Genomic DNA, 57,671 nt, shown 5'->3' with positions numbered 1-57,671 from the left:
CCGACGATCACGACATCGCGCACCAGCACGACCGCGAAGCCGAGCAGGACGACCCCGATGATCAGGGCGACGGGGTGGAAGTTCATCAACACGAGGATGGCGATCGCGCCGATCACGACGACCACCAGCAGCAGCCGGGTCATCGTCGAGATCACGCCCCGCATGGTCGTGCGGTTGGCGATGTTCTCGATGTAGCTGCGCGCCTCCATGGCGTGGGAGCCTACCGCCGTCCAGCCGCTGACAGGGGCTGCTGGCAGAGGGTTGCCGCGCGTCGTTGCACCACTCGCTCCACGACCCAGTTCACCGACTTCGTGCACCAGCTCAGCGCAGGGACGTGCGGAGCCGCAGGGAGCGGAGGGTCCAGAGCGCGAACACCACACCGCTGGCGAAGCGCACCGGCCGGCCGGCGGTCCGTTCGGCGACGGCGAGGTGGGCGCGTTCGAGTTCGGCCAGCTCGGCACCCGGGAGCCCGCGGACCACACCGGAAGGGAGGTGGATTTCAGAGGAGCTCGATCGCTCCCGACGTCCCGTCGATCCGGACGCGCTGGCCGTCGGCCAGGCGCGTGGTCGCGTCGTGGACGCCCACCACCGCCGGGAGTCCGTACTCGCGGGCGACGACGGACCCATGGGTCATCAGCCCGCCGACCTCGGTGATGAGCCCACCCGCGGTCAGGAACAGGGGGGTCCACGCGGGGTCCGTGCCCGGGCACACCATGATCTCGCCGGTCCTCAGTTGCGTGCCGCGGGGGTCGAGGACGATCCGGACCGGTCCCTCCGCCACACCGGGAGACACGCCCATGCCGCCGAACTCCCCGTTCGCGGACGACAGGCCCTCGTGGAACGCACGGCCGTCCTCCACCAGCACCCGAGGCACGCGCGTCCGGCGCGCCTCGGCGGCGTGGACCGCCTTCCGTTGCGCGACGACTTCGTGCCAGTCGGCGGCGAAGGCGCGGGTCAGCTCGTCCACCCGGAGGAACGCGAGGTCGGCGACCGACCCGAGGCGTCCCTCCTCGACGAGCTCGGCGGCCGAGGCGTCCAGACCCGTGCGGATCACCCCGAAGCACCGGATCATCGTGAACTTCGGCGTCTCCCTCGCGCCCGCCAGGCCGCGGATCGCCTGCGCGGAGCGCTTGATGCGCAGGGCCCGGGACGGGGAGGAGGCGTCCATGAGCCGTCGGATCGAGCGGCCGGCCTCGTGCTGTCCCTGCTTGTGGATCGCCCGTGCCGACGCGCCGGCGGGCAGGGACAGGTAGGCCTTGATCGTGTGCATCAGTGGCGTGGGGTCGTCCCGCCAGCGGCGGGCACCCAGGTCGATCTCAGCGACACCGCGCATGCCGTAGGTGTCGAGGAACCGGGCGATCGACGCCTGGGCCACCCGGGGCAGCCGTCCCGCCCGGAACTGTCGCGCCAGGTCGGACGCCGGCGTCTCCGCCACCCAGCCCCACGACGTGGCGTCGCGCCGGATCTCCATCGCCACATCGGCCAACGTCAGGTCCATCTCGGTCGTGACGTTGCCGGGGAGCGCTCGCATCGCGGCAAGGGCCAGGGCCTCGGCGTCCGGGAGCTTGGTTCGGGCCGCGAGTTCGCGCAGCGAGCGCAACTCGAGCATGGTCGGCAGCATGATCGGCGCGAAGGCGGGCACCAGGGTGGGGAAGGCACGGTTCGCGTAGTCCTGCAGTGCCTCGACGCGGGCGGTGAGGCGGGTCTGGGGGGTCCAGCGCCTCGCCGCGGCAGCCATGGTGCGTTCGACGTGATTGACGAGGTGCTCCGCGGCTCGGTCGAGCGCGCGCCGGGTGGCCTCGGGATTCGCCGTCGCCGCCCGGATGCGTGGGCCGACCCGGGGCAGCAGCGTGGCCAGGCCGGCCGCGATGCGCGGCGAAGGCAACAACCGGGTGGGGCGCAGCCCGGGCTCCTCGCTCAACTGGCCCAGGATCTCGGCCGAGCCGGGTTCGGCCATCGGCAGGAACTCCTGCACGGGCTTGCGGAGCGCCCTCGTGCGCAGCAGGCCGTCGAACCTCACCCACAGGCGCTCGCCCGCCGGTTGGACGAACCGGTTGGTGCGCCAGTCGATCCGGCGGCCGACCAACCGGGCGCCACCCGCCATCAGCATGCGGAGGGCGTCCTGGCCCAGCGGGGTGAGAGGCTCGAGCATGCCCTGGAACGCCCCGACGCTGAACCACACCTCGGGCTCGTCGTGGCGGCGGGGGTTCGGGGCCGGCAGGGGGTACAGCGACGTGATCGGCCGGGCCTGGAGGACGTGGATGCAGTCCCCGACGCGGGACCACTCGATGTCCATCGGTTCGCCGTACAACTCGACGATGCGGCGGCCGAGCGCCACGATCGCCTGCAGGTGCGCCGGCGTGACGGACGCCGCCTGGCCGGCCACCTTCTGGGTGCGGAGCTGACCGGTGGCGGTCTCCAGGGTGAACTGGTCGGGGGTGACGCGCCCGGACACCAGGGCGTCCCCCAACCCGGCGACGGCGTCCACCACGGACTCGTCGCGGCGTCCGGTGGCGGGGTTGGCGGTGAAGAGGACGCCCGACGCGTCGGCGTCCACCATCTGCTGGACGACCACGGCGAGCGAGACGTCCTCGTGGCCGATGTCGTTGCGGCGGCGATACGTGATGGCGCGCTCGGTCCACAGGGAGGACCAGCACTCCACGATGCACCGCAGCGCCTCGTCCAGCGAGCCCACGTCCAGGAACGTGTCCTGCTGACCGGCGAACGAGAAGCCCGGGAGGTCTTCGGCCGTGGCGGAGGAGCGGACGGCCACGGCGGTCGTGAGGTCGCCGTCCGTGAGCAGGGGGGCCAGGGTCGACACGAGGCGTGCCCGCTGCTCGGGGTTCGGGTGGGCTGCCGCGAACGCCGACCGGATCGTGTCGGACGCCGTGGCCGCCGGCGTGCGCAACGCGGCACTGATGGTGGCGGCGAGCCCGTGCTCGAAGACGAAGGAGTCGTACTCGGCCGTCTCGATGATGACGAAGGGGGGGACGGGCAGGCCGGCCTCGCGCAACCTGACGAGGTTGGCGCCCTTGCCACCCTGTCGCGAGAAGTCGGCTCCGAGGGTCACCCCCTCAGTATTCCACCGCCGCCGTAGGCTGGGAGCGTGGACATCAGCGGCCTCCGAAAGAGCTACCAGCAGGGCACCTTGGACGAGGGCGACACCACGGACGCCCCCCTCCAACTCTTCGACCGGTGGTTCTCCGACGCTCGCCGGGTCAAGGGGCTCGAACCCAACGCGATGACGCTGGCCACCGCGGACGCCGAGGGCCGCCCGTCCGCCCGCGTCGTGCTGCTGAAGGAGTACGCCGAGGACGGGCTCGTCTGGTACACGAACTACACCTCGCGCAAGGGCCGCGAGCTGGACGCCAACCCCCACGCCGCGCTGCTGTTCTTCTGGCCGGCCCTGGAGCGCCAGGTCCGGGTTGAGGGGCCGGTGGAGCGCGTGTCGGCCGCGGAGTCGGACGCGTACTACGCGATCCGCCCCCTCGACTCGCGGTTGGGTGCGTGGGCGTCCCCACAGTCGGAGGTCATCGCCAATCGGGGCGTCCTGGTGGCCAACGCCGCCAGGGCCGCGGCCGAGCACGGGCTGCACCCACCGCGTCCGGAGCACTGGGGCGGCTACCGCCTGCTCCCGGAGGTGTGGGAGTTCTGGCAGGGCCGGACGTCCCGCCTGCACGACCGCGTCCGCTACCGACGTGACGGCGGGGCGTGGATCCGGGAGCGCCTCGCGCCCTGACCGCTGCGCGGCACGGTGTGCCGTGGGGTTGCCACCCGGTTTTGGAACCTGAGAAATCCTCAGTAAGCTATGGGTATTCACCCAGTTTTCTCAGGTTCGGAGTTCTTGCATGTACCAGCCCCGCCGTGTGTCGAGTGCTGACGTTCTGGTGCGCCCCGCGGTGGAGGCTTTCGTCGATGCTCCGCGTCGCGCCGCCCGCCGTCCCGGGAGCGTGCTGCTGTCCCGCGCGGTCCCGACGGTCGTCTCGCTGGGCGTCCTCGTCGGTGCCGGAGGGGTCGCCCACGCGGGTGCGCGGGCCGAGCAGTCGGTGACCACGCCATCGGTCGCGGTGCCCGCGCCGGTCCGGGCCACCGATTCGGCGAGCCGGGGTCAGGATCGGACCTCGGTCACCGGCACCGACGCCCCCGCGCCGACGGTTGAGAACCCGGCCCCCACGACGGAGGCCACCCCGGCCCCCACGGCGGAGCCCGTGGCAGCCGACGCGTTCGTCGCGGCGGCCTGGTCCGACTCGTTCGGGACCGTCACCGGCGAGAAGTACGCCCAGCGGTCCGTTCAGGTGCGCGCCCAGGCGGGCGAGGGCGCCGAGGTGCTGGCCACCCTGGCCGAGGGGGACAAGGTCAAGGCCACCGACAAGGTTCAGGACGGGTGGACGCAGGTCGCCTCCGACACGCAGGTCGGCTGGGTGCCGACCGCGGACCTCGGCGACAAGGCCCCCGCGAAGCCGGCACCCAAGGCGCGGACCGCCGACGGGAACTCCACCGGCACCGCCCTGGCCGCGACCTCGGGGGGCAAGCTCGCGTTCCCGACCAAGGGCACGATCGGCTCGGCCTGGGGGATGCGGCTGCACCCCATCCTGAAGTACAAGCGCCTGCACGGCGGCGTCGACATCGGCGGCAGCACCGGTCAGCCGATCTACGCGGCCGAGGACGGCGTGGTCACCAAGGCCGCCACCGGCTACAACAGCGGCTCGGGGAACAACGTCCGCATCGACCACGGTCAGCTGTCCGGCAAGGCGGTCGAGACCGCCTACCTGCACATGCACTCGCTCAGCGTGAAGGTCGGGCAGAAGGTCAAGCGCGGCCAGGTCATCGGCACCATGGGAAGCACCGGCCTCTCGACCGGCCCGCACCTGCACTTCTCCCTCTACCTCAACGGCACCAACTCCGACCCGGCGCCCTGGCTGCGCTGACTCCCCGACTGCATTTCCGGGTGGAGGAACCCCAAGGATCCTTGGGGTTCCTCCACCCGGAAATGCATCACGGCCGGCGTCAGATCCCCGGTTCGTAGGGGAGTCGTCCGGCCTTGACGGCCTGGACCAGCAGCGCGTGGTCCGCCTCGGTCTGGTCGGCGTACGCGCGGGCCCAGCGCGCGAAGGCGTCGACCGCGGCGTCCTTCTTGCCGAGGTAGCCCGAGATGACGGACGCCCCGGACGTCCGCGCGTGGCCCTTGGCCAACAGGTGGCCGGTGATGCCGGAGTAGTCGACCAGTGCGCCCGGCGTCATCGCGTCGAGCGGGACGCCGCCCTTCATGTTGCGGTACTGCCGCACGTAGTACTGGTGCTCGCCCACGGTGGTCCAGCCGAGCAGGGGATCGGACACCGTCTGCAGTTGCTGCTGGTACTCCACGACCCGCTGGCCCTGGTGCGCGTGCCACACCCGCTCGCCGTGGACGTAGGGGGCCAGCACCGACCGCTGGGCCTGCTTGAGCTGCAGGAACAGCACGTCGTCGGGCCGGGACCCCACCAGCAGGGCCACCCAGGCGCGCAGCCCCACGGATCCGACGCCGACGACCTTGTGTGCGATGTCGACCAGCGAGTACCCACCCACGATCCGGCGCCACTGGGGCGTCAGGGTCGTCAGGTACTCGTCGAGCGCCACGGCGATCGCCTCCTGCTTCTCGGCGCTGGGGTGCTTCACCAGCGGCGGGTCGTCGACGATGCGGGCCGCGTTGGTCGAGCCGCCGGCCAGCTTGGGCAGCTTGCGGTCGGACGTCCGCTTGCGCGCCGCCTTCGCCGCACGGTGGATCTCGTCGCGCAGCGATGCCTCGTTGGCCGTCTCGTGGAGCGAGTTCACGTCGAGGTGGTTGAACGCGCGCCACAGCAGGGGCTGCTTCGACAGGAACGAGACCTCGTCCCGGTACTCCGCCACGCACGCGCGGACGGCGTTCTCACACTGTTCCTCCGACGAGCCGTTCACCCGCCCCAGCACCCAGATGGACGCCGTGAGCCGGCGCAGGTCCCACTCCCAGGCGCCGGTGTGCGCCTCGTCGAAGTCGTTGAGGTCGATGACCTGGTTGCCCTCGGGGGAGCGGTAGAAGCCGATGTTGCCGATGTGGGCGTCACCGCACGCGGTCGTGTGGATGCCGGTCGACGGCAGGTGGGCGACGTCGTGTGCCATCAGATTCGCCGTGCCGCGCAGGAAGCCGAACGGGGAGGCCGCCATCCGCGCCGTCCGGACGCCGAAGAGCCACTCCAGCCGGTCGGCGTGGGACTGCTCGATGATGGCGACCGGGTCGGGCCGGTCGTCGGTCGGGGTCCACGTGCCCAAAGAGGCGTGCGGGGTCGTGGCGCGGAACGACTTGCCGTGCTCGACCCGCTCCTCGCGGTTGGTGGCCGGGACGCGGAAGGACGTGAACGCGTCCGCGAAGTGGGCGTCCCTTTCGGCCGGTGTCATGGGGTCATTGTCGCGCCTGCGTCGGCGGGCGGGGCACATTCCCACCCCGACCCGACGACGGCGCGGAAATCGGCACCACGGCCGTCGCTTATGCTCGGACCCGTGACGACCACTGAAACGACCTCAACCGGCAAGCTCACCTTCCTCCGCGTCGCCGCGCTCCTGGCCGCCGTCGGATCGATCATCTCCCCCCTGCTGGCGCTGGGGCCGCTGTCGGCCTCCGGACCGCTCCACCCCCTGCACGGCATGGTGGGCAACACCAACTTCCTCCTCGCGCTCCTCGCCGGCGTCGCCGGTGTGCTCTGGGGTCGCGCCAGCGGCAACAAGGGCCTGATGATGCACGCCCTGTCCCTTCCGGTGCTCGCGGTCATCCAGATCGCCCTCGGGCAGATGAACCTCGCGATGGTCCACATCGTGCTCGGCTTCGCTTACCTCCTGGCCGCCGTTGCGCTCTTCACCCTCGCGCTCCGCAAGCCAGGGGCCTCCGCCTGACATACTGGTTGACGCCCGTCCACCGCTCAACGCCGAGGAGATCTCCCGATGCCCCGTTCCGGTCTCGCCCTGACCATCGGTTTCGCCGCGGAGGCGGTTCGGGAGTCTGCCCCCTTGGTCCACTGCGTCGCCCCTCGCGCCGCCACCTCCTTCGTGGCCGAGGTGCTGCACGGGGCGGGTGCGCGGTCGGTCGTGACCGGAACGTCGCCGGACGCGCTGGCCGCCAGCCTCTCGGCCGACGCCGTGATGCTGGACCTCGGCACGTTGGTCTCCGAGTGGTCGGACGCCGTCAACCCCGCGGTCGCCCAACTCCGGGCCGCCGGCACGCCCTGGGTGCTGGACGCCACCCCGCTCGGCCGGGAGTCGCTCCGGCTCGACCGGGTCCGCGGACTCCTCGGCCACCGTCCCACCGTCGTCCGTGCCTCGGCCACGGAGATCGACGGCGTGCGGCTCGAGGCCGCGGACGCCGCACTCGCCGTGGGGGAGAGCGCGATCCGCGTCCTCCACGAGGGTCGCGAGGTCGCCGTCCTGGCCGGACCCGAGATGCTGAGCCAGGTCCCCGGCGTCCGTGCCGCAGTTTCCGCCCTGATCGCGGCCTGCGCCACGGTGACCGGGCCGATGGAGGCCGCACTCGCCGGTGCGGCGTGGTTGGCCCTCGCCGCGGAGCGCGCCGAGGCCAACAGCCAGGGCCCGGCGTCCTTCCGCATCGCGCTCGTCGACTCCCTGTGGACCGTGCGCGGTGACGAAGTGGCCGAGTACCTGAACGTCTGAGCCCCGCCGATCTGGCACCCTTGAGGCGTGTCTGGATTCAACGTCTTCCGCGACCACTCCGGCGATGCCTGGTTCCGCATGGGCCGGCTCGAGCTGACCTCCACGGTCCTGCTCGTGGCGCTCGGCGCCATCGGAGTGGTCCTGTCGGCCGTCATGCCGTTCCTGTCCGCCGGGGGCGCCTTCATCCCGCAGAGGATCCTCGCCGGCGAGGTCTGGCGGGTGGTGACCTGGCCGTTCGTGGGCGGGGGCGTCGGCGGCCTCCTCTGGAGCGCGATCACGCTCGTCCTGTTGTGGTACTTCGGTCGCGACCTCGAGCGTCAGATCGGGCGCACCGCGATGGCGTCGCTGTACGTCGGCCTCTGGGCGTCCCTGACGATCGTCGACTTCGTCATCGGCGTCACCCTGGGCGGCGGCGGCATGGCGGGGCTCGGCGGGATCCAGTTCATCATCCTGCTGCTGTGGATCGCCGAGTACCCACGGCGTCCGTTCTTCTTCGGCATCCCCGCCTGGGTGGTGGGCGCGATCCTGGTCGGCATCCAGGTGTTGGGCTACATCATGGTCGGCGACTTCGCCGGCCTGGTCGGCCTGCTCATCACCGCGGCGGTGGCCGCCTTCGTGGCCCGGAGTTTCGGCCTGCTCAGCGACCTCACCTGGCTCCCCGGACGCCGGCGCCGCCGGTCCGCCCCCGCCCGGCAGGGCCGGGCGGCGACGCCGCCGCCACGCGCCCAGCGGCGCGCGGCGTCCGACACCGAACGCATGGACGCGCTGCTGGAGAAGATCTCCGCGGAGGGCATCGGCAGCCTGACCAAGGCCGAGCGCAAGGAGCTCGACGCCCTGCGCGAGCGCAGGCGCAAGGGCCGCTGACCCGCCCGGGCGCGGTGACCCGCAAGGGCCCGGTCACCTGTCAGTCGAGTTGGCGGCGCGCCGCGCCCTTGTCGGCCGAGAGGGCCAGCGAGGCGTAGATCTTCAGGGCGTTGGAGACGGTCCGCTCGCGGTTGACGGGCTGCCACCCCACCGCGTCCTGCTCGGCGCGGCGCTGGGCCAGCTCCTCGTCGGACAGCTCCACGTCGATGGACCGCTCGGGGATGTTGATCGAGATGATGTCGCCGTCGCGGATCAGGCCGATCGGACCGCCCGCCGCCGCCTCAGGGGAGATGTGGCCGAGGCTCAGGCCGGACGAGCCGCCCGAGAAGCGCCCGTCGGTGATGAGCGCGCACTTCGGGCCGAGCCCGACGCCCTTGAGGTACGAGGTCGGGTACAGCATCTCCTGCATGCCGGGGCCGCCCTTGGGGCCCTCGTAGCGGACGACGACGCAGTCACCCTCGACGATCTTCCCGCCGAGGATCATCTCGACGGCCTCCTCCTGGCTCTCCGCGACCTTCGCCGGCCCGCGGAACACCCACTGGTGCTCGGGCACGCCGGCCGTCTTCACGATCGCGCCGTCCGGGGCGATGTTGCCCTTGAGGACGCCGAGGCCGCCGTCGGCGGTGTACGCGTGCTCGACGCTGCGGATGCAGCCGTGCTCGGCGTCCGTGTCGAGGTCGGCCCAGCGGTTGGTCGAGCTGAACGCCTCGGTCGTCCGGACGCCGCCGGGGGCTGCGTACCAGAGGTCGATCGACTCGGGCTTCGCCTTGCCGCTGCGGATGTCCCAGTCGTCCAGCCACTGGGCGAGGCTCGGGGAGTGGACGGCGTGGACCGACTCGTCCAGCAATCCGCCGCGGCGCAGCTCGCCGAGGATCGCGGGCATGCCGCCCGCGCGGTGGACGTCCTCCATCCAGAACTCGGTGGAGTTCGGGGCCACCTTGGACAGGCAGGGCGTCACGCGCGACAGCGCGTCGATGTCGTCCTGGGTGAAGTCGACGCCGGCCTCGCGCGCCGCCGCGAGGATGTGCAGCACCGTGTTGGTGGAGCCGCCCATCGCGATGTCGAGGCGCATGGCGTTGGAGAACGCGGCCTTCGTGGCGATGCTCTTCGGCAGGACCGACTCGTCGTCCTGCTCGTAGTAGCGCTTGGCCAGGTCGACCGCGAGGCGTCCGGCGCGCAGGAACAGGTCGCGGCGGGCGGACGCCGTCGCCAGCGTCGAGCCGTTGCCCGGCAGGGAGAGGCCGAGCGCCTCGGTGAGGCAGTTCATCGAGTTGGCGGTGAACATGCCCGAGCAGGAACCGCAGGTGGGGCAGGCGTTGGCCTCGATCTGGTCGATCTGCTCGTCGGAGACGGACGAGTCGACCGCCTTGATCATGGCGTCGATGAGGTCGAGGCGCTGGTCGGTGGTGCCCTCGTCCGGCGCGCCGGAGATGACGCGGTCGCCGAGCACGCGGCCGGCCTCCATGGGGCCGCCGCTGACGAACACGGTGGGGATGTTGAGGCGCAGCGCCGCGAGCAGGTGACCGGGCGTGATCTTGTCGCAGTTGGAGATGCAGACGAGCGCGTCGGCCTGGTGGGCGTTCACCATGTACTCGATCGAGTCGGCGATGACCTCGCGGCTCGGCAGGCTGTACAGCATGCCCGAGTGGCCCATGGCGATGCCGTCGTCGACGGCGATGGTGTTGAACTCGCGCCCGACACCGCCCGCCTCCTTGACGGCGCCCGCGACGAGTTGGCCCATGTCCTTGAGGTGGACGTGGCCGGGCACGAACTGCGTGAAGCTGTTCGCGATCGCGACGATCGGCTTGCCGAAGTCGGAATCCGTCATGCCGGTCGCGCGCCAGAGCGCACGGGCGCCCGCCATGTTGCGGCCGTGGGTGGTCGTGCGGGAGCGAAGGTGACCCATCGTTCGTCCTTCCTGCGTGGTCCTTTCAGGGTAGTCCGTGCCCTGTGGGCGGTTGCCGCGGTTCCGGAGCGTGGCCCGCCCCTCCCGCCGAGGGCTCGGGTTCCCTGCGCCGAGGGCTCGTATGTGCGGTGGGGACGGTGGAACTCGGCAGGCGCCTCCACATAGAGCGAGCGCTCGGCACCCATAGGGCGAGCCCTCGGCGCAGTAGAACCGAGCCCTCGGCGCTGTGAGGGCCGCACAGGGCCATCGGGTTGGGCGCATCCGTAATCTGGACCCATGATCTGGCCCGCCCTGCTCGCCGTCCTCACCGTGGTCGCCCTCGTGGCGCGCATCGTCCTGGTCAGGCGAGAAGGGGACGCGCCGGGCAACGAGACGGTCGCGGTGGCGTTCGCTCCCCCGCGCGCGGTCACCCCCGGTCTGGCCGGGGCCCTCCGCCGCGAGGTGAAGGACTCCTCGATCGTCCCGTCCGAGATCCTCGACCTGGCCGTCCGGGGTGTCTGGCAGGTCGGCGTGGTCGGTGAGGGCGAGGAGAAGACCTGGTTCGTCCAGCGCCACCGGCTCGACGAGCCGGACCTGCCCGAGGTGCCGTTGGCCGTCTACCGCGCCGTCTTCCCCCCGGGATCGGCGCTCACCCGGGTCGAGCTCAGCCCCGACCGCCAGCGCACCATCGCCTTCCAAGCTGCCACGGCCGAGGCGTACGCCGCGGTGGAGCGTCGCGGCTGGGTGCGGCACGGGGCGTCCACCCGGCTGCTCGCGACCGGCTGGGCCGGCCTCGGCCTGGCGGCCGTCGGGTTCATGACGCTGATCAACGGCGCTGACGCGGCGGCCCTGCCGCTGCTGGCGCTCACCATCATCGGCGGCGTGGCGACGCAGTTCATCAAGCCCAAGCCGTGGCGCCTCACCGGCGAGGGACGCCGCATCAACGATGAACTGGACGGGCTCAAGCTCTACATGACCATGGCCGAGACGGACCGGCTCAAGGTGCTCCAGGCCCCCGACACCGCGGAGCGCATCCCGGCGCTGGCCGGCGCCGACGGCGAGCACAAGGGCGAGATCGCCAAGCTCCACGAGCGCCTGCTCCCCTACGCGGTGATCTTCGGCATCCTGCCACAGTGGTCCGAGGTCGTGAAGCACGCCTACGAGGACGCCGAGTACGCCCCCGACTGGTTCCTGTGGGCGGGCTACGACATGGTCTCGATGATGCTGTGGACCGACTTCCTCATGGGTGGTGGCCTGGACGCGCTGGGCGGGCTCGGCGACTTCGGCACGGACGTGGGGGAGGCATCCGGTCTGGACGCGCTCGACGGCGGCGACCTGGGCGGCGACCTCGGCGGTGACGGCGGCGACCTCGGCGGCGGTGACATGGGCGGCGACGGAGGCGGCTTCTTCGATGGCGGCGGCGACGGGGGCGGCTTCTTCGACGGGTTCGACTTCTGAGGTGGCAACAACGGTCGGTTTCACGGTTTCGCCCGCGCGTCCGGCGGGCTCTGGTTAGCGTGAGGTGACGTGACGTTGCCCGGGGGGACGCCCCGGCGAGCGAAGGAGCAGACCCGTGGGTGAGTTCGTGGACCTCAAGGCCAAGCCCTACAACCTGTCGGATGCCGACATCCAGTGGGTTGAGGACACCATCGCCGGCATGACGGTCGAGGAGAGGATCGGTCAGCTGTTCATCAGCCACAACCGAAACCTCGACGTCGATGAGGCGTAGGAGAAGATCAACAAGTACCACTACGGCGGCCAGCGCTACAAGGACTCCGGCTCAGCGGCCAAGGGCGTCTTCACCTTCACGCAGGGCCTGCGCGAGGTCGCCAAGATCCCGATGCTCGTTGCGGCGAACTGCGACAACGGCGGCGACGGCGCGTGCGAGGAGGGCACCTACATCGCATCCGGCGCGGCGTGCGAGGCGTCCGGCGACGAGCAGGTCGCCTACCACGCGGGCCTGGTCGCCGGTCAGACCTGCCGCGCGATCGGCGTCAACTGGAACTTCGACCCCTGCGTCGACATCCTCTACAACTGGCGCAACACCATCGTGAACACCCGTGGGTACGGCACCGACGCGGACACCGTCCTGAAGTACACGCGGGCCTACCTCAAGGGCATCACCGAGAATGGCCTCGCCACCTGCGTGAAGCACTTCCCCGGTGACGGCACGGAGGAGCGCGACCAGCACCTGCTCCTCGGCGTCAACGAGCTCTCACCCGAGGAGTGGGACGCGTCGTTCCGCAAGGTCTACCAGACCCTCATCGACGACGGCCTGCACTCGATCATGGTCGGCCACATCGCCCTGCCGCACTACTCGAAGAAGCTGCGCCCGGAGTTCACCGACGACGACATCATGCCGGCGACGCTGGCCCCCGAGCTCCTGACCGACCTCCTCAAGAAGGACATGGGCTGGAACGGCCTCACCATCACCGACGCCTCGCACATGATCGGCTTCGCCGCCGCCATGAAGCGCAAGGACGCCGTCCCCCGCTGCATCGCGGCCGGCTGCGACATGCTGCTCTTCTTCCGCGACGAGGACGAGGACTACGAGTCGATGATGCAGGGTTACCGGGATGGCGTCATCACCGAGGAGCGCCTCATGGACGCGCTGCGCCGCATCCTCGGCGTCAAGGCGGCCATCGGACTCCACCGTGGGGAGCACCAGCCGACCGAGGACGGTCTGGCGATCATCAACGGCGAGGAGCACCAGCGCATGGCCGCGGACGCCGCGGACAAGGCGATCACCCTGGTGAAGAACACGAAGGACGAGCTCCCGATCCGTCCGGAGACCCACCCGCGCATCGAGTTGCGCGTCCTCTCGTCCAACGAGCCGGGCGCCATCTACGCCAGCGGCGGCACCGCGGACCTCATCAAGGAGGAGCTCGAGGCCGTCGGGTTCCAGGTCACCCTGGCCCGGGGCGACGAGCGCATCGGCGGCAAGGTGTCCGACTACGTCCGTGACTTCGACGCGACCCTCACGTGGTGCGACCAGCGCGGCTACGCCTCGGAGAACGCGTACCGCATCCGCTGGGCCAACCCGATGTCGGCCGACATCCCGTGGCAGGTCTACGAGAAGCCGGTCGTGTTCATCGGCCTCAACTGGACGACGCACCTCTACGACGTGCCGATGGTGAAGACCTTCATCAACGCGTACAAGCCGACGCGTGAGGTCATCCGCCAGACGATCCAGAAGATCATGGGCGAGTCCGAGTTCAAGGGCACGCCCAACGAGCTCGTCTGGTGCGGCGGCCTGTGGGAGGCCAAGCGCTGACCCGCTGATCCGCCGAGGGCTCCGGTTCAGACCGCCGAGGGCTCGGGTTCCCCGCTGCACAGGGCCTGTGCAGCACCCAACCCGAGCCCTCGGCGCTCCCAACCCGAGCCCTCGGCGCTCCCAACCCGAGCCCTCGGCGCTCCCAACCCGAGCCCTCGGCGGATGGAACCCGAGCCCTCGGCGGGGAGGTGGAAGGATGGCCGCATGGCCGAGATGCAGACGATGCAGACACTCGCAGCGACGCTGGCGGGCCCGGACCGGCCCGGCATCACCCAGGCGCTGATGAGCTCCGTCGCCGGGCTCGGCACTGAGGTGCTCGACCTGGAGCAGGTGGTCGTCCGCGGCCAGGCGACGATCGCGCTGCTGCTGGGCTCCCTGCCGGACGACCTCGCCCGCCTCGAGGACCGCCTCGCCGGCACCGCCGCCCGCCTCGGGTACCGGCTCACCATCGAGGAGGGCCTGGGTGACAACCCACCGCGTCCGAAGCGGGTGGTCGTGACGATCCTCGGACGCCCCCTGCGCGCCACCCACCTCGCGGCCGTCGGACAGGTGATCAGCGAGCACGGCGGCAACATCGACCGGGTGCGCCGCCTGTCGCGCACCCCGATGACCACGCTCGAGTTCATGGTGTCGAACGCCGAGGTCGCGGCCCTGCGTCCGGCGCTGGCCGCCACGGCCGCCGAGACCGGGTTCGACGTGTCGGTGTCGCCCGCCGGACTGTCACGGCAGGGTCGGCGCCTGGTCGTCATGGACGTCGATTCCACCCTCATCCAAGACGAGGTCATCGAACTGCTGGCGAGCCACGCCGGTCGCGAGGCCGAGGTGGCGGCGGTCACCGAGCGCGCGATGCGCGGCGAGCTGGACTTCGCGGAGTCCCTCCACGAGCGCGTCGCCGCCCTCGCCGGCCTGCCGGTCCGCGTCTTCGACGAGGTGTTGGACGCGGTGCGCCTCACCCCCGGCGCCCGCACGCTGGTGGCGACCCTCCAGGACCTGGGCTTCGCCGTCGGGCTGGTCTCGGGCGGGTTCCTCGAGGTCGTCGGCCCGCTCGCCGAGTCGCTCGGCATCACGCGCGTGCACGCCAACCGGCTCGAGGTGGCCGACGGCGTCCTGACCGGACGGGTGCACGGCCCCGTCGTCGACCGTGCCGCCAAGGCAGAGACCCTCAGGCGCTTCGCGGACGAGGAGGGCCTGCCGCTGTCGCGGACCGTCGCCATCGGCGACGGGGCCAACGACCTCGACATGCTCGCCGCCGCGGGGTTGGGGGTGGCTTTCAACGCCAAGCCCGCGGTCCGGGCGTCCGCCGACACGGCCCTCAACCTGCCCTACCTGGACGCGGTCCTCTACCTGCTCGGCTTCAGCCGCGAGGAGGTCGAGGACGCGGCGTCCATGCGGGCGCCACGGGCCGACCAGGACTGACAGCCCGGGTGGTCAGACGGGCAGGCGCCGGAAGATGAGCCACCCGCCGACCAGGGAGCCGACCACCACGGCCGAGAACAGCCCGACGGCCACGGCCTCGAGTCCGACCACGTACAGCAGGGCCCCCGCAACGACGACGACCACGGGAATCGCCACGAGGCCCAGCAGTCCAAGGGCTCCCCAGCGAGCCATCGCGGCCGACGCGCACACCAGGAGCGCCAGCAGGGGGAGCACGTAGAACAGCCCCAGGAGCCAGGTGCCGTTCCAGACGCTGTTCCAGGTGCCGAACACGTTGCTGGTCTCCAGCGCGAACACGTGGACGCCCTGCGCCCCGACGACCCGGTGCTCGGTCCACGCGGCGGTGAGCGAGACCAGGTGGAGGACCGGCTGCAGCAGCAGGCTGGTTGCGGCCGTCACCCCGTACACGACGCGGCGGTCGTGGCCGAGGCCCAGCGCGTACCGGGCTCCCCACAGGAACAACACGGGGATCGCGGCGACTCCGCTGAGGAACAGGACGCCCGCGGCGGTGGTGCTCCACTGGCTCGGCTCGCCGGGTGCGTACAGGGGGAAGGCCCGGGTGGCTCCTGCGAGCGCCGCCGCCAGCAGCCAGGCCGCCAGCGGCCACCACAGCCGCCAGCCGAACCGGCCGGCGACGGCGGCGAGGACGCAGGGAACCTGGACGAGCGGTGAGGGCTCGGTGCGGGATTCGGTGGGGAACGCGGGGGCGGACATGGTCACTCCTTCGAGGCCAGCGGCAGGACGCCGGCGAGCGCCTGCAGCGTGAGCGGGTGGGTGCGGCCGACGAGCCCGGTGGGCACGGCGTCCACGGGAACGATCGCGCTGGTGCGACCGCCGAGGCGCTCGAGTTCCCCCAGCCGGGGGAGGGATTCGAGAGCGGCGGCGTCCGCCTCGACGCGGACCCAGCGGGCCAGCAACGCGTCGATGTCGGAGTCGGCGGTGAGCCGGCCGGCGTCGAGCACGAGCACGCGTTCGAACAGGGGCGCGGTCTCGTCGATGAGGTGGGTGGAGATGACCCAGGTGCGGGGGTGGAGGTCCTGCTCCTCGATGATGAGCCGGGTGAGCAGGTCGCGACTGGGGGCGTCCAACCCGGCCTGGGGCTCGTCGAGCAGGGTCAGCGGGGCCGGCTCGCGAGCGCGAGGGCCACCTGGGCGGCGGTCGCCTTCCCGGCGCTGAGGCGTCGGGGGTTCGCGTCGGGGCGGACGCCGAAACGTTCCAGCAGGTCGAGGGCCCGGTCCCGGTCGAAGTGCGGACGGACCCGCGCGACCCCGCGTGCCAGCGACGCCAGGTTCTGGTCCCCGGCGGCCGGCCAGCGGTGGGTGGCCAGGTGGACCAGCCCCGGCGTCCGGCCCAGGCGCGAGACCGGGACGCCGAACACGGACGCCGTGCCGGAGTATCGCGGCTCGCGCCCGGCCAGCACGCGCAACAGGGTCGTCTTGCCGGCGCTGTTGCGGCCGATGAGCCCCACGATCGACTCGGCGGGGATCGAGGTGGTGACGCCGGCGAGGGCATGCACCGCGCGTGACCCGGACCGGAAGGTGACCGCCACGTCGGCGAGGGTGGCGGAGGGGGAGTCAGCCATGGCGGGCCTCCTTGATCAGGGCGATGACGTCGTCGGTGCCGAGCCCGAGGCGGTCGGCCTCGGCGAGGGCCGGAGCGAGGTACTGGGCGGCGAAGTCGGCGCGGCGACGGGCCAGCAGGGTTGCGCGGGCGCCGGTGGCCACGAACATGCCGATGCCCCGCTTCTTGTACAGGACGCCCCGGGCGACGAGGTCGCTGACGCCCTTCAGCGCGGTGGCGGGGTTGATGCGGTGGAACGCCGCGATCTCGTTGGTCGAGGGAGCCTGCGCCCCCTCGGTGAGGAGACCATCGACGATGTCGTTCTCGATCGCCCGGGCGACCTGGAGGAACAGGGGCGACTCCACCCCACCGGGCGACCCGATGGGTTCATTAGTGGAGTAACTAACCATGGAATCATCATGCACCTGCCAGCGCACGCCCACAAGGGGGTGGGTCACTGGGGTCGTCCCATGGGAGGGGGGCGGGGTCAGTCGGCCACCGTACGGACGCGCCACCACGGCCCAATCGCCAGCAGCAGCATGCAGCCGGTGAGGAAGAACGCCCAGCCGAACCCGAAGACGTCCGCGATGAGGCCGGCGAGCAGGGTGCCGGCGATCGAGCCCAGGTCGGTCGACATCGAGAACGTCGAGAGCGCTTGGCCGCCGTTGCGGTCGGAGCCGATGATGTCGGCGAGCATGGCTTGGGAGGCCGGCTGGATCATCGAGGCGCCCACGCCCGTCAGCAGGGACAGGCCCAGGAACACCGGGAGGGACACCGACCAGCCGAACACGAGCGTCGTCAGCCCGGTGACGAGCAGGCCGACCATCAGCACGGGCCGTCGGCCCAGCGCGTCCACCATGCGGCCGGTGAACTGTTGCGCGATCACGTTGCCGACCGCCATGAGCGTCAGCGCGATGCCCGCCATCGGCGCGCCGATCGTCGGCACGTGGGCCGCCATGAGCGGCACCAGCGCGATCCGGACGCCGAAGGTCGCCCAGCCGTTCGCGAAGCCCGAGACGAGCAGCGCCCGGTACTCGGGGAGTGCCATGGCCTCGTTGAGCAGCATCCGCGGGCGGGCGTCCTGGACGGCCGGGTCCTTCGGCGGCTCCCGCAGGAAGAGCAGCACCACGAGCAGCGCCACCACGACCGTGCCGCCGTAGATGGCGAACGCCACGCGGTAGCCCAGCACCGCGAGGAAGGTGCCCAGGATCGGGCCGATGATGTTGCCCAGCAGGAACGCAGACCCGTAGAGCGCGGACGTCCGCCCGCGCGCGGTCGGGGGGGCCAACCGGACGATCAGGCCCATCGACGAGACGGTGAACGTCACCGAGCCGAGGCCGCCGAGGCCGCGCCACAGCAGCAGGTCCCAGTAGCCCACGGCCACCGCGCACAGGAACGAGCTGGCGGCGACGACGGCCAGGCCGGCGATGTACATCCACCGTTCGCCGAACCGCCCGATGAGCGAGCCGGCCGCGGGGGCGAACACCATGCGGGCCAGCGCGAACACGGTCACGATGGCGGACGCCGCGGCCACGCCCACGTCGAAGCTGGCGGCGTACTGGGGGAGGATCGGCGCGATGATGCCGAAGCCCAGCGCGATGACGAACGCGGCGACGACCAGCACCCAGATCTCGCGGGGCACCGGCACGCGGGTCGCGGGCCCGGCGGTTGCCGTCACGCGGCCTCCACCACCGGCGCGGCCCGGCGGACGCGGGGGCGCAGGCGCCCGGAGTGGCGCAGCAGCCACAGCGCGCCGTTGAGCAGGCAGATCACGCCGATCGCGGAGGCACAGATGAAGATGGAGAGGTCGCCGGCCATCTGGGCCCACGTCCACCACATCACCTGGACGACCAGCGCGCCGAAGACGAAGACCGGCGAGACGCCGCTGATGTCGGGGGAGGTGAGCAGGTCGCGGGTCTGGTCCCCGAAGCCGATGGCCAGGGGGAACACGGCGAAGACGCCGAAGCCGCCCACGGGCGCCAGCAGCACGACCAGGACCCCGACGAGCCCCACGGCCAGGGGGAGTGCCCACGTCCGGAGCAGGGGGAGTCGCCGGTCACGCTGGACCAGCAGCAGCACCAACGCCGCGAGCAGGCCGCTCAGGGCGTTCGGGACCGTCACGTTGAGGTGCCCCGTGACCAGGCCGTGGGCGGTCCACCCGATGCCGTTCGCGACGTTGAGCTGCCACAGCAGGGGGCTCACCCCCGCGCTCGTCCGCGTGGCCAGCAGGCGCGCCACCTGGGGCACGGACAGGGCTGTCCCCGCCACGGCGCAGGCCCACCCCCACAGCACGACGAAATCCACCCCTGCAGGCTACGCGCCCGGTCCGTCCATCACCGCATCGGTGCCCCTGTTGCCGCATGGGTGGGCCCGGTAGCGTGACGGCCATGACCACTCTCGTGCTCACCCTGATCGGTGACGACCGGACCGGCATCGTCAAGTCACTCGCCGAGGTCGTGGCCGCCCACGACGGAAACTGGGAGCGCAGCCAGCTGGCCGAGCTCGCCGGGGCCTTCGCCGGCATCGTCGTGGTCACGCTGCCCGACGACCGGGCGGAGTCGTTCCGTGCCGCGGTGACCGCGCTCGAGGGCCTCACCGTCGTCGTGCACGACGTGGACGCCGCGGCCGCCGACGAGCCGGTCGGCCGGATCACCGTCGAGCTGCTGGGCAACGACCGGCCCGGCCTGGTCAAGGAGCTGTCCGGCGTCTTCACCGAGCACGGCCTCTCCATCGAGGAGGTCGAGACCGGCACCTACGACGCCCCCATGGCCGGCGGTCGCCTCTTCGAGGCGCTGCTGGTCGTCCCCGTGACCGACAGCACCGACACGGACGCGCTGCGCGCCGACCTCGAACGCCTGGCCATGGAGCTGATGGTCGACATCACCGTGGAGGACGTCTCGGAATGACCGACGTCCGCATCCTGGAGCCGGCCGGCACGACCGTTGGGGGCGAACCCGTCCTGCGGCTCCTGCCCACGGACGGCGTCAGCGCCGTCGGCCCGTGGACCCACGTCGATTGGTTCGGCCCCGGTGTCCTGAGCCACCCGCCTCGGCGGCAGGCCGACACCCAGTCGCTCACCTGGCTGTTCGCAGGACGCCTGCGCCACATCGATTCCACCGGGCTGGACGTGGAGTACGGGCCCGGGCAGGCCGTCGTCGTGACCGCGGGCACCGGCATCGAGGTGGCCCAGGCCGCGGTGGCCGACGAGCCCGTCACCGGCATCGCGCTGCGCCTGGCCGCGCCCGCGGCGTCCGAGGTGGAGGCGTCGGTGGAGGAGTTCTGGCCCGAGCCCGTCCGCGTGGGCGACCACGAGGTCGCGATCATCGTCGGCGAGTTCGGCTTCGAGGACTCCCCGGTCGTCACCCACGCCCCCGCGCTGGCCTGCGAGGTGAGGTTCGCCTCCGACGAGCCGCTCCAGGTCCCGGCCGAGGACGGCTGGGAGTACGTCGTCATCGCGGAGGGCGCCGCCCTGCGGGTCGGTGACGTCGAGGTTCCGTCCGGGCACGCCGCACTCGTGAGTGGCGGCGACTTCGGCGTCGCGACCACGGCGTCCGCCGGGCACGTCGTGCGCGCGGTGATCCTGGGCGGGGCCCCGCTGGCGTAGTTGCCACCGGCGACACCGTTGTCGACGGCTGTGGCGATTAGGCTGGGGCCATGGCCAAGCCGGAACGCCCGCTCGAGGGCAGCACCATGACGGAAGTGTCCCGTCGGGGAGACCAGGTGCTGCGCGAGGCGGGCCCCTGGACGCCGGCGATCCAGCGCCTCCTGGCGCACCTCCGCGACCAAGGGTTGGACTGGGTGCCCGAGCCGCATGGGTGGACGAAGGACGGCCGTGAGGCCCTCAGCTACCTCAAGGGGAAGGTCCCGACCTACCCGCTGCCAGAGTGGGTGTACTCCGACGCCACGCTCAAACGCGCCGCGAAGTGGCTGCGCAAGCTGCACGACGCGACCGAGGGCTACGACGACCCCGACGCCCACTGGCGGACGGCCCCGCACAAGCCGGCAGAAGTCATCTGTCACAACGACTTCGCCCCGTACAACATGGTGTTCCGCGACCAGGAACTGGTCGGGGTCATCGACTGGGACTTCGCGGCCCCCGGCCCCCGCCTGTGGGACCTGGCCTACCTGTGCTACCGGACCGTCCCGCTCATGCGCCCCTCCAACCCGGACGCCCCGGACCTGCCGATCGACCTCGCCGCCCGACTGCAGCTGGCCATGACGGCGTACGGGACGGACGCCACCATGCCCGACCTGTTGGCCGCCATCGTCGAACGCCTGGAAGCCCTGTCCGCCTTCACCCACTCCCATGGGGTGGCGCGGAAGAACGACAAGTTGCTCCTGGACGCCGAGAACTACTCCAAGGACGCCGCCTACCTGCGCAGCCTGCTGCCCTGACGTCCGGGTGCGCGGGATCCCTCGGCCCACCCGGGTCGATCCCCCGTCACCCGGTCAACCTACGATGGGCTCCATGCATCAGGGTCAACTGGTCGGCGGGCGCTACCGGCTCACCTCCCCCTTGGGGCGCGGGGGGATGGCGCAGGTGTTGCGCGCGCAGGACGAGCGGCTGCGGCGCGAGGTCGCGGTCAAGGTCGTCGACCTGACCCAGAGCCCGGACCGGTCCGTCGCCGACCGCTTCCGCCGCGAGGCGATCGCCACCGCGCAGTTGAACCACCCCAACATCGTCACCATCTTCGACGCCGGCGCCGACGACCACATCGCCTGGCTCGTCATGGAGTACCTCGGCGGACAGGACCTGGCCTCGGTCATCCGTGAGACCGGCGGCGTCCCCGAGGAGCGCGCCATCGCGGTCGGGGCGAAGGTGGCGGACGCCCTCGTCGCCACCCACGCCATCGGGGTCGTCCACCGGGACATCAAGCCCGCCAACATCATGGTCGACCGCGACTCCGTCAAGTTGCTCGACTTCGGCATCGCGCTGGTCCAACTGGACGCCGAGGCCCACCTCACCGCTCCGGCGACCACCCTCGGCACGGCCGCCTACATGTCGCCCGAGCAGGCCCGGGGGATGCGGGCGACGGCCGCGTCCGACGTGTACGCGCTGGGCGGTGTCCTGGTGGCGTTGCTCACCGGGCAGCCCCCGTACCCGGGGGACAACGCCATTCAGGTGGCCCAGCGGCAGGTCACCGACCCGCCGGTGTCGGTGCGGTCGCGGCGTCCGGAGCTGTCCCCGGCGCTGGACGACCTCGTCCGCCGCATGCTGGCCAAGGATCCGCTGGCCCGACCCACGGCGTCCGCTGTCGCGCGGGCGCTGGCCGAACTGGCCCAGAACCCGGACGCCGCCCCCACGGCGGTCCTCCCCGCCGCGGCGGTCGCGGCGCCCATGGCGACCTCGGTGCTGCCCGCGGCCACGGCCGTGCTGCCCTCGGCCGCGGTCCGGCCCACGGCGTCCGCTGCCGTCGGGGCGCCGGACGACCGGTCCCACCAGGGATTCCGGAAGGCGGCGCTGGGGCTGGGGGTGGTGATCGCGGCGATCCTCGTGTTCATGGTGGCGTGGGCCCTCGGGGGGGAGCTCCTGCGGGGCTTCCAGGGCACCGCCACCCCGTCCGCCACGCCCGCCGCGAGCAAGCCCGCGACCTCGCCGACCCCCAAGCCGGCCCCGCGGACCACCGCCCCTCGCACCACCGCCCCTCGCGCCACCACCCCGCCGGCCACCGCCCCGGCGAACCGCCCCTCCCTGCCGTCGGGGGAGGAGGTCGCCCTCCAGGCGGCCATCAGGGGAATGGACGCCGCGATCGCGGCCCTGCCCAACGACTCCAAGGCGACGAAGGCCCTCACCAAGGCCTGGAACGAGGCGAAGAAGGACATCCAGAAGGGCGACGACCCGACCGGGGCCGTGGACGACATGCGCGAGTCCATCGAGGACCAGCGCGACCAGGGCGAGCTCAACCGGTTCGAGGCCGCCGCGCTGGAGTTTGCGCTCTCCGCGGTGCGCCGGGCCCTCTGACCCGGCGCTCCCGGCCCGGGTGCGCACACGAGGTGGGCCAACTACGTTGGAACCCATGACTTCCACCAACCCGCTGCTCGAACGCTCGCACCTTCCGTACCTGCTGCCCGACTTCGCGGCGCTGACGCCCCAGCACTACCGCGAGGCGTTCGAGATCGGCACCGCCCAGCAGCTCGAGGCCCTCGACTCGCTGGCCACCGACACCGAGCCCGCGACGGTGGAGAACGTCCTCCACGCCTGGGACACCTCCGGCGACCTGCTCGCCCGCCTGCAGATGGCGTTCTACGCGGTCCGGGCGGCCAACACCACCCCCGAGCTGGACGCCCTGCAGACCGAGTTCGCGCCGCGGCTCGCCCAGCACGGCGACTCCATCTGGCTGGACCGGCGCCTGTTCGACCGGTTCACCGAACTCGCGACCCGCGCCCAGACCGGCGAGGTGATCCTCGACCCCGAGGACGCCTGGCTGCTCGAGGACACCATCCGCCGCTTCACCCGCGCCGGCGTCGCGCTGGCCGAGGCCGACCAGGCCCGGCTGCGTGAGCTCAACACGCGCCTCGCCGAGCTGGGCGCGGCCTTCCAGAAGGCCAACCGTGAGGCCCGCGTCGCCGGCAAGGTGGTCGTCACCGACCGCGCCGAGCTGGCCGGCCTCATCGACGCCGAGGTGGACGCGCTGGCGACCGGCGACGGCGAGTGGACCATCGAGCTGGTCAACACCACCCAGCAGCCGATCATGGCGAAGCTCCACGACCGGGGGCTGCGCCGGCGCGTGTACGAGGCGTCCACCTCCCGCGGTCTCAGGGGCGAGCACGACACCCGCCAGCTCATCGTCGACATCGCCCGGACCCGCGCCGAGCGAGCCGCCCTGCTCGGCTACGAGCACCACGCGGCGCTGTCGGCCGAGTCGGGCTGCGCCAGGACGACCGACGCCGTGAACGCCCTGATGGGCCCACTCGGACGCGCTGCGCTCAAGCAGGCCGAGGCGGACGCCGTGGCCTTCGCCGAGCGGTTCTCCGAGCTCGGGCAGGGCGACGACTTCGCCGCCTGGGACTGGCAGTACGTCGCCGAGATCGTCCGGTCCGAGACGTACGCGTTCTCGGACGCCGACGTGGAACCCCACCTCGACGTCGCCAGGGTGCTGGACGCCACCTACGCCGCCGCGCACGACCTCTACGGCATCACGTTCACCCTGCGGGAGGACCTCGTCGGCCACACGCCCGAGACCGAGGTCTACGAGGTGCACAACGAGGACGGGTCGCCGCTGGGCCTGTTCCTCATGGACTTCTGGGCCCGCCCCACCAAGGAGGGCGGCGCGTGGATGACGTCGATCGTCCGCCAGAACCACCTCACCAAGCAGCTCCCCGTCGTGACGAACAACTGCAACTACACCCAGGGCTCCTCGGCGATCTCCTGGGACGGCGTGATCACGATGTTCCACGAGTTCGGGCACGCCCTGCACGGCCTGTTCGCCGACTCGAAGTACCCGTCGAAGTCGGGCACGGCGACGCCGCGCGACTTCGTGGAGTTCCCCTCCCAGGTCAACGAGCACTGGGCGTGGCAGCCCGGCCGCGTCCTGCCGGCGGACCTGCTGGACAAGCTCAAGGCGTCCCAGTCGTTCAACCAGGGGTTCGGGACACTCGAGCTCATGGCCGCCACCCTGCTCGACCAGGCCTGGCACCAGACCCCGCTGGACGCCCTGCCGGTCTCGGGCGAGGAGGTCGAGGGGTTCGAGCGCCGCGCCCTGGAGAAGTGGGGGGTGGCGTCCGACCTGGTGCCGCCGCGCTACCGCTCGACGTACTTCAGCCACATCTTCGGGGGCGGTTACGCGGCCGGCTACTACGGCTACAAGTGGGCCGAGGTGATGGACGCCGACGCCGTGGCCTGGTTCGACGAGAACGGCGGCGGGACCCGCGAGAACGGCGACCACTTCCGCCGGACGCTCCTCGCGCCGGGCGGCTCGGTGGACGCGATGGACACCTACCGCGCGTTCCGGGGGCGGGATCCGCGGGTGGAGCCGCTGCTGGAACGGCTCGGCCTGGAGCTCTGAGGGGAGCCGGCGATGTAAACGCCTGTAAACCGTGGCTCGCCTCTGGCGGCTCTCCCTACGGTCAGCTCGGATGCCCGTTCCCGGGCACCCCGAGTTGGTCGAAGGAGACCCATGAGAACCCTCACGAGAAGGACGCGGCTCAAGGCGTTGGCCCTGGTCGCGGCCGTCCCCCTGGTGGTGGGCACCGCGAGTGTGGCCGCAGCCCAGCAGCCGTCGTCGCCGACGTTGCCGTGGATGAACACCACCCTCACCCCCGAGGTACGCGCCGAGTTGCTGGTCGATGCCCTGACCCTGCCCCAGAAGGCCCAGCAGCTGACCGGCTCCGGCGTCCCGTCGCCGGAGTTGCTGCCGGAGTGCAACGGGCAGACGAGCACCGGCTACGGCACGTTCCGCAACGTCACGGGGATCCCCGAGTTGGGCATCCCCTCGTTCCGCGTGACCAACGGCCCCGTCGGTGTCGGCTACGGCGACTGCACGCCGCAGGAGCCCGCCACCGCGCTGCCCGTCGCGCTGGCGCTGGCGGCCGGCTTCGATGCCGACCTCGCCTACCAGTTCGGTGACCTGGCCGGTCGGGAGAGCCGGACGCTGGGCATCCACGAGTTCGAGGCACCCGGCATCAACATGGCCCGCATCGCCAACGGCGGCCGCAACTTCGAGTACTTCGGCGAGGATCCCTACCTCGCCGGCGTCATGGCGGCCGCCGAGGTGCGCGGCGTCCAGGACAACGACGTGCTCGCGATGGCCAAGCACTACGTCCTGAACGACCAGGAGAAGGACCGCGGCAACGTCAACGTGAACGTGGACGAGTCGGTCCTGCACGAGCTGTACCTGCTGCCGTTCGAGATGGCGGTCAAGGACGGCGACCTCGCCTCGATCATGTGCTCCTACAACAAGATCGGCGGCACCTACTCCTGCGAGAACCCCTACACGCTGACCGAGGTCCTGCGTGACCAGTGGGGCTTCAAGGGGTACGTCCAGTCGGACTTCGGTGCGACGCACTCCACCGCCGCCGCACTGAACGCCGGCATGGACTTCGAGATGCCGCGTCCGAACTGGTTCAAGCTCGAGAACCTGCAGGCCGCCCTCGAGAGCGGCGACCTGTCGATCGACACGATCGACCAGGCCCTGACCCGCCGCTATGTCCAGATGTTCAAGTACGGCGTGTTCGACCGTCCCATCACCCGGGACGCCGTCCCGGCCGCCAACGGTGAGGTCTCCCGTTCGATCGCCGAGCAGTCGGCCGTCCTGCTGAAGAACGACGCGGACTTCCTGCCGTTGTCCCAGGACTCCACGACGATCGCCCTCATCGGCCAGTCCACCTACGTGGACGAGGCCGTCTCCGGTGGTGGCGGCAGCTCGCGTGTGGTCCCGACCTACACGGTCACACCGCTCGAGGGCCTGCAGAACGTGCTCGACGAGATCGGCTCCGACGCCCAGGTGAACAAGGTCACCGTCGCCAAGGACCTGTCCAACCTCGACGAGGCCGTCACGGCGGCTCAGGACGCAGACGTCGTCATCGTCATGGCCGGACTCGTGACGGCCGAGGGCCGCGACCAACTGTTGCTCGACAACAAGACCCCGAACCTCAACCTGCCCGACGGCCAGGACGCGCTGATCTCGGCGATCGCCGCCGCGAACGACAGCACCGCCGTCGTGCTCAAGGACGGCGACCCCGTCCTGATGCCGTGGCTGGACGAGGTCCCGGCGGTCCTCGAGGCGTGGAACCCGGGCCAGGAGGACGGCAACGTCGTCGCGCGCCTGCTGTTCGGCCTCGCGAACCCGTCCGGCAAGCTGCCGGTCACCTACCCCGCCTCGGTGGACCAGACCCCGACCGCGGGCAGCGAACGCGCCTACCCGGGTCTCGACACCGACGGGGTGGTCAACTCCCGCGGCAACCTGACGGTGGACCAGGTGTACTACGACGAGGGCCTCGAGATGGGCTACCGCTGGTACGACGCCAACGACGTCACGCCGCTGTTCTCCTTCGGGTACGGCCTGTCGTACACCGACTTCGAGATCTCGAAGCTGGTCGTGACCCCCAAGGTCAACGACGGCACCAAGGAGATCAAGGTCCAGTTCTTCGTCACCAACACCGGAGACGTGGCCGGCGCCGAGGTTCCGCAGGTCTACCTCGGTCTCCCGGAGGCCGCCAACCAGCCGCCGAAGCGCCTGGTCGGCTTCGACAAGGTGTGGCTGGAGCCCGGTGAGAAGACGCGTGTCGAGATCACGATCGACCCGGCCGCGACCAACCACCCGCTGTCGGTGTGGGACGCCGAGGCTGACGCCTGGACGACCCCGACCGGTGAGTACACCGTGTACGTCGGCAACTCCTCCGACAACGTCTCGTTGAGTGACACCGTCACCGTGCGGACGCCCGGCAAGCGCTGATCGTCCCCCACCGCAGGACGGGATCCCCGCTCAGGGGGTCCCGTCCTTCGCCTTTCCACACAGGGACGACTCGCGGACGACCAGGTGCGCGGGCAGGCGCGTGACGCGGGTGGGGCGCCGCCGCTCGATGAGGGTCACCAGGGCCCGGGCGGCGCCGATGCCCAGTTGCTTGATCGGCGCTCCGACCGAACTGAGGCTCGGGTGGAAGTCCGACGAGTCGGGCAGGTCGTCGAAACTGGCGACGCAGGCGTCGCCCGGCACGGACCTGCCTGCCCGCGCCAAGTTCTTGATGAGGTCCTTGGCGTACCGCTCGCTGTGGACGATGTAGGCGTCCTCGTCGGCTGCCGCCAGGACGGCGGGATCGCTCAGCCCGGGTGAGCCCGGCGGCAGCCGGACCGCCGTCAGGCCCAGCTCGTCCGCCCGCTCGCGGATGGCGCGCCACCGGACGCTGGCGACCCATCCCCTCGGATCGCCGTGGGCGTAAGCGATGCGCCGGTGCCCGGTCGCCGCCAGGTGGTCGAAGGCCTGGCGGGCGCTGTCGACGTTGTCCACGCTCAGAGCCGGAACCCCCCGGACGCGCCGGTTGACCAGGACCATCGGATGCGAGCGCGCGCAGGCGAGCAGAGCCGCGGACGGGCAGCGGGGACTGACGACGATGACCCCATCGGTCCCGCAGACCCGCTCCAGGCTCTTGAGCTCCTCGGCGATGGAGCCCTCGTGGAACGCGAAGTGCACGGTGTAGTCGAGTTCGGCCGCCGCTTGCTGGATCCCCCGGGTCACGGTGAGGAAGTAGGGATCCACCATCGGGCCGACGATCGCGGTCAGGACGCGGGTTCGCGCCTCGCGGCCCAGCGTCATTCCCTCGGTGTGGTAGCCCAGCGCCCGGGCGGCGTCCATCACCCGTCCCGTCGTCTCGGATCGGACCTTGTCCGGGCGGCTGAAGGCGCGCGACACCGTCGCGGTGGAGACGCCGGCCAACATGGCCACGTCGTGGATGGTGGGTCGCCTGACCCCGTCACCGGTCACGTCAGCGTGCCCCTCAGGATCGTCGGGACGGCCATCCTGACGTTGCGTCACGGCCCTGTCAACAAGTTTCCCCCGGTTGCCGGGGCAAGGACGCTAGCGACCACCCTTCGCCGCCACGCGGGTCTCGAACTTGGCCTGATTGATGACCGCGCGCTGGTGGGTGCCCTCGCCGATGGGCTCCACCTCGTCGCGGAGGACGATCCGGAAGCTCACGATGCGACCCTCGACGGCGGTGACCTCGGCGTCCGCTGTCACCTTCATGCCGACCGGGGTGGCGGCGGTGTGCTTGAAGGCGACGTCGATGCCGACGCTGGATTCGCCCTCGTCCAGCGAGGGATGGAGGGCGTCCATGGCGGCGCACTCGGCCAGGCCGACCATGTAGGCCGTCGCGAAGACCGGCGGCATGGTGTCGAAGCGCGGGTACTGGCTCGAGACGGCGGGTACGGTCAGCGACTCGTCGACCGTGATCGTCACCGAGCCGCGCGTGCCGACGGCGAGGTCCTTCATGTGGTCTCTCCTGTGGGGGGCACGAACGGGCGGACGGGGAGGCGCTTGGCGAGGTCGTCCGGGTGGAAGGTGTTGCCGTCCTCGTCCATGGCCGCGCCGGCGATGATGACCAGGACGGCCCACGCGGTCATCGACCAGACGGTCCCGTCCTGCGTCGTGTGCGTCGTCGTCTGGCCGGCGAGCACCTCCACCGTCTCGCGGGAGCTCAATCCGTTGAACACCCAGGAGACCACGCCGATGTCCAGGCCCGGACGGGCGACGAGGCCGTAGGCGCGCATCGCCGCCTCGTACAACGGCACATACCGCTCGAGCACCGTCCGGCGATAGGCGCCCATGGCGTTCGCGACGGGCGGGTAGTCGGGCCACAGCGCCTGCAGGGCCTCGGCCACGCGGACCACCTTGGTGTCGCGGGGGAACACGGACGCCTCGTGCGTGAACCGGCGGATCAGGTCGCCCAGTGTGGCCGAGGAGGCCTCGCCGACGGTCTCGAAAAGCGTGTCGTACTTGGGTTCGAAACGCGCCGGGCGCATCACGTAGTTGATGACGTCGGTGTACCAGTCGGTGGCGAGCGGCCACCGGCGCAGCATCTGGTGCTGGCTCATCTCGAGCACGGACTCCACGAACGGCTGGTGCCCCAGCGAGCTCGACAGGATCCGGGGCACCGCCTCGCGGCCGTCACGGCTGGGTCCGGCGTCGTCCACCAACCGGTCGGCGAGGTGCTCCGCGGCCCGGGACAGCATGTACTGGGTCACCGGGTTGAGGGGGCCATTGGCACCCGTCCGCGAGGAGATCGAGGTGAGAACCCCATTCAGGTCCTCGATCACCACATGCCCTCTCAGGCGCAGGGGGCCGCCGCCCCGGTCCTGGACCCACACGGCCGCCTGCTCGCCGGGTTTCCCTTCGATGAGCCGTTCCACGATCCCATCGTGCCGCATCGGGGTCCGTTTGGCGCGCCCGGCAGGAGCTTCGGCGTCCGTCTCAACACTCGATGACGTTCACCGCGAGACCGCCCAGGGCGGTCTCCTTGTACTTGGCCTGCATGTCCTTGCCCGTCTCGCGCATCGTCTTGATGACGCTGTCGAGGCTCACGATGTGCGAACCGTCCCCGCGCAGGGCCGTCCTCGCCGCCGCGATCGCCTTCACCGCAGCGATCGCGTTGCGTTCGATGCAGGGGATCTGGACGAGTCCGCCCACCGGGTCGCACGTGAGGCCGAGGTTGTGCTCCATGCCGATCTCGGCGGCGTTCTCGACCTGTTCCGGTGTCCCGCCCAGGACCGCGGCCAAGGCACCGGCCGCCATCGAGCACGCCGACCCGACCTCACCCTGGCACCCCACCTCGGCGCCCGAGATGGACGCGGTTGTCTTGTAGATCATCCCGATGGCGCCAGCGGTGAGCAGGAACCTGACCACGCCGTCGTCGTCCGCGCCCGGGATGAAGTTCCAGTAGTAGTGCAGGACCGCCGGGATGATGCCGGCCGCCCCGTTCGTCGGTGCCGTCACCACGCGACCGCCCGCCGCGTTCTCCTCGTTGACGGCCAGAGCGTAGAACGTGATCCAGTCCATGCCGCGCAGGGGGTCGTCGGACGCCCCCTCCGCGACCAGCTTGGTGTGGAGGGCCGGTGCGCGGCGCAGGACGCGGAGGCCGCCGGGGAGGTGTCCCTCGGTCTTCGCGCCGTTGCGGACGCACTCCTGCATGACCTCCCAGATCTTGAGCAGCCCGGCGCGCACCTCGTCCTCGGTGCGCCCCAGGGCGACCTCGTTCTCCAGGGCCACGCGCGAGATGGACAGGCCGGTACGTGCGGTGATCTCCAGCAGGTCGGACGCCGTGCGGTACGGGTGGGGGAGCGTTCCGTTGTCGGGCACGACCGGGTCGGACGCGTGGGCGTCCCCGCACACGACGAAGCCGCCCCCCACCGAGTAGTAGGTGGACGCGAGCATCGGGTCGTCGTAGGCGTCCCAGGCGCGCAGTTCGAGGCCGTTGGGGTGGGCGGGCAGTTCCCGGGAACCGTCCAGCACCAGGTCGGCGTTGGGGTCGAAGGCGATGTGGTGGCGTCCGGCCAGGAGGAGCCCGTCGCCGTCCCACACCTGCTTCACCGTGGCCGCCACCGAGCGGGGGTCGACGGTCTCCGGCTTCGCGCCGAGCAGGCCGAGGATGATCGCGTTGTCGGTGCCGTGGCCCCGCCCCGTCGCGCCGAGCGACCCGTACAGGTCACAGCGGACGTGGGCGACCTCGTCGAGTCGGCCGGCCAGGTCGTCGAGGAACAATCCGGCCGCCCGCATGGGGCCGACCGTGTGCGACGACGACGGCCCGATGCCGATCGAGAACAGGTCGAAGACGCTGAGGGCCATGCATCGACAGTACCCACGAGCAGGGCCCTCTACCACCGTGGGAGGAGGGGAAACACCCCGGAAGTCGCAGGGTGGCGGGTCCCGCGAGCCGATGAAACTGTCGGGGCCGGGCGACAGGCTGGTCGCATGACCACCTTCCTCATCCTCACAGCCGTCCTGGTCGTGGCCGTCGTCATCATCGCGATGGCCCTCGCCCCGCTCATCGCCGACCGCTCCTGAGGCCCAGCCCGTCAGCGGCGCAGCCGGACGCCCTTCGGAACCTGGTGGAACCCGGCCGCCAACAGCGCCGCCACGAAGGGATGCTCCGAGCCGAGCGAGGGCTGCCCGTCGACCTTCTCGACCGTGAGCGCGGCGAGGCGCCCGGTGCGGACGAGGTCGGCCAGCGCGGTGGCGGCACGGGTCGCCACGTCGGGGTCGGGGGGCAGCCAGGTGAGGGCCGTCCGGCCGCCCCGCTCGAGCCAGACCCTCAGCTGTCCGCCGTCGAGGACGACCAGGGCGCCGGCCTTGCGTCCGGGCTTGTGGTCGCCCGAGTTGGGCCACGGCAGGGCGGCGCCGAACGGGTTGGCCGGGTCGGACGCCGCGAGCACGAGCGTGGCGGCGTGCCTGGCCGACCCGCGGAGCCGGTCGATGGCCCCCGTGGTGGCGAACTGGGCGGCGCCCAGCCCCTCGACGAAGTAACCACGGCGCACGCGCCCCGCCTCCTCGGCGGCGCTCAACACCTTGTAGACCCCGGCGAACCCGCCCTCGATGCCCTCCGCCTGGACCGACCCGCGCGTGACCACGCCGTAGCGGTCGAGCAGCAGCTCCGAGGTGGTGACCAGGGCCTCGGTGGGGTCGACGCCCTCACTGGGGAACAGCGACCAGCGTCCCCCGAGGTCGCGCGGCGCGTCCAGCCGGGGGGCGCGGGGGAGGCGGGGGTGGCCGTAGCGCGTCCGGGGTGCGGCGGCGCGGACGCGGTGGGTGGTCGAGCCACCGCCGAGCCTGGCGCGCAGCGGGGCCAGGGTGTCGTTGGTGAGGTGGCCCTTCCAGACCAGGGACCACAGGGCCTCGCTCGCGCGCTGACCCGCGGTGGCGGCCGAGGTGCCGGCGGACTCCCCGAGCGTGGCGGCGAGGGCGGTGAAGAACAGGGCGCCGCCCGCGTGGAGCGTGGTGAGGATCGCAAGTTCGGTTTCGCCCTCGGGATCGGCCACGGCCGGGCCGGCCAGGTGGGCCAGGTCGGCCGGCCACAGGGACACCCAGCCATCGTTCCCGGCCAGCGATCCATGCCCGCGCCACACGACCTCACCGGCGGCGCAGAGCTCGTCCAGCAGGGCCGGGGCGTAGTCGCGGACGCGCGCCGGCAGGATCAACGACTCGACCGCTGAGGCCGGCAGGACCACGCCCGCGAGTTGTTCCACCGCGCGCAGGACGCCGTCGATGCCGCGGTAGGCGGGGCCTGTCCCCTTGCTGACGGTCGTGTTCCGGGTGGGTGCACTGCCGGTGGGTGAGCCCACCCCTTGCCAGGCCGGCAGGAACGTCGCGAAGTCCTCGGCGGGCACCGGCTCGACCTCGGCGCGCAGGGCCGCCACCGAGCGCCGGCGGATCACCCGCAGCACGCCCGGGTCGACGAACTCCCGGCCCGTCGCTCCCGGGGTGAACTCGCCCTCGACCAGGCGTCCGGCCTGCTGGAGCCGGCGCAGGCCGTCCAGCGCGACCGCCCGCCCGACGCCGAGCCACGCGGCGACGTCGTCCACCGCGAACGGCGTGTGGGTGCGGGCGTAGCGGACGAGCAGGTCGCCGAGCGGGTCCGAGACGGGCTCGGCGAACGCGAACGGAACCCCGGGAGGCAGGGCGACACCCAAGGCGTCGCGGAGGCGTCCGGCGTCCTCGATGGCGGCCCAGCGGTGCGTGTGCTGCATTTCCGGGTGGAGATTCCCCGAGGATCCTTGGGGTTCTTCCACCCGGAAATGCAGCACGGAGAGAATGCGGCCCGCTGCGCTGAGATCGGCCACCCAATCCGGGACGGCGTCCGGGGTGGCGGACCGCTCGGCCATGTCGGCCTCCGTCAGGGGGCCCAGGGTGCGCAGCAGGTCGGTGAGGTCGTCGGCGTCCCGGGCCTTGCGGCTCTCGGCCAGGTGCTGGAGTTCGGCGTGGGTGCGGGCCAGTGCGTCCGGGTCGAGGAGGTCGCGCAGGCTCATCCCCTCGGATGTGCCGAGCAACTCGGCCAACAGGTCCGGGTCGAGGGACAGCGCGGCGGCGCGCTTCTCGGCGAGCGGCTGGTCCCCCTCGTAGAGGTACTGGGCGACGTAGCCGAAGAGCAGGCTCTGGGCGAACGGGCTCGGACGAGGCGTGGTGACGTCGACGACCTGGACCTCGCGCGCCGTCACCCGCCGCAGGAGCGCGGCCAGGCCGGGCAGGTCGTACACGTCCTGCAGGACCTCGCGAACAGCCTCCAGCACGATCGGGAAGCTCGGGTAGTTGGACGCCACCTCCAGCAGCGCCGCCGAGCGCTGGCGCTGCTGCCACAAGGCCTGACGATGCCCCGGACGCCGGTTCGGCAGCAGCAGGGCCCGACCCGCGCACTCCCGGAACCGGGACGCGAACAGCGCCGAGCCGCCCACCTGCTCGGTGACGAGCGCCGTGACCTCGTCGGGGTCGGGGAGGAGGTGCTCGAGCAGGTCGGCGAAGGGTTGCTCGCTGCTGCCGCTGCCGTGGTCGCCCCGCGCGCCGTCCGAGAAGTCGTCGAACCCCAAGTCTGGAAGTCGCAGGACGATGCCGTCGTCGGCGTGCATGGCCTGGACGTCCACCCCGTAGCGCTCGCGGAGCCGCGTGCCGATCGCGAGGGCCCACGGGGCGTGGACGCGTGCGCCGTACGGGGAGTGGATCACGATCCGCCAGTCGCCCAGCTCGTCCATGAACCGCTCGACCACCACCTGCCGGTCGTTCGGGACCGTGCCCGTCGCCTGCCGCTGTTCGGCCAGGTAGGTGATGAGGTTCTGGGTGGCGAGGGGGTCCAAGCCGGCGGACGCCAGGCGCGGGCCCGCGGCGTCCGGGTCGAGGGCGGAGACCTCGCGGACGAACCCGCCCAGCGCCTCGCCCAACTCGGCGGGGCGTCCGATCGTGTCGCCCTTCCAGAAGGGGAGGCGTCCGGGCTGGCCCGGCGCGGGGGAGACCAGGACCTGGTCGTGGGTGATGTCCTCGATGCGCCACGTGCTGGTGCCGAGCGTGATCGTGTCGCCGACGCGCGACTCGTAGACCATCTCCTCGTCGAGCTCGCCGACGCGGCGTCCGGGGCCGTCGCCGGCGATGAAGACGCCGAACAGCCCGCGGTTGGGGATCGTGCCGCCGTTGGTGACGGCGATGCGCTGGGCGCCGCGGCGCCCGGTGAGGGTGCCGGTGACGCGGTCCCAGACGAGGCGGGGACGCAGCTCGGCGAACTCCTCGGCGGGGTAGCGGCCGGCGAGCATGTCGAGCGTCGCCTCGAGGACGCCGCGGGTGAGCGTCGCGTACGGGGCCGCCTTGCGGACGGTGGCGAGGAGGTCGTCGACGGTCCAGTCGTCGAGGGCGACCATGGCCACGACCTGCTGGGCGAGCACGTCGAGGGGGTTCGCGGGGACGCCCAGTGCCTCGATCGCCCCGGACCTCATCCGCTCGACGATCACGCTCGTCGCGACGAGGTCGCCGCGGTACTTGGGGAAGAACACGCCGCGGCTGGTCGCGCCCACTTGGTGCCCAGCGCGTCCGACCCTTTGCAGGCCGGACGCCACGGACGGAGGTGCCTCGACCTGCACCACGAGGTCGACGGCGCCCATGTCGATGCCGAGTTCGAGGCTCGAGGTGGCGACGACGGCGGGGAGGAGGCCCGCCTTGAGCGCCTCCTCGGTCTGCTGGCGCTGGTCGTGCGAGACCGACCCGTGGTGGGCGCGCGCGATCACGGCGTCGGCGCCGGCGGACTGCCCGGACTGGGCCATCACCTCGGCCGGAACCCGCGTCGGCCCCGGCACCGGATCGCCCGCACGCTCCTGGGCGATCTCGTTGAGCCGGGTCGTGAGCCGCTCGGCCAGGCGGCGTGAGTTCGCGAACACCAGCGTGGAGCGGTGCTGCTCGACGAGGTCGACGATGCGCTCCTCGACGTGCGGCCAGATGGACGGCGTCTGCGCGCCCTGCTCCGGATCCGGCGCGCCGGGCTGGGTGCCGAGCGCGGCCATGTCCTCGACCGGGACGACGACCTGCAGATCCCACTTCTTCTCGCTCGGCGGCTGCACGGTCGTCACCGGACGCCCACCCGCGAGGAAGCGTGCCACCTCTTCGATCGGGCGGACCGTCGCCGACAGGCCGATGCGCTGGGCGGGCCGCTCGAGCAGGGCGTCGAGGCGTTCGAGCGTGAGGGCCAGGTGCGCGCCGCGCTTGGTGCCGGCCACGGCGTGCACCTCGTCGAGGATCACGGTCTCGACGCCGCGCAGGGCCTCCCGCGCTTGTGAGGTGAGGAGCAGGTACAGCGACTCCGGCGTTGTGATCAGGATGTCGTCGGGCGCCTTCGCGAAGCGCCGCCGGGCGTCCGCGGGCGTGTCACCCGACCGGACGCCGACGCTCACCTGCGGGCGCGGCAGGCCGAGGCGGTCGGCGGCGTGGCCGATGCCGACGAGCGGGGAGCGGAGGTTGCGTTCCACGTCGACGGCCAGCGCCTTCAGCGGCGAGACGTACAGGACCCGGCAGCGCTTGAGCGGCTCCTCGGGCGGCGGGGACGTCGTGAGCCGGTCGATCGCCCACAGGAACGCCGACAGCGTCTTGCCCGACCCCGTCGGCGCGACGACGAGCGTGTGCTGCCCCGAACTGATGGACGCCCACGCCCCGGCCTGGGCGTGGGTGGGCGCGGTGAAGCTGCTGGAGAACCAGGCCCGCGTGGCGGGTGAGAAGGGCTCCAGGGCGTCGGCGCCGGGTCCGGTGGTCATCGTGGGACCACTGTGCCACCCGGCGCCGACAAACTGGTCAGAAGGTGGCGGTGTCCGGGTTCGACCCGACCCGGTTACCGGCGTCCAGCGCGTCGATGAGGGCCATGGCGTCGGTGTCCAGCTCGAAGTCGAAGACGGCCAGGTTCTCGGCGATGCGCGAGGGCGTGACCGACTTCGGCAGCACCACGAAGCCGTGCTGCAGGTGCCAGCGGATGATCACCTGCGCCACCGACTTGCCGAGATCACCGGCGAGGGCCGCGAGCTCGGCGTTGCCCAGGTCGGCGCCGGAGCCGAGCGGGCTCCACGACTCGACCGTGATGCCCCGCGCGGCGAGCTCCGTCCGGAGTGGGACCTGCGCGAACGTCGGGTGCAGCTCGACCTGGTTGATCACGGGCACCTCGCCCGAGATGGCGTCCAGGTGCGCGACGTGGAAGTTGCTGACGCCGATGCTCGTCGTCAGGCCCTCGGCCTTGAACTCCTGCAGGGCGTCCCACGCCTCGATGTAGCTGTCACCGTAGGCGACGGTCGCCGGCCAGTGGATGAGCAGCAGGTCGACGCGGTCCAGTCCGAGCTTCTCGAGGCTGGACTCCATGGCGGCCCGGGCCTCCGCCTTGTGGTGGCGGTCGTTCCACAGCTTGGTGGTCACGTAGACCTCGTCGCGCGGCAGCCCGGCGGACGCCAGCGCGCGACCCACGCCGGCCTCGTTGCCGTAGATCTGGGCGGTGTCGATGTGGCGGTACCCCACCTCCAGGGCGTGCAGGACGGCCGGTGTCACGTCGGCGTCCGGGACCTGCCACGTGCCGAACCCGAGCTGGGGGATCGCCGTGCCGTCGCTGAGCTTGATGGAGGGAATTGTCGTCATGCCCCCATCTTTCCACGGCGGGAGTGGCCCTCATTCGTTCAGCAGGCCGTGCGCGGTGGGGTCGGCGTCGCTCCCGGGCCGGGTCCACCCGTTCGTCCGGCCGAGGTCGGGCCAGCGGCGTCCGTTCATGCGGACGCACGTGGCGAGCAGGTGCTGCGCCAAATCCGTCAGCGTGATGTTGGGGTACTCGCCGCAGGCGGACACCTCGCGGACGGTGGCCATGTAGACGGCGCAGCGGGCGGGGTGGTCGAGTTCGTCCCAGTCCGCGCCAGGGCTCGGCGCCTGGCCGCCCGCTTCGCGGTACCCCTCCTCGAACGCCCGCCAACTCACGTCGTCGAGCAACCCCGCTCCCCACAGCCCGGCGGGACGGCCCAGGTCCCAGGCCGCGGAGCCGAACCCGAAGGTCCCGGGTTGGAGGAGGACCCAGGTCGGGGTCCCGTCGAGACGCCCGACCGAGCGCAGGTGGACCGCCCCGTGCACCAGCACCGGACGCGCCGCCGTCGGCCATGTGCGCAACAGGGTTCGGCCCAGTTCGCGCAGGATGTCCGTGCCGCCGCCGGGGTGCAGGGCGTCCGCCGCGATGACGGACGCCGTGAGCGCGGCCCGGCCCCCGTGTTCGGGCAGGGCGGACGCCGTGGGCACCGGGCAGGCCTGCAGCCGAGCCACCAGCCCCCCGATCTCGCGCCAGGGGATCGGACTGCTCTCGGAGGCGAGGTGGGTGCGGGGCTCGAGGATCAGGTGCCGGCCGTCCGGGGCCGCGAGCGGGGCGGTCGTGAGGGGAGTGGCGAAGAGGGCGCGGACCGGTCCGGACGACACGGCCCTCAGGCGGGCGGCGAGGTCGTCCGTGCGCGTCCCCGAGGGGAGCTTCGTGACGACGATGTCGTCCACCACGTGCCGCATGGAGCAACACTACGGCGTCGAGGCCGTCACGCGTGGGGGAGCGTGTGGGCCGTTGTCCACAGGTTTGTTCACAGCTGGGGAAAACTACAGCGGTGTAACTCGAGACCCCCTCCTCGGGCTTTGGATTGACTCCGGCGTTGCCCGGTGTCGCAGGACTGCCCGAGTTGGCGGACTGGCTTGTGGCCCAGGTCAAGGAACTCGTGGTTGACCGGCGTTTCGCGCTCCTGGGGAACTCACGCTGCGGGTCGCTCGTCCGGCACGTGCGCGCGGCATTCCCGGACCAGGTCATGGGGCTCGCGTTGCTGGCGCCGGTCGTGGAGCCCGACGCCGCCCGTCGAGCGCTGCTGCCCTTTGCCGTGTTCGAGCGCGACGAGCAGCTGCTGGCCTCCCTGCCCGGTGATGACCGGGCGGACCTCATCGAGATGGCGGTCCGACAGACGCGCGAGACGTGGAATCTGTTTCGGCAGTCCGCGCTACCTGGAATTCGTGCCGCGAGCACCGATGCGATGGCACGTCCGGGCGAACGCTACTTCCTGTTGGACCACCCGGACGAGTTGGCTGGCGCCTTCACCGGACCAGCACTGGTCGTCGCCGGACGTCAGGACCATTTGTCGGTTACGAGGACCAACTCGACCTGGTTCGTCGGTACCCGGCCGCCACCTACGCAGCACTGGACAGGCCGGCCACAACGTGCAGTTCGACTGTCCAGCCGCAGTCTCGGCGCTGCTCGCGCAGTGGGCAAGAGACCTACCACGCTGACGCACTTTCGTGCCGCATGATTCGCGTTCGATCGTGCCGATTGGCGTGGCTCACTCAACTGCCCATGGGCGGACGTCCACGCCAGCGGTCGTGACTGCACGGAGCATTGGCGTCCAATGACGCCGATGACAGCCATTCCGAGGGTGCCAAGAGCAGGCCCGGCACCGAAGACTCCGACTCGGACCCTGAACTGAGAGCCCAATGTTCACGCTTGGGCCCGACGCGTGTCTGCGCGGAGAGCGCGTCCCCTAGAGTGCTGTGCCAGTGGGGCGCCGCGCTCCTCGGACAGCGATGAGGTGAAACGTGGCTATCCGCCACAAGGAGGGGTGCATGTCAACTATCGGAGACGAGTCATGGATCGCGGATCAGCCAGAACTCGAGGATTCCCCCGACGCGGAAGCTGAGAGCCAGGAAGAGCGGTCAAGTGACGCCTCTGGAGCGCCAGTCAATCCCGAACGCCCAGCAGAGGCAATCGACCCGGACGCAAGCCTTTTTGCTGGGGAGCGAATCGACTTCAACACCCAGTCGAGCGGCATCAGCCTTCTCAGCGATGACCAGATCAGCGAAAAGTATGCGGCAGGCGAGGTTCGTATCGTGACTGAGCAGGCACGATACCCACTCAATACCATTGCCCAAATGGTGCAGAGTTCCGATTATGAGTTGAACCCGGAGTTCCAGCGACGGCACCGCTGGGCGCCAGACAAGCAGTCCCGATTGATCGAATCCTTCATTATGAACGTCCCTGTACCGCCAATCTTTCTCTACGAGGACGAGTATTCGCACTATGAGGTCATGGATGGACTGCAGCGACTGACCGCCATAGCGTCGTTCTACAATAACGATTTGGAACTCATCGGGCTGACAGAGTGGCGCGAGCTTGAGGGTCGCAGATACCGCGATCTGCCCTCCCAAGTGCGCCGCGGCATCGACCGGCGCTACCTGTCGTCGATCATCCTGCTTAGGGAGACGGCGAAATCTCCAGAGGAAGCCCAGCGGCTGAAGCAGCTTGTTTTCGAAAGGATCAACAGCGGGGGTGAGCGCCTAAAAGAGCAAGAAACCCGCAACGCAATCTACAACGGTCCGCTGAATCGACTGTGTATCGAGTTGTCTCGAAATCCGCACCTCTGCCTGCTTTGGGGCATCCCGGCTCCCACGGAACTCGAGGAGCGGGGCGAGGTGCCGCCTGAGTTGGAGTCGAACCGCTATTACAGCACGATGTTCGATGTTGAGCTCGTGCTTCGCTTCTTCGCGCACCGGCAGCGGAAGCGGATTGGCGGGGGGGCTCTTCGGTCATTCCTGGATGCATACTTGAAGCAGGGGAACCTCTTTACCCGCGAGACCTTGCTTTCCCTAAAGGGGCTCTTTGAAGAAACTATTGAGCTTGTACATGATGTCCTCGGTACGGAGGCGTTCTGGCTCTGGCGGTATCGCCACGGACACTGGGGTTGGCTCGAAAGACCCACGACCACGGCCTACGACGCTTTCATGTTCGTGTTCAGTCGGCACCTAGATGACGCCGATCAACTGCGTGCCGCATCTCAGCAGATGCGCGCGGCCGTTCCGAGCTTCTACGAGCGACACGTCGAGAGCTTCGACGCGCGAATGACCAACATGACCAATTTGCGGGAACGGGATGCCCTGGTGGAAGGCCTGGTAGCCAGCGTCCTTCAGCACGGGGCATACATCGATCGACCATGAGGGCAGAGTTGGTCCGGTTCCTTCGAGGAGTTGATCTTGCTCGAAGTGAACTGTCGCTGATGGAAGCGGTGGCAGATGCAACGCGCGTGAGCCTGGGTGTCCCTGATCCGAGCAATGAGGTCGAGGCTTCGCTGAGGAAAATTCAGGCAGCAGCGCCCGACGTGACAGAACTGCAGCGTTCCGGGTATAGCAGAGCGATTGTTGCCCTATACGGCGTACTTGAGAGGTACGTCGAAGAGCTGGCGAGGGACACCGTGGAGCGTTTTGGGCTGATTGCGCACTCATATGACGAGTTACCCGAAGCACTCTTGCGCCACCACACCCCGCTCACGCTCGAGGTGCTCAACGCCATAAGTGCTGGCCGGTATAGTGGGGATCTCTTGGAGCGAGATCTGGTGGTAGGGCTACAATTTGTGTTGGAGAAGTACTCTCCCCCTCGGCTCAACTCAGGGGTCTATTCGAGTCACTCGTCCAACGTCAGGGCGGATACGATCAGACAGATGTTTGAGAGGCTTGGGGTGAGTTTAGTCGGTCTTGCTCGTGACCAAGGATTAGCTGACCTGATGGCAACGCGCTTCCCAGGTGAAGGAAACACCTTCTTTGTGCTGGATGATCTCGCTCAGCGGCGCAACGAGGTAGCTCACGGAGCGGATTTCGAGATCTTATCGTTCGAAATACTTCGGGCCTATGCCGATGTGTGTGGCGAATACGGAAAGGCCCTTGCACAGCAGGTAGCCTCTGCCCTTACTCATTCTGCAGTGAGGTGGCGAGGCACCGAGCTCGGCCGACCAAGCAAGGTCTTCAAAGACGGTCTCGTCATTGGGTATACACAACTCGGTGAGCCGGTTGAAAGCGGCGACGTCCTCGCGGTCTTGAGTGGTTCTGGGAGCGCCCCCGAGCCGTCCGTGGTTGCTCGTGGTCGCTGGCCGGTCCGGATCGGGGAAGACCACCCTGGCCAAGGGGCTTGCCTCCACCACGCGCGCTTGCTACCTACGGATCGACGCGGTCGAGACCGCCCTGGGCCGCTTTCGCAACGATGTCGGGGCAGATGGGTACGCAGTCGTCCACGAGCTCGCTGCTTCCAATCTCTTGCTCGGGAGCAACGTCATCGTCGACGCAGTGAACCCGGTTCCCGAAGCCCGCGCCGGTTGGAGGTCCACCGCGCAGGCGGTCGGAGCGACACTCATCGTCATCGAGACGTCGTTGACGGATGAGGCCGAACACCGACGGAGGGTCGAGAACCGCACGCCCGACATCCCAGGCCACCGCGTTCCGACGTGGCAAGACGTCCAGCACGACGGATGGGTGCCCTGGGACGTCGAGCGCGACGGTGCTCGGACCCTCATCGCCACCGCGGACGACTCTGCAGCACTCAGCACCGCATCGATGCTGGTCCAGGAAAGGTAGTGCACGCACCTGCCGCTGACGTCGGATGGCCGCTCGGGCTGGCGTTGGAGAGCTGGACTCGTCGACGGAGGGAGGGCAAGCTCCCGTTCGGTCGGCTCGCGCCGACCTCCAGCTACGGGCAGGTCGATCGGGTGTCCGGGTGAGCGTCGAGACGGGCCGGTTTCTGGGGAGAGGGTCAGGTTCGGCTGGTGGTTAGCTGTCCGACCAGTTCCACCACCTCGAACTGTGTGGTCGCCGGTTCCCCCTGCGGCCTGATGCCACTGTCCTGCAGGGTGGCATGGACAGCGGGGTGGATGACGTCCTCGACCGCACGGGCGTAGGCCTGAGCGGATTCCCACACGTCGACGTAACGGAGCCCACCCTCGGGCCGGCGCAGGACCAGGTGCACGAGCTGGCCGTCAGGCGGTTGGTCGCCGATCTTCTCGCTGATCTGGCGGTACACCGCGTCCTCGATCGGGACGTCCTGGATGAACGCGTACATCTCTGCCTCCTCAGTTTTGACCCGAAGGTATATCGGACCAATTCATGTAGGCTAGGGCCCGTGGCCAGCCCCGTCAAGAGCCGTCGCGCCTACACCTCCGAGCTCCGCGAGGAGCAAGCCCGCCGCACCCGGGCCGCCGTCCTCCGGGCTGCCGGCACGCTGTTCGCCACGAAGGGCTACCACGCGACCACCATGTCGGCAGTCGCACGCGAGGCCGGGGTGGCTCTTGACACCGTCTACGCGGCCGTCGGGTCGAAGCCGCTGCTCCTGCGCACACTCATCGAGACCGCCGTGTCAGGAGCCGAGGGACCGCTGCCACCCGAGCAGCGCGCCTGGGTGCAGCAGATCGAGGCCGCCCCCACGGCCCGCGAGAAGCTCAACCTCTACGCCCGCACCGTCCGGGAGATCCACGACCGAATGGGCTCGTTGCTCGTCGTCCTGAGGGACGCGGCGGAGCGCTCCGAGGAGCTCGCCGAGCTCGCCACCACACTGCGGACCCGCCGGGCCCGCAACATGCGGCGCTTCGCCAAGGAGGTCGCGTCCACGGGGGAACTGCGGTCAGGGCTCACCGTCGAGGAGATGGCTGACGTCGTCTGGGCCACGAACTCCGCCGAGTTCTACCACCTCCTCGTTGAGGAACGAGGATGGACGCCGGACCGATACGAGGCATGGCTGGCCGACTCCTGGGCACGGTTGTTTATCGCCTCCAACGAGGATACGGACACCGGGCGTAGCCCAATATCTTCCTGAAACGCTCGCCACCCCTCCGCCCTGTCAAACAGCCGGCGGGTACGTCATTTCGCCGCAGTTGCCGGGGCCGCCGACGCCCTCATCTGCCGCGACGTCTGCAATTGCGGCACCGCACGGAGATGGTCGCACTCCGGATGTCGGGGTGCCTCCAGCCGGTGCGCGTGGGCCCCCGAGTGGTCACGCGACCACCCGTGATGACCAGTCGAATCGGGTCTGAGACGATGACACTTGGGCCATTCGTCAGGGAAGGGGCTTGTTGTGGGATCCGAGGACTTCAACGTTCGCAGGCAGTTCGACGTCCGGAAGGACGACGGCAGCGAGTGGCTGATGCAGTACACCGAGAAGGGCGTGCAGTGGGTCCGCAAGCCCGTGAACGATGCAGAGAGGTCTCCTACAAGGGGTGACGCACCCTGGGCTGGGGCGGTGAACCGCCCGAGCGCCCCCGTCTCGGTCCAGGCAGTCCTGGACGCAGGCGCGCAGCTCGGACAGGTCTGGGAGATGAGGCAGCAGCGACTCCTCCAGCAGGCGTTCTACGAGGACCGCCGACTGCAATGGCTGGACGAGATGATCGGGCGCTGGGGCCGCGTTCACGAGGCAGGGGACGGGCTCGACTTCGGCGTGTCCGAGTACCTTGCGCGCGAGGCGCGGCAGACGATGCTGGCGTTGGTGGCGAACCGAAAGTGGGCGTTGCCTCAGTCGACGCTGCACGACCTCTCGCTGATCATCGACGTCTTCCGTACGACGCGCGAGCAGCTGCTCAAGCAGTTCAAGGCCTTCGAGTCCGACCAGGGCCTGGGGCTGACGGCCCTGATCGAGACGGCTTTGCCTGAGCGGACGCTCAACATGGCCTTGGTCAGGCAGCTCGCCGCCGATCCCCGCGCAGAGTGGGAACGCCTCGTGCAGGAGAAAGCGACGGCGGAGTTCGACGTCGAGCTGCGGCACGTCCTTCGCTCCTCTGAGGCGTTCTTCGACAGGCTCTTCTCCTCGACTGCGGTCGCCACGGTGTCGGCGCAGGCCCAACCCGGGTTACCCGAGCTGGCCCACAGATTCTTCGCGGACCTCATAGCGCGACTTCCAAACCCAGAGGAGACGGACTGGAAGGGCGACGCCTGGCAGCGTCGCGACGCGTTCCGGGAATTGCTGCTGCTCCCCGCGGAGGTCGAACGCGTGCGCACATTGACCTCTGCGTGGCTGGCGGTGACCGCCATCGTCGAGCAGGCCACGCCGCGCGAGCTGACTGTGGCAGTAGGCGGTCCAACGGTGCGGCTCGCCCTTGAGGGCCCGCCCACCAACGTCGACGACGCCACGCCCGACCCGGCCACGACCTCAGCCGCCCATCAAGAACGCATCCGCTAAGGCTGCACCTGGGCCACCGCTCGTCGACATGACGGTATGCGCACCCTGCCGACAATGACAGAATCCGCAGACCTGGCGATCGCCCAGTCCTTCCGCTATGGCGGGACCTTGGTCAGAGAAGCAAACGCCCGGATCCGCTCGGAGGGCGACCACGATCGCGGGACCACGCTGCTGCTGGCTTCTGGTCCAAGTCAGTTAGGGCAGTATGGGTTCGTGAGCGAACTGGCTGGTCGGGCCGAGCGGATCGGTGCCTTCCTCGTCGGTCATGCCCTTGGTGCAAAGGCCATCAAGTTCGACGATGTCGGCCGCCAATCCGCTGTGGATTTCCTGCTTGAGTGGCCGGACGGTCGGCAGGGTGCACTTGAGGTCACTCTCGTCACTCAGCCGGAGTCGGCAGCGTGGCAAGGGATGGCGGCCAAGGAGGGCTGGCGATGGCCGGCACCTTCTGGGTGGGATTTTCGTCTCGCTGGGTCTGACATGCCATATCAGCGAACGCGTGGCGCGGTGCTACGAGCGGTTGCTCTGTGTGAACAATGGGGTGTCGACGGACCTCATCAGCTCTCCGCGGAGGTGCTCGCTCGCGAACGCGAGGTTGACTGGGTGACTGGGGTCGGCGATCTCCGCCGATCATCATTCGCGACGCCCGGCGTGATCCTGCTGCCTGAGATTCGAGCCGAGTTCGTCGAGGCATCGACGTCGGACTTCACCACTGTGGTTGAGGGGTGGCTCCACTTGCCGCACATGCCCCGTCACATCGAGAAAGTGAGGGCGGCGGCCACTGTTGCCGAGCGGCACCTCTTCCTCGTGCCTGTCGATGAGGTCTTACCCGCCCGGTTCTTCACCAACGACTTTCCCGTCCCAATTCGGAGTCCCGAGGGCTTCCATGGGCTGGATGGGGTCTGGGTCTGGTCCAACTACTGGCACCAGTTCCTGTCTTGGCGAGCCGGAACCTGGCAGTGGCTCGACTTTCCGGCAAAGGACCACACCGAGCGCATGAACTAACGCTCGCACATGCCGCGGCTGGTGCTTGCGGGTCGGACCGTGGCCAGGCCGGCGCATACAGTCGACGACAGCGCCGGACGGCGAACCGATGTCCCGGGAAAGAGCAAGGCATGACCCCAGCAATGAACTCCACGCGGCGCCTGAGCGCGAGGGCCGTCGCGCTCATCGGAACGGGGGCGGTGGTTGCTTACGCGCTGCTCGCCGCGGTCCAGATCCTCGTGTGGAATCCGCAGGCTGCAGTCCCCGGCGTCGGTCTCGACCAGATACACGCGGACGTGGCCGCGACTGGCGAATCCATGGCTGCCGGGATGGTCATTGCCTTCCTGGCGGTCGGGCCCCTGCTGGCGATCGCGCTGCTAGTCGGCGCCTGGAGGCGGCCCGAGGGGCGGGCCAGTGTGGTGGGGGTCCCGTTCCTGGTTCTGCTGGCTTTGGGAGCCCCAGCCTATTTCTGGGCGAACTTCGGTCCGGGCATGGCCTTGGCCGACACGTTCTTCGTTAGTGGGGGTGATCATTCACCGTGGTCTGCCCCGTTGTACGTGACGAGCGGCCTCGCTGTCCTTGCCCTCGTTGGGCACGTGGTGTGGAACCGCTCGAGCCGTCAGTAGGAACCCAGAAGGGCGGGGTGAGAACGTCCGCTTCTGGCTCCCTTCTGTGTCAAGAGGGTGACTCGGCCCTGTTTCGGGTTCCTCCGCTGGGGATTGTGTGCCGGTGCTCGGCGCGGTCAAGATCGTTCCTCCGGTGGGGGGCTGCATCTTGACCGCGCCTGCGCTCCGGCGAGTGGGCAGCGGTGAGGAACCGGCGGCGCTGTGAGCATGCCGGTAAGGGCTGGCGAGGCGTTCGCGGGCTAGACGGTGGCGGGTTGGGGTGTCCTACGCTGGCGGGTGACGGGTCCGGGAAGTGACTGATCCGAAGAGCCGGTGTGGGGGATGGGAGCCGGCCACGCTGGATGTCAGTGTCGTTCCCCGGTGTCCTCCCGGGCCTGTCGCCTGCATCGTGACGTAGTCGGTGAGCATGGTGCGGTAGACGATGTCGGACAGCCGCCGTTTGAGGCAGCGCATCGCCTCGTTGGACGTCTTGCCCTCGGCGACCCTGCGGTCGTAGTAGGAGCGGCCCTCGGTCGGGTTCCGCAGCTGCACGGTGGCCATGATGTGCAGCACCATGTTGATCTGCCGGTTCCCGCCGCGAGACAGCCGGTGGTGCTTGTGGTCGCCGGAGGACACGTCAATGGGGGCGGTTCCGGTCCAGGAGGCAAAGTGGCCTCGGTCGGGGAAGCGGGTGATGTCGCCTACCTCGACCAGGAGCCTTGCGGCGCCGGTCGGGCCGATGCCGTGCAGCCCGAGCAGCTTGGTCCCGGTCGTCTTGAGTTGGGCAAGGAGTTCCTTGTCGGCAGCCTTCTTGCGTTGGTAGATCCGCTCCAGGTCTTCTGTCAGTTCGAAGGCGACGCGGTGCAGGGTCTGCTGGACGATCCCGGCGGGGGTCACGGCGGCGAGCAGTCGTCGGGCTTGGGCTGCGGACAGGTCCTTCTTCGCGCCACCGGGGATGAGTTCCAGCAGAAGCTGGTGCAGTTGGCAGATCTTGGTGACGTGTTCCTCCCCGATCCGACGGCGTCGGTCGACCAGCAGCCGTAGGACCTCGAGTTGGGCGTTCGACACCACCGGGTGCAGGCCGGCGATCCGGACCCCGACCAGGGCGATGGAGTGGGCGTCGGTGTCGTCGGTCTTGCGGCCCTGTCCGGTGGCGAACATCCGCATCCTGGCCGACAGCTTCGCTGGCACGTCCACCACCGGTTCGTGGTCGGCGAGCAGACGCTGCGTGACGTGGCGGCCGATGCCTTCACAGCCCTCGACCGCCCACGTGTGGTGTGGCCACTGCCGGGCGAACCCGAGCATCTGCTGGTAGCCGTCGGTGTCAGTGGTGAACCGGGCGTGCCCGATCACCGTTTCATCGCCGGTCATGACTTCGATCGTGACGCTTCGCTTGTGTGGGTCCATGCCGATCACCACGACCGGCTGATTCATGCTCATCGTGTCCTCCCTTGCCGCGACCCTCGTGTGGGTTTCGGGAGGGCACCGCTTCTATCGGCAGAGCATTCCCTTCTTCAGCCTCTCCCGCCCCGGTCGGTGCCCGGGACAGCGCACGCCAAATGAGAGTCACACGCCGTAGCGAGGACAGCCGCAAGTCAGAGCGACCATCCCGGACACCTGAACCGAGCCTCGGCCAAGGCCCGATCTGAAGTCAATGGAACTAGAAGCCGCAGTTCGTACTTCTTCATCAGCGTCGCCGACTGTTCGGTGACCTTCAGCCATCGGCACGGTTGGCGGAGAGCTCACAGCCAGCCTGGCCGAGCATGGGGAGCGCATCGAGCGAGGGACGCAGTCGAATCTTCCGCGACGCTTCCCAAAGGCCCTCCGCCTTCAAAAGCGCCTTCAAGTCGTCGTGGCCCCGAACACGAGGGATCCCGTCACCATCGTTGACCAGCCTGATCTCGTCGCCCATCACGCCCCCGTCGGACCTGTCACCTTCGGGGTAGCCGCCGGAAGGTCCGGGCGACTCCGTGCGCGTGGGCGCTACCGGTTCGCCGGCCGTGCGCCCGCGGCCTCTCAGTCGCTCCGCGGGCGTTACGCCAATGACGCAGGCGCTCAGCATGAGGGCTTCCGAGCACCTGTGCACTCGGCTCGATACCCTTGTGTCTGGGTATCTCACCAAGGAGAGTGGGTAGGAATGATCTTGCAGGTCCTTGTAATTATGGGTGGCCTAATAGGGGTTACGATTGGAGTCATTTTACACCAGGACGATCCAATGGCGGTCGGCTATGGGATCGTCGGTGGTTTTATAGGGATGCCTGTGGGGGCAGTGGTCGGCTTCCTCTTGCAGTCCGCGGCGGACAACGCCCGCAAGCGAGCCAGGGAAGACGAGGCGCGTCGCCAAAGCGAGCGCTATGAGCGCGCACACCGCGAGGAAATGCGCAGCGGTGCGGCTCGTTCGCTGCTATGGAACTCGGAACGAGCAGTCCAGCAGATGGAGTCACTCCCGGGTCTCATGTCGCAGGTGCGTCGATTCACCTCCGACGCCAAGCGGTACTACGATGACGGCGCCTTCTCTCCCTTCTGGTCAGCGATTGAACAGGCATTCGTGGCCTTGGCCTCGTATCGGCAGGCCGCGGAGGGGATCGCCAAGTGCGCCAAGGACCACAGTGGGTTCGTCGCCACACTGACCGACATGGGAGTTAACCCCGGTCCGCTGGTTCAGTTCCCTGTTTCCCTTGATGGAGCACGCGTTCAGCGAAGTGTCACAGATGCCCTCGAACCGTTGGAAGGAATGGTGTACGAAGCCCAGAAGGTGCCGGTGTTCGCGCAAATTTGGGAGCAGCGCCGCACAACTGCAGCGGTGATCGCAGGATTCGCGAACCTCGAACAGGCTGTTTACGGGATGGCGGGAGCGCTCACTTCTGCCCTCGGCGGGCTAGGGAACTCGCTACAGCAATCGAACCGCGACGTGATGATGTCGCTGGAGTCCGTCGCAGGAGCGATTTCCACGGCTAGCTCCGACCAGGTGGCTGCCGTCAAGCAACTCACATCCCGGGCGAATGCGATCCGCGACGAGGTTTATCTACAGGGACACGGCAGGTACCCGATCTTCTGAGTTGACTCGGTCAGCAGGGGCGCGCGCGCTTTCGGAACTTGGAGAATCGCCTGCAAGTTCGACCAGTCGCCAAACGCACTGTCATGCCGCCGGTCGCGCGGTCGATCGTGCTGCTTCACGGTGATCGCCCATCGCCTCAACACTCGTCCGAATCCATCAGCGGCGCGGGCCAAGAGGGCATCGGAGCCAGCCGAATCGTCGCCGAGGGGCGCGGGCGTCGGCTGTCTGACCACGACGCCTACGCGGCCGAGATCGCCCTCACCTGAACGCGCGCAACTGCCGCGGGGCGGGAGCACGATTGCGCTCCTGGCGCTGGTCGGGACTGAGGGATCGAACTAGCTGTGTGTGGTGTGTTCGCGTTGCGCGTGGTCGGGTGATTCGAGTTGGAAGGTGGAGTGCTCGACGCTCACGTCGAAGTGGTCGGCCACACACGCTTGGAGATCGCCCAGCATCTGGGCGGCGTGGCCGTCGGCGAAGCAGGCCTCCTCGACCACAACGTGGGCGGTGAGGACCGGCAGACCGGTGGCGATGGTGGAAGCGTGCAGGTCGTGCACCCCCACCACATGCGGAACCTCCAGGATGTGACGACGGACCTCTTCGAGGTTCAACCCCGGAGGAGTGGACTCCAGCAGGATGCTCCCCGCCTCCCGCAGGATGGTGATCGCCCGCGGCACGATCAGGGTCGCGATCAGCATGCCTGCGAGGGCGTCGATCCGGGTCCACCCTGTCAGCGCAATGACGACCGCGCTCACGATCACCGCCACCGATCCGAGGGCGTCGTTGACGACCTCAAGGAAGGCGGCGCGCATGTTGAGGTTCGCACCGCGGCCCGAGCTGAGTACCAGCATCGAGACGATGTTGCCGACCAGACCGACGACGCCGAACACCAGCAGCCCGCCGGCGGTGACCTCCGGGGGCGTCCACAGGCGCCGAACACCCTCGACGAACGCGTACACCCCGACCCCGAGCAGGACCGCGGCTTGGGCTCCAGCGGCCAGCACTTCGGAGCGCCGCCAACCCCAGGTGCGTTCGGGGGTGGGTGGACGAAGGGCGAGGTTTGCGGCGATGAGCGCCATCAGCAGGCCCGAGGCGTCGGTGAGCATGTGGCCGGCGTCGACCAACAGCGCCAGGCTGTTGGTCCACCACGCGCCGATGAGCTCGGCGACCAGGATGGTGGCAGTGATCCCGAACGCGATCGCCAACTTGCCCCGATGGGTGCCCTGCGGCGCGTGGTCGTGGCCCGTGCTCACGCTGTCGCTCCTTGCAGGGCGGGCCTGTCGGCCAATGCGGTGAGGGTGGGCAGGTGGGTGGTGCGACCCGCGCGGACACCGTTGGCGATCACGAACACCTCGGCCACCTCGTGAACCAGCACCACGGCCGCCAACCCCAGGACGCCGAAAAGGGCGAGCGGGATCAGGACCGCGATCAACGCGATCGACAGGACCACGTTCTGCAGCATGATCCGGCGCGTGTAGCGGGCGTGATCGAACGCGTGCGGCAGGAGGCGCAGGTCGTCGCCCATCAGGGCGACGTCGGCGGTTTCGATGGCGACGTCGGTGCCCATGGCGCCCATGGCCACGCCCAAGTCGGCGCTGGCCAACGCGGGGGCGTCGTTGACGCCATCGCCGACCATCGCCGTGACCTGGCCCCTTTCCCGCAGCCTGTGGATGATGGTCGACTTATCCTCGGGCCGCAGGTCGGCGTACACGTCAGTAATCCCGGCCTCGGCGGCGAGGGCTCGGGCGGTGGTGGGGTTGTCCCCGGTGAGCATCGCGACGGCGTAGCCGTGGGAGCGGAAGTGGGCGACGACATGGGCGGCTTCGGGGCGGAGTTCGTCGCGGACCGCGATCGCGCCGGTGGTCTGCCCGTCGACCTCGACGAGGACGGCGGTGGCCCCGGCTTGTTGCATCCGGTCGATGTCGCCGGCGAGTGGGCCTGCCTCGATCCAGCCGGGACGCCCCAACCTTAGGCTGTGCCCGTCCAGGGTGCCGGTCAGTCCGGCGCCGACGGCCGCCTGCACGTCGTCGGCGGTCGTGGTGGTTTCGGTGGCGGCGAGGATGGCCTTGGCGAGGGGGTGCTCGCTGCGTGCCTCAAGCGCGGCGGCCCAGGCGAGCACCTGCTCGCGGGTGTGCGGGCCGGTGGTTGTCACCTCGATGACGACGGGTTGGTTGCGGGTGAGGGTTCCGGTCTTGTCCAGGGCGACGGTGCGGACCTTGCCGAGGACCTCCATCGCGGCGCCACCCTTGACGAGGATGCCGCGCCGGCTGGCCGCCCCGATGGATGCCACGACGGTGACCGGCACCGAGATGGCCAGGGCGCAGGGGGACGCGGCGACCACCATGACCAGCGCTCGTTGCAGCCACAGGCCGGGGTCGCCCACGGCGAAGCCGGCGACCACAGTCAAGGCCGCCGCAAGCAGGATCCCCGGCACCAACGGTTTCGCGATCCTGTCGGCGAGCCGTTGGGTGGTCCCGCGCCGGGACGACTCGGCCTCGACGATGTGCACGATCCGGGCCAGCGAGTTGTTGTCCGCGGTCGAGGTCACCTCCACCTCGAGGATGCCGGTGCCGTTGATCGCACCGGCGTACACCTCGCTGGAAGGGCCGACCTCGATCGGCATGGATTCGCCGGTGATCGCGGACGTGTCCAGAGCGGTCCGGCCGGTGCGGATGACGCCATCGGTGGCGAGCCGCTCGCCCGGCTTGACGACCATCAGGTCGCCCACGACGAGCTCGTCGGGATCGACGACGACCTCCACACCGTCGCGCAGCACGGTGGCCTGACGCGGGACCAGGTCGAGCAGGGCGCGCAGGCTGTGCCGGGTCTTGGCCAGCGAGTAGTCCTCCAGGCCTTCGCTGAGGGAGAACAGGAACGCCAGGGTCGCTGCTTCCTCGACCTGGCCCAGGAGAGTCGCGCCCACGGCGCCGATGGTCATCAGTAGACCAACCCCCAGCTTGCCCTTGGCAAGTTTCTTCAACGCACCTGGTACGAACGTCGACCCGCCGACCAGCAACGCCACCCAGCTGAGGACGAGCCTGACCGTCTCCCATCCGGCCAGGCCGGTCAGGAAACCGGCCAGCAGCAGGGCGCCCGATGCCAACCCGAACTGGATGTCGCGCACCTGCCACAGGTGCTCCACCGCGTCGTCGTCGTCGCTAGGCGCCTTGGCAATGGGGGCGTCACACCCGCACGCCGACATGCCTTCCTCGCGCTCGTCGCCGTGCGGATCCTCCTGCCCGCTCACCGGTCCGCCCCGACCGTGGCATGTACTTTCAGCTCTTCCGGTGTGGGGTTCGTCGTGGTGCCCACCCCGTAGTTCGGACACAAGGCCACCCCCTGGCCGGTGGTAGCCAGCAGTCGCTCCGCTGCAGCCAATACCGCCAGCAACTCCGGTGCGCTCACCAGCGAGAAGACCGATGCCCGCCCTTGTGGACGCGACGCCACGAGCCCGCACTCCCGCAAGCACGCCAGGTGGGCACTCACCGTCGATTGCGCCAACCCCAGGTGCTCGGTCAAATCGCGGACTCGATGTTCTCCGAAGATCAAGTGCTGCAAGATGGCCAGCCGAGACGGGTCGGACAGGCTGTGGAACAAGGCAGCCGCGACCTGCAGGTCGCCACCATCGGGCGCACTCTCAGCGGCAGTCGGTATCGTCATGTGACGATAGTAGCGTCATGCATCGTTAGTGTCGCGTGGTGCTCAAGCGGGACTGGCTGCCCGTTCCGTCGAGCCAGGCTATGAGGCCCGTTGAGCGGTCCGGGCCCTCGCTGAGGCCTGCGGCGCTGTCGACCATTGGGGATACCGGCTGAACATGGCATCGACGTCGTCTGGGTCCAGCCTGAGGATGCGGCCGCAGCGGTACACGGGGAGGACGCCCTCGGCGATCCGGCGGCGGATGGTCTTCACGCTGACCCCGATGCGCGCAGCGGCCGTGGGCAACGACTCGTAGGTTCGCATGGTCATGGCGCTGTCCCTTTCTGGGCCCACGTGGGCCTCTAGGGACACAAGACCAGCTCGACGAACTCCTGGCCGCAGCCCCGGCTCGGTCTCCGATGACTCCCCAGGTCGCTTCCTGGGCGAGCGACGAGCAGTCATCCCTTGTGGGAGCGGGGTTGCGCGCACCGCGAGGCCTTAACGGCACCAAGGTCAAGGCCAGGCCGTTCTTGTGCCGGACGGCTGGCCCGGTGACCGTGCCCAACAACCGCCCTGTCGCTGGGCACGGCCTCACGCGAACGTCACGCCTTGTGAAGAAGGAGTTAGGCCGTTTGCGTCGGGGGGCAGGCGGCGTCCGTAGCCCAACTCGCACGCACCGGTTCCCGTTCGGTGATTGGAACTGCACCCGGCCGCCCGTCAACCTGCCGCAGTCGGGGATTGGGCGGAAGGTGTGGTGGCCTGGATGAGCGCCCGTAGGTCCGCGTGGAGCTTGGCGTTGTTGAGCGTCCAGCGCGTGAGGCGCCGTCGGCGGTCCCTGAGGGGAGGGTCGCCGCTGACGTAGCCGTGGTCTTCGAGTTCATGGAGATTGCGAACGATCGTGGTGCCGGCGACGGTTCCCTCCAGCGCAGCGACCAGGCCGGGGGTACTCAGGGTGCCGCCGTGCTCAGCCAGCGCGACGGCGATGGCGAGCTTGACGCGGTTCATGCCCATGCCGACCAACGCGTCCAACCCGACAGGGAGCGGGGCGTCGGAGTAGGCAGGCACGCGCCCATTGTTTCAGTGGTCCGCGGCAAGGGGAGACGAGACACGATCAGCAATCTATACCGCTAAACGGTGTAGATGTGGTAACGTTCGGAAGGGATGGGGCTCGAAATCCCCAAGATCGCCGAGATCCATGCTTAGTCTTCCCGTACAAGATTCCGCCCTGGAGAGCTTGGAGCCAGTCATGGCCGCTTCTGAGATTGGCCGCACCCGCACCACCGCGGCCCGGCGCCACGGGCGCCAGACGCACTCCGGAGCTTGGGTGCTGCCGCTAGGCGCCGAGCTGTTCGACGAGCGCTGTGAGTGCGCCGTCCACTTCGCCAAGCACTCCCGGCAGGACTGCCGGAGGGAACGTTGCTGCGTTGAGTGCGCTCTTTGGCGCTACCCCTCCTGGGATCGACTTCACACGCTCGGCGTACGCGAGGACGGCGTTGGCGACGGACGGGGTCTGCGCCAGCGACGTCGGGTCTACGCCGAGGGTGACGTACCGCGCCGCTTGCCAATGGCTCCCTTCGGAAAGCATCCACCCGATCGCGAGTGGTTGGCGGCGATCAGGTGTGTCGATGCGCAGCGCCGCTCCGCGTGAGCGCCACTTCACCTCAATGCCGAGGGTCTCGCACCGTGCGATGATGCTGCGAACCGCGTCGCGGTATGCGGGATCTCCGATGCTGGAGAGGTACTCGGCCTCCTCGACATCCTTCCTTGCGCCTTCTGTTGTTGATCGGGCAGCGTTCCAGCGTGCTGGTGCTGCAACGACCTGGGTGGCGTGTGCGATGAGCTCTGCGCCGGTCAGCTGGATCACCTCCACGAGGTAGAAGCGCCCGCGTCGCATGGTGGCGTTAAGGTAGTCGAGGCTGTTCTTCATCGAGTCGGTGAATCGCTGCGCGGCGATAACAAAGGCGAAATCGCCTGTTTGGAGCACCTCGGTGAGCCGTTCGAAGAGCGCCGTTCGATCATCACTGGTCAGGTCCCATGAGGTCCGCTCGATCGCCTCGGACAACGTTCGTGCACCGCGGAAGGCCGCGTCCACTCTCCCGCCGGCGAGATACCGTTGAACCACGCCGCGGTCGAAGTCCTCGACGCTGAGACGCCATAGATCCGAGCCATAGTCGATCGCCTGCGCCAAGGCATGGCGGAAATCAGGGTTCTGCGGGCCGGTCTTGAATTCGACAAGCACCAGGTCACCTGACCTCGCCAAACAAAGCAGATCGATATAGCCCGAGGCGAGACTCGTCTCCCTGCCCACCACCAAGAGATCCCCGTCGAGCCCGAGGTCGTCAGCCGGAATCAATTGGGGGCTCGTCTTCACTACCTCCTGGAGGTGGTGCTCGCTCGGCGCGGGCGCTTCAATCAGGTCGAACGACTGCTCAGAGCGCGTTACCAACACACGACGCGGCATCGGGCCTCCCTCTCGACCGCACTCTATCGGCAGCTCCTCCGGAGGCATCCAAGTCACAGCGACGGCCACTTGCCCGCTCCGAACGACCGCTTCTGCCGCAGGGTGCGTGAGGGTAGTCTGTCGGCTCCGGTTCCCGAGCGCACGACCGACTTTGCCGCGACCGGCGGGTTCGCTCCTGCCGATGAGCGTGACATCCCTCAGGTGGCTCCACAAGGGGACGTTGTTGGCGGTCGTGCGTGACTCCGACCACTGAACGCCTCGGTGTTCGCTCGGGAGATTGGCGCTACTTAGATTCCCCCAAGAGGGGCGCCTTCAGGTTTGCCCCGGTGGGGTTGGCACCTTCGAAGTCTGCGCCCCCGAGGCCCACGCCGAAGGTTACAGACCCGTTCGCCGTTGGCGAAGACTGTAACCGGGCGTCGACGCGGCCATGAAGCATCTGAGGAAGCAGCGTGCACAGCGAAGATGGCCCCCACCTGAACCCTCGCAAACATGCCGCTCAAGATGACTTCGCCTTCTGTGGGTGCAGGGTTCCGTCAGGCCGCATTCATACCTTGCCCAACCGCCACGGCGTCTCTTCTCGTGAGTAAGCGTCATTCTGACGCCCGAACCATCGCGCCAACGAGTACCGACCGCGCTGCTGGTCGCCGTGCTGGCCCGAGTCCTTTTGCCACTCGAAGGCAGTGACGTGCCAGTCCATAGTCCAAGGCAGAGCCTCCGCAATGCGATCACTGGGTTCGTCGAGCGACTCCACTCCGAGCAGCAGGTGCGACTCGCTGCCGATCCAATACAGCAGTGACGCATAACCCGAGTTCCGCAGTTGGTGGGCATTCGGGCGGGTCTGAGCGAGCATCGATGCTTGTCAACGCGATTCGGTGGTCCCGGAACGGCTGAAAACGGTGGGCACACGAATTGTCGTGTCGGGCTTGTGTTCACCGCGGCGGACGCGGTGGAGTGGTGGGCATGTACTTGCGGACCACGCAACGACGGAACAAGGACGGCAGCATCGTCCGGTACGTGCAGGTGGCGCACAACCGGAAGGTCGACGGCGTCACCCAGGCTGAGGTCCTGTTGAACCTGGGCCGGGAGGATCGCCTGGACCGGGACGGCCTGACCCGGCTGGTGGCCTCGATCAACCGGTACCTGGGCGAACCCGCCCCCGCAGCGTTGCCCGGCGACGCCGCACACTGGGTCGGTGACCACCTCCGGGTGGCGGAGTCCCGTCCGATGGGGACGGTGTACCTGTTGGATGGGTTGTGGCGGATGCTCGGCGTGGATGATGCCCTGCGGAAGGCGCTCGGCCCGCGGAAATTCACCACCGATGTGGAGCGGGTGTTGTTCGCGTTGGTGGCGAACCGGGCGATCGATCCGATGTCGAAGCTGTCGGCCGCGGAGTGGGCCTCCCACGACGCGGCGATCCCCGGCCTCACCTCGATGGATGACGATCAGGCGTACCGGGCGATGGACGTCCTCATCGAAGCCGACGCTCAAGCGAAGGTGCAGGAGGCGGTGTTCTTCGCGGTGGCGAACCTGCTCAACCTCGAAGTCGACGTGCTCCTGTTCGACACGACCAGCACCTATTTCGAACGCGACACCGAAGAGACCGGCGACGCCGCGTTCCGGCTGTACGGCCATTCGAAGGACCACCGCAAGGACCTGCCCCAGATCGTCATCGGTCTCGCGGTCACGAAGGAAGGCATCCCGGTGCGGTGTTGGTGCTGGCCCGGCAACACCACCGACGTCACCGTCCTGCCCGAAGTCAAGGACAGCATGCGGGACTGGCGCCTGGGCCGGGTGGTCACCGTCGTCGACCGCGGCTTCTCCTCCGAAGCCAACCTGCAGTATCTGAAACGGGCGGGTGGGCACTACATCGCCGGGGAACGGATGCGCGACGGCAGCCCGCTGGTGGAAGCCGCGTTGTCGCGGCAGGGCCGCTACTCCCAGGTCCGCGACAACCTGCGCGTCAAGGAAGTCAGACTCGACGCCGCCCCGGACCGCCGGTGGGTGATCTGCCACAACCCGTCCGAAGCCGAACGGGACAAGACCCAACGCGACACCGCCCTCGACCACATCCGAGCCGAGTTGGAGCGAATCAAGGCACTCCGCGAACGAGCCGCGAAGACCCCTGCGAAGCCGGCTGGGAAGGCCACGGTCAAGGCGGACGACAAGCCCGTGGAGCCGGCGCATGTGAAGGCCGAGTGTGCCCTGCGCGACCATCCCGCCTACGGCCGCTGGGTCCGCCAACAACCCTCCGGCCGGTTGGTCATCGACCGGGCGAAGGTGACCGCGGAGGAACGCCTCGACGGCAAGTACCTGCTGTCGACCTCCGACCCCGACCTGACCCCCGAGGACATCGCCCTGGGCTACAAGAACCTCCTCGAGGCCGAACGCGGCTTCCGCGACCTGAAGTCCACGCTGGAACTCCGGCCGGTTCATCACCATCTGGAACCCCGAATCCGCGCCCACGTCCTGCTGTGCTGGCTCGCCCTGCTGCTGATCCGGGTCGCCGAACGGTCCACCGACCTGACGTGGCGGCGGATCGCGATCGAGCTCGGCCGCGTCCACGCCGTCACCCTCACCGGGAGTGCCGGCAGCGTCGTCCACGTCACCCCGCTCAACACCACCCAAACCGGCATTCTCGCCGCCTGCAAGGTCACCCCACCCCCCACCGTCACCACCCTCACCCCAGCCTGACAAGGCAAAACGGCGCTTCTGGTGACCTGCGGACGCGTGGGCACACGACCCCACGCACCCAAACCACGCGTTCGACCTAGTCAACCCGCCAATTCAGGCGATTCATCTGCCCACCAACTGCGGAACCCGGG

51 protein-coding genes and 1 pseudogene (1 of these 52 running past the window's edge) are annotated in these 57,671 nt (G+C 69.6%); 25 read left to right on the top strand and 27 right to left on the bottom strand.

The genetic code is table 11. The features are described 5' to 3' along the window. The 3 genes from AC5YDV_RS11430 to AC5YDV_RS11420 form a co-directional block, all read right to left on the bottom strand. Positions 1-209: the 5' end (the start) of a hypothetical protein gene (locus AC5YDV_RS11430; protein WP_496183452.1), read on the bottom strand. The gene continues 373 nt to the left of window position 1, outside the view; only the first 209 of its 582 coding nucleotides appear in the window; its start codon is at positions 207-209; its stop codon lies beyond the left edge, outside the window. A 112-nt stretch (positions 210-321) separates the two neighbouring features. After that, on the bottom strand, positions 322-480 hold the full coding sequence (locus AC5YDV_RS11425) for a hypothetical protein (protein ID WP_496183451.1): 159 nt from the start codon (positions 478-480) through the stop codon (positions 322-324). A 19-nt stretch (positions 481-499) separates the two neighbouring features. After that, the gene (locus tag AC5YDV_RS11420; protein ID WP_496183450.1) at positions 500-3,070 is read right to left on the bottom strand and encodes a PEP/pyruvate-binding domain-containing protein; all 2,571 of its coding nucleotides are present in this window, start codon (positions 3,068-3,070) and stop codon (positions 500-502) included. 36 nt (positions 3,071-3,106) lie between these two features. Here AC5YDV_RS11420 and pdxH point away from each other — a divergent pair, with 36 nt between their 5' ends. Together pdxH and AC5YDV_RS11410 are read left to right on the top strand one after the other, a co-directional pair. Beyond that, positions 3,107-3,739 (top strand): pyridoxamine 5'-phosphate oxidase, encoded by a 633-nt coding sequence (gene pdxH, locus AC5YDV_RS11415; RefSeq protein ID WP_496183449.1) that lies wholly within the window; start codon positions 3,107-3,109, stop codon positions 3,737-3,739. 109 nt (positions 3,740-3,848) lie between these two features. Further along, complete coding sequence (locus AC5YDV_RS11410; protein ID WP_496183448.1) at positions 3,849-4,928, top strand: peptidoglycan DD-metalloendopeptidase family protein; 1,080 nt, start codon at positions 3,849-3,851, stop codon at positions 4,926-4,928. A gap of 79 nt (positions 4,929-5,007) precedes the next feature. On the opposite strand, the gene AC5YDV_RS11405 is transcribed toward AC5YDV_RS11410, so the two are convergent. After that, on the bottom strand, positions 5,008-6,411 hold the full coding sequence (locus AC5YDV_RS11405) for a DUF2252 domain-containing protein (RefSeq protein WP_496183447.1): 1,404 nt from the start codon (positions 6,409-6,411) through the stop codon (positions 5,008-5,010). 102 nt (positions 6,412-6,513) lie between these two features. On the opposite strand from AC5YDV_RS11405, the gene AC5YDV_RS11400 reads away from it, so the two are divergent. The 3 genes from AC5YDV_RS11400 to AC5YDV_RS11390 are packed head-to-tail and all read left to right on the top strand — an operon-like array spanning position 6,514 to position 8,538. Then, positions 6,514-6,903 (top strand): hypothetical protein, encoded by a 390-nt coding sequence (locus AC5YDV_RS11400; RefSeq protein ID WP_496183446.1) that lies wholly within the window; start codon positions 6,514-6,516, stop codon positions 6,901-6,903. A 48-nt stretch (positions 6,904-6,951) separates the two neighbouring features. Beyond that, a complete protein-coding gene (locus AC5YDV_RS11395; protein ID WP_496183445.1) occupies positions 6,952-7,674 on the top strand; it encodes a hydroxyethylthiazole kinase in 723 nt (240 codons plus the stop codon). Positions 7,675-7,701: 27 nt separating this feature from the next. Further along, positions 7,702-8,538: a rhomboid family intramembrane serine protease gene (locus AC5YDV_RS11390; RefSeq protein WP_496183444.1), complete on the top strand. Its 837-nt coding sequence runs from the start codon at positions 7,702-7,704 to the stop codon at positions 8,536-8,538. A gap of 40 nt (positions 8,539-8,578) precedes the next feature. On the opposite strand, the gene ilvD is transcribed toward AC5YDV_RS11390, so the two are convergent. Continuing rightward, a complete protein-coding gene (ilvD, locus tag AC5YDV_RS11385; protein WP_496183443.1) occupies positions 8,579-10,444 on the bottom strand; it encodes a dihydroxy-acid dehydratase in 1,866 nt (621 codons plus the stop codon). A gap of 276 nt (positions 10,445-10,720) precedes the next feature. Between ilvD and AC5YDV_RS11380 the strand changes: the two genes are divergently transcribed. The 4 genes from AC5YDV_RS11380 (at position 10,721) to serB (ending at position 15,113) form a co-directional block, all read left to right on the top strand. Further along, the gene (locus AC5YDV_RS11380) at positions 10,721-11,881 is read left to right on the top strand and encodes a DUF2207 family protein (RefSeq protein ID WP_496183442.1); all 1,161 of its coding nucleotides are present in this window, start codon (positions 10,721-10,723) and stop codon (positions 11,879-11,881) included. 115 nt (positions 11,882-11,996) lie between these two features. Further along, a complete protein-coding gene (locus AC5YDV_RS11375; RefSeq protein WP_496183441.1) occupies positions 11,997-12,152 on the top strand; it encodes a hypothetical protein in 156 nt (51 codons plus the stop codon). Positions 12,153-12,158: 6 nt separating this feature from the next. Further along, on the top strand, positions 12,159-13,697 hold the full coding sequence (locus AC5YDV_RS11370; protein WP_496183502.1) for a glycoside hydrolase family 3 protein: 1,539 nt from the start codon (positions 12,159-12,161) through the stop codon (positions 13,695-13,697). Positions 13,698-13,901: 204 nt separating this feature from the next. After that, complete coding sequence (gene serB, locus AC5YDV_RS11365; protein ID WP_496183440.1) at positions 13,902-15,113, top strand: phosphoserine phosphatase SerB; 1,212 nt, start codon at positions 13,902-13,904, stop codon at positions 15,111-15,113. A 12-nt stretch (positions 15,114-15,125) separates the two neighbouring features. Here serB and AC5YDV_RS11360 read toward each other — a convergent pair whose 3' ends face one another. The 6 genes from AC5YDV_RS11360 to AC5YDV_RS11335 form a co-directional block, all read right to left on the bottom strand. Further along, a complete protein-coding gene (locus AC5YDV_RS11360) occupies positions 15,126-15,845 on the bottom strand; it encodes a hypothetical protein (protein WP_496183439.1) in 720 nt (239 codons plus the stop codon). A gap of 2 nt (positions 15,846-15,847) precedes the next feature. Further along, entirely contained in the window at positions 15,848-16,219 is a 372-nt protein-coding gene (locus tag AC5YDV_RS11355) for a hypothetical protein (RefSeq protein ID WP_496183438.1), read from the bottom strand. 26 nt (positions 16,220-16,245) lie between these two features. Continuing rightward, positions 16,246-16,713 carry an ATP-binding cassette domain-containing protein gene (locus tag AC5YDV_RS11350; protein ID WP_496183437.1) on the bottom strand — a complete coding sequence of 156 codons (468 nt, stop codon included), beginning with the start codon at positions 16,711-16,713 and terminating at the stop codon, positions 16,246-16,248. Next, the gene (locus AC5YDV_RS11345; protein WP_496183436.1) at positions 16,706-17,101 is read right to left on the bottom strand and encodes a GntR family transcriptional regulator; all 396 of its coding nucleotides are present in this window, start codon (positions 17,099-17,101) and stop codon (positions 16,706-16,708) included. The genes AC5YDV_RS11350 and AC5YDV_RS11345 overlap by 8 nt, the downstream gene beginning before the upstream one ends. A gap of 77 nt (positions 17,102-17,178) precedes the next feature. Beyond that, positions 17,179-18,369: an MFS transporter gene (locus AC5YDV_RS11340; protein ID WP_496183435.1), complete on the bottom strand. Its 1,191-nt coding sequence runs from the start codon at positions 18,367-18,369 to the stop codon at positions 17,179-17,181. Further along, complete coding sequence (locus AC5YDV_RS11335; protein WP_496183434.1) at positions 18,366-18,995, bottom strand: hypothetical protein; 630 nt, start codon at positions 18,993-18,995, stop codon at positions 18,366-18,368. The genes AC5YDV_RS11340 and AC5YDV_RS11335 overlap by 4 nt, the downstream gene beginning before the upstream one ends. Positions 18,996-19,078: 83 nt before the next feature. Here AC5YDV_RS11335 and AC5YDV_RS11330 point away from each other — a divergent pair, with 83 nt between their 5' ends. From AC5YDV_RS11330 to AC5YDV_RS11305, 6 genes are all read left to right on the top strand, one after another. Further along, positions 19,079-19,597: a glycine cleavage system transcriptional repressor gene (locus AC5YDV_RS11330; protein WP_496183433.1), complete on the top strand. Its 519-nt coding sequence runs from the start codon at positions 19,079-19,081 to the stop codon at positions 19,595-19,597. After that, positions 19,594-20,295 carry a pirin family protein gene (locus tag AC5YDV_RS11325; protein ID WP_496183432.1) on the top strand — a complete coding sequence of 234 codons (702 nt, stop codon included), beginning with the start codon at positions 19,594-19,596 and terminating at the stop codon, positions 20,293-20,295. Before AC5YDV_RS11330 ends, AC5YDV_RS11325 begins: the two co-directional genes overlap by 4 nt. A 50-nt stretch (positions 20,296-20,345) precedes the next feature. Next, a complete protein-coding gene (locus tag AC5YDV_RS11320) occupies positions 20,346-21,086 on the top strand; it encodes a phosphotransferase enzyme family protein (RefSeq protein ID WP_496183431.1) in 741 nt (246 codons plus the stop codon). A gap of 73 nt (positions 21,087-21,159) precedes the next feature. After that, the gene (locus AC5YDV_RS11315) at positions 21,160-22,653 is read left to right on the top strand and encodes a serine/threonine-protein kinase (RefSeq protein ID WP_496183430.1); all 1,494 of its coding nucleotides are present in this window, start codon (positions 21,160-21,162) and stop codon (positions 22,651-22,653) included. A 55-nt stretch (positions 22,654-22,708) separates the two neighbouring features. Next, a complete protein-coding gene (locus tag AC5YDV_RS11310; RefSeq protein ID WP_496183429.1) occupies positions 22,709-24,697 on the top strand; it encodes a M3 family metallopeptidase in 1,989 nt (662 codons plus the stop codon). Between the two features lie 111 nt (positions 24,698-24,808). Further along, the gene (locus AC5YDV_RS11305; RefSeq protein WP_496183428.1) at positions 24,809-27,085 is read left to right on the top strand and encodes a beta-glucosidase family protein; all 2,277 of its coding nucleotides are present in this window, start codon (positions 24,809-24,811) and stop codon (positions 27,083-27,085) included. Between the two features lie 30 nt (positions 27,086-27,115). Here AC5YDV_RS11305 and AC5YDV_RS11300 read toward each other — a convergent pair whose 3' ends face one another. The 7 genes from AC5YDV_RS11300 to AC5YDV_RS11270 form a co-directional block, all read right to left on the bottom strand. After that, positions 27,116-28,111: a LacI family DNA-binding transcriptional regulator gene (locus AC5YDV_RS11300; RefSeq protein WP_496183427.1), complete on the bottom strand. Its 996-nt coding sequence runs from the start codon at positions 28,109-28,111 to the stop codon at positions 27,116-27,118. A gap of 93 nt (positions 28,112-28,204) precedes the next feature. Further along, a complete protein-coding gene (locus tag AC5YDV_RS11295) occupies positions 28,205-28,618 on the bottom strand; it encodes a thioesterase family protein (protein WP_496183426.1) in 414 nt (137 codons plus the stop codon). After that, entirely contained in the window at positions 28,615-29,535 is a 921-nt protein-coding gene (locus tag AC5YDV_RS11290) for a hypothetical protein (protein WP_496183425.1), read from the bottom strand. The genes AC5YDV_RS11295 and AC5YDV_RS11290 overlap by 4 nt, the downstream gene beginning before the upstream one ends. Before the next feature lie 61 nt (positions 29,536-29,596). Next, on the bottom strand, positions 29,597-30,967 hold the full coding sequence (locus tag AC5YDV_RS11285; RefSeq protein WP_496183424.1) for an L-serine ammonia-lyase: 1,371 nt from the start codon (positions 30,965-30,967) through the stop codon (positions 29,597-29,599). Between the two features lie 230 nt (positions 30,968-31,197). Beyond that, positions 31,198-35,898, bottom strand: a complete 4,701-nt coding sequence (locus AC5YDV_RS11280; protein ID WP_496183423.1) for an ATP-dependent helicase — start codon at positions 35,896-35,898, stop codon at positions 31,198-31,200. A 37-nt stretch (positions 35,899-35,935) separates the two neighbouring features. After that, positions 35,936-36,760 carry an aldo/keto reductase gene (locus AC5YDV_RS11275; RefSeq protein WP_496183422.1) on the bottom strand — a complete coding sequence of 275 codons (825 nt, stop codon included), beginning with the start codon at positions 36,758-36,760 and terminating at the stop codon, positions 35,936-35,938. A 30-nt stretch (positions 36,761-36,790) separates the two neighbouring features. Then, on the bottom strand, positions 36,791-37,660 hold the full coding sequence (locus AC5YDV_RS11270) for a phosphotransferase family protein (protein WP_496183421.1): 870 nt from the start codon (positions 37,658-37,660) through the stop codon (positions 36,791-36,793). 179 nt (positions 37,661-37,839) lie between these two features. Here AC5YDV_RS11270 and AC5YDV_RS11265 point away from each other — a divergent pair, with 179 nt between their 5' ends. The 4 genes and pseudogenes from AC5YDV_RS11265 (at position 37,840) to AC5YDV_RS11250 (ending at position 41,524) form a co-directional block, all read left to right on the top strand. Next, a complete protein-coding gene (locus tag AC5YDV_RS11265) occupies positions 37,840-38,439 on the top strand; it encodes an alpha/beta hydrolase family protein (RefSeq protein WP_496183420.1) in 600 nt (199 codons plus the stop codon). 310 nt (positions 38,440-38,749) lie between these two features. Beyond that, positions 38,750-40,117, top strand: coding sequence for a DUF262 domain-containing protein (locus tag AC5YDV_RS11260; protein ID WP_496183419.1), 1,368 nt, complete (start codon positions 38,750-38,752; stop codon positions 40,115-40,117). Next, positions 40,114-40,839 (top strand): annotated as a pseudogene (locus AC5YDV_RS11255) (HEPN domain-containing protein); the annotation flags it as partial. The gene AC5YDV_RS11260 and the pseudogene AC5YDV_RS11255, both read left to right, overlap by 4 nt. A 193-nt stretch (positions 40,840-41,032) precedes the next feature. Then, positions 41,033-41,524: a P-loop nucleotide/nucleoside kinase family protein gene (locus AC5YDV_RS11250; RefSeq protein WP_496183418.1), complete on the top strand. Its 492-nt coding sequence runs from the start codon at positions 41,033-41,035 to the stop codon at positions 41,522-41,524. A 175-nt stretch (positions 41,525-41,699) separates the two neighbouring features. Here AC5YDV_RS11250 and AC5YDV_RS11245 read toward each other — a convergent pair whose 3' ends face one another. Further along, a complete protein-coding gene (locus AC5YDV_RS11245; RefSeq protein WP_496183417.1) occupies positions 41,700-42,005 on the bottom strand; it encodes a hypothetical protein in 306 nt (101 codons plus the stop codon). 60 nt (positions 42,006-42,065) lie between these two features. Between AC5YDV_RS11245 and AC5YDV_RS11240 the strand changes: the two genes are divergently transcribed. The 4 genes from AC5YDV_RS11240 to AC5YDV_RS11225 all read left to right on the top strand — a co-directional run bounded on the left by AC5YDV_RS11240 (position 42,066) and on the right by AC5YDV_RS11225 (position 45,718). Further along, entirely contained in the window at positions 42,066-42,755 is a 690-nt protein-coding gene (locus AC5YDV_RS11240) for a TetR/AcrR family transcriptional regulator (protein WP_496183416.1), read from the top strand. 258 nt (positions 42,756-43,013) lie between these two features. After that, positions 43,014-44,111: a hypothetical protein gene (locus AC5YDV_RS11235; protein ID WP_496183415.1), complete on the top strand. Its 1,098-nt coding sequence runs from the start codon at positions 43,014-43,016 to the stop codon at positions 44,109-44,111. 36 nt (positions 44,112-44,147) lie between these two features. Continuing rightward, complete coding sequence (locus tag AC5YDV_RS11230) at positions 44,148-45,113, top strand: hypothetical protein (RefSeq protein ID WP_496192492.1); 966 nt, start codon at positions 44,148-44,150, stop codon at positions 45,111-45,113. A 110-nt stretch (positions 45,114-45,223) separates the two neighbouring features. After that, entirely contained in the window at positions 45,224-45,718 is a 495-nt protein-coding gene (locus tag AC5YDV_RS11225; RefSeq protein WP_496183413.1) for a hypothetical protein, read from the top strand. Between the two features lie 264 nt (positions 45,719-45,982). On the opposite strand, the gene AC5YDV_RS11220 is transcribed toward AC5YDV_RS11225, so the two are convergent. Then, positions 45,983-47,104 carry an IS110 family RNA-guided transposase gene (locus AC5YDV_RS11220; protein ID WP_496183501.1) on the bottom strand — a complete coding sequence of 374 codons (1,122 nt, stop codon included), beginning with the start codon at positions 47,102-47,104 and terminating at the stop codon, positions 45,983-45,985. 307 nt (positions 47,105-47,411) lie between these two features. Then, entirely contained in the window at positions 47,412-47,609 is a 198-nt protein-coding gene (locus tag AC5YDV_RS11215; RefSeq protein WP_496183412.1) for a hypothetical protein, read from the bottom strand. 225 nt (positions 47,610-47,834) lie between these two features. Here AC5YDV_RS11215 and AC5YDV_RS11210 point away from each other — a divergent pair, with 225 nt between their 5' ends. Beyond that, positions 47,835-48,755 carry a hypothetical protein gene (locus AC5YDV_RS11210; protein WP_496183411.1) on the top strand — a complete coding sequence of 307 codons (921 nt, stop codon included), beginning with the start codon at positions 47,835-47,837 and terminating at the stop codon, positions 48,753-48,755. 335 nt (positions 48,756-49,090) lie between these two features. On the opposite strand, the gene AC5YDV_RS11205 is transcribed toward AC5YDV_RS11210, so the two are convergent. The 6 genes from AC5YDV_RS11205 to AC5YDV_RS11180 form a co-directional block, all read right to left on the bottom strand. Further along, positions 49,091-50,005 carry a cation diffusion facilitator family transporter gene (locus AC5YDV_RS11205; protein ID WP_496183410.1) on the bottom strand — a complete coding sequence of 305 codons (915 nt, stop codon included), beginning with the start codon at positions 50,003-50,005 and terminating at the stop codon, positions 49,091-49,093. Continuing rightward, entirely contained in the window at positions 50,002-51,954 is a 1,953-nt protein-coding gene (locus AC5YDV_RS11200; protein ID WP_496183500.1) for a heavy metal translocating P-type ATPase, read from the bottom strand. The genes AC5YDV_RS11205 and AC5YDV_RS11200 overlap by 4 nt, the downstream gene beginning before the upstream one ends. Positions 51,955-51,995: 41 nt before the next feature. Continuing rightward, a complete protein-coding gene (locus AC5YDV_RS11195; RefSeq protein WP_496183409.1) occupies positions 51,996-52,412 on the bottom strand; it encodes an ArsR/SmtB family transcription factor in 417 nt (138 codons plus the stop codon). 78 nt (positions 52,413-52,490) lie between these two features. After that, on the bottom strand, positions 52,491-52,718 hold the full coding sequence (locus AC5YDV_RS11190) for a helix-turn-helix domain-containing protein (protein WP_166233250.1): 228 nt from the start codon (positions 52,716-52,718) through the stop codon (positions 52,491-52,493). A gap of 387 nt (positions 52,719-53,105) precedes the next feature. Next, the gene (locus AC5YDV_RS11185) at positions 53,106-53,453 is read right to left on the bottom strand and encodes a hypothetical protein (RefSeq protein WP_166233249.1); all 348 of its coding nucleotides are present in this window, start codon (positions 53,451-53,453) and stop codon (positions 53,106-53,108) included. A gap of 268 nt (positions 53,454-53,721) precedes the next feature. After that, positions 53,722-54,849 (bottom strand): PDDEXK family nuclease, encoded by a 1,128-nt coding sequence (locus AC5YDV_RS11180; protein ID WP_188334773.1) that lies wholly within the window; start codon positions 54,847-54,849, stop codon positions 53,722-53,724. 960 nt (positions 54,850-55,809) lie between these two features. Here AC5YDV_RS11180 and AC5YDV_RS11175 point away from each other — a divergent pair. Next, complete coding sequence (locus AC5YDV_RS11175; protein ID WP_496182193.1) at positions 55,810-57,540, top strand: IS1634 family transposase; 1,731 nt, start codon at positions 55,810-55,812, stop codon at positions 57,538-57,540. Positions 57,541-57,671: the final 131 nt, after the last annotated feature.

The organism is Propioniciclava sp. LT432 (assembly GCF_059515965.1).
The sequence above is the reverse complement of the archived record's forward strand: the minus strand, read 5'-3'. Positions and strand labels throughout refer to the sequence as shown.

Coding starts and splice junctions, on each gene's coding strand:
- AC5YDV_RS11410 (WP_496183448.1), top strand. CDS start 3,849: ATGTACCAGCCCCGCCGTGTGTCGAGTGCTGACGTTCTGGTGCGCCCC.
- AC5YDV_RS11405 (WP_496183447.1), bottom strand. CDS start 6,411: ATGACACCGGCCGAAAGGGACGCCCACTTCGCGGACGCGTTCACGTCC.
- AC5YDV_RS11395 (WP_496183445.1), top strand. CDS start 6,952: ATGCCCCGTTCCGGTCTCGCCCTGACCATCGGTTTCGCCGCGGAGGCG.
- ilvD (WP_496183443.1), bottom strand. CDS start 10,444: ATGGGTCACCTTCGCTCCCGCACGACCACCCACGGCCGCAACATGGCG.
- AC5YDV_RS11380 (WP_496183442.1), top strand. CDS start 10,721: ATGATCTGGCCCGCCCTGCTCGCCGTCCTCACCGTGGTCGCCCTCGTG.
- serB (WP_496183440.1), top strand. CDS start 13,902: ATGGCCGAGATGCAGACGATGCAGACACTCGCAGCGACGCTGGCGGGC.
- AC5YDV_RS11360 (WP_496183439.1), bottom strand. CDS start 15,845: ATGTCCGCCCCCGCGTTCCCCACCGAATCCCGCACCGAGCCCTCACCG.
- AC5YDV_RS11350 (WP_496183437.1), bottom strand. CDS start 16,713: ATGGCTGACTCCCCCTCCGCCACCCTCGCCGACGTGGCGGTCACCTTC.
- AC5YDV_RS11345 (WP_496183436.1), bottom strand. CDS start 17,101: ATGGTTAGTTACTCCACTAATGAACCCATCGGGTCGCCCGGTGGGGTG.
- AC5YDV_RS11330 (WP_496183433.1), top strand. CDS start 19,079: ATGACCACTCTCGTGCTCACCCTGATCGGTGACGACCGGACCGGCATC.
- AC5YDV_RS11325 (WP_496183432.1), top strand. CDS start 19,594: ATGACCGACGTCCGCATCCTGGAGCCGGCCGGCACGACCGTTGGGGGC.
- AC5YDV_RS11320 (WP_496183431.1), top strand. CDS start 20,346: ATGGCCAAGCCGGAACGCCCGCTCGAGGGCAGCACCATGACGGAAGTG.
- AC5YDV_RS11315 (WP_496183430.1), top strand. CDS start 21,160: ATGCATCAGGGTCAACTGGTCGGCGGGCGCTACCGGCTCACCTCCCCC.
- AC5YDV_RS11310 (WP_496183429.1), top strand. CDS start 22,709: ATGACTTCCACCAACCCGCTGCTCGAACGCTCGCACCTTCCGTACCTG.
- AC5YDV_RS11305 (WP_496183428.1), top strand. CDS start 24,809: ATGAGAACCCTCACGAGAAGGACGCGGCTCAAGGCGTTGGCCCTGGTC.
- AC5YDV_RS11295 (WP_496183426.1), bottom strand. CDS start 28,618: ATGAAGGACCTCGCCGTCGGCACGCGCGGCTCGGTGACGATCACGGTC.
- AC5YDV_RS11285 (WP_496183424.1), bottom strand. CDS start 30,967: ATGGCCCTCAGCGTCTTCGACCTGTTCTCGATCGGCATCGGGCCGTCG.
- AC5YDV_RS11280 (WP_496183423.1), bottom strand. CDS start 35,898: ATGACCACCGGACCCGGCGCCGACGCCCTGGAGCCCTTCTCACCCGCC.
- AC5YDV_RS11275 (WP_496183422.1), bottom strand. CDS start 36,760: ATGACGACAATTCCCTCCATCAAGCTCAGCGACGGCACGGCGATCCCC.
- AC5YDV_RS11270 (WP_496183421.1), bottom strand. CDS start 37,660: ATGCGGCACGTGGTGGACGACATCGTCGTCACGAAGCTCCCCTCGGGG.
- AC5YDV_RS11260 (WP_496183419.1), top strand. CDS start 38,750: ATGTCAACTATCGGAGACGAGTCATGGATCGCGGATCAGCCAGAACTC.
- AC5YDV_RS11245 (WP_496183417.1), bottom strand. CDS start 42,005: ATGTACGCGTTCATCCAGGACGTCCCGATCGAGGACGCGGTGTACCGC.
- AC5YDV_RS11230 (WP_496192492.1), top strand. CDS start 44,148: ATGCGCACCCTGCCGACAATGACAGAATCCGCAGACCTGGCGATCGCC.
- AC5YDV_RS11225 (WP_496183413.1), top strand. CDS start 45,224: ATGACCCCAGCAATGAACTCCACGCGGCGCCTGAGCGCGAGGGCCGTC.
- AC5YDV_RS11220 (WP_496183501.1), bottom strand. CDS start 47,104: ATGGACCCACACAAGCGAAGCGTCACGATCGAAGTCATGACCGGCGAT.
- AC5YDV_RS11215 (WP_496183412.1), bottom strand. CDS start 47,609: ATGGGCGACGAGATCAGGCTGGTCAACGATGGTGACGGGATCCCTCGT.
- AC5YDV_RS11210 (WP_496183411.1), top strand. CDS start 47,835: ATGATCTTGCAGGTCCTTGTAATTATGGGTGGCCTAATAGGGGTTACG.
- AC5YDV_RS11200 (WP_496183500.1), bottom strand. CDS start 51,954: ATGTCGGCGTGCGGGTGTGACGCCCCCATTGCCAAGGCGCCTAGCGAC.
- AC5YDV_RS11195 (WP_496183409.1), bottom strand. CDS start 52,412: ATGACGATACCGACTGCCGCTGAGAGTGCGCCCGATGGTGGCGACCTG.
- AC5YDV_RS11190 (WP_166233250.1), bottom strand. CDS start 52,718: ATGACCATGCGAACCTACGAGTCGTTGCCCACGGCCGCTGCGCGCATC.
- AC5YDV_RS11180 (WP_188334773.1), bottom strand. CDS start 54,849: ATGCCGCGTCGTGTGTTGGTAACGCGCTCTGAGCAGTCGTTCGACCTG.
- AC5YDV_RS11175 (WP_496182193.1), top strand. CDS start 55,810: ATGTACTTGCGGACCACGCAACGACGGAACAAGGACGGCAGCATCGTC.